Origin of the sequence: Comamonas sp. A7-5, assembly GCF_039581385.1 — a bacterium.
Taxonomy (GTDB): Bacteria; Pseudomonadota; Gammaproteobacteria; order Burkholderiales; family Burkholderiaceae_C; genus Comamonas; species Comamonas thiooxydans.
In genome coordinates this window covers 567,244-624,341 of the sequence record NZ_JBCPWO010000001.1, presented here as the reverse complement: position 1 = coordinate 624,341, position 57,098 = coordinate 567,244, and the positions used below count along the sequence as shown (strand labels likewise).

Genomic DNA, 57,098 nt, shown 5'->3' with positions numbered 1-57,098 from the left:
GTCTCTGCGACATCCATCTCTTCCCAGTAACGCATGAGAAAGGCCTCGCGTTGACGCGCAGGCAGCTCCTGTATCTCTTTTTCTATGCTTTGCAGCGTCTGCTTGCGTTCGGTCAGGCTCTCGGCGTTGCTGGCGGCGGATTCGTCGCTGTTGGTGGCATAGGTTTCCAGCCAGTCGAAGTCGCTGTCCCCGTCTACGGAAGACTCCAGGTCGCTGAAGTGAGTGAAAACGGCTTTCTGGGTCTTCTGGCGGCGAAACCAGTCAAGAGTGCTGTTCGACAGAATGCGCTGGAACAGCATGGGCAGTTCATTGACCGGTTTGTCCCCATAGTGCTGGGCCAGTTTGAGCATGCTGTCCTGCACGATATCCAGGGCGGCCTCCTCGTCGCGGACATGGAAAACGCTGCGTTTGAAGGCGCGCTTTTCAACGTCTTTGAGGAATGCAGACAGTTCTTGTTCTGTGGCCAAGAGAGAGTAACCCTGGAGAAAGCGGGAGTTAGGTAGTGGCGAAAGCGGCAGATTATCGCATCCGATGATGTTTTTTTGTGTACTGCATTTGAAGGTCTTGTTGCAGTGCGATAATGATCTTCAACTTAAAGAAGCAAACGGATCACGGTCCGGCGTACACACAAACGTCCATGGCATGTGGTCTTAAGTCCTAAACCGGCCTCACAAGGGCTTCAGGCTAAGGGCACCGAAGGTTTTTCGTTAGAGAAATTCACAAAGGTTGATCATGGAAATCTCCAAAGCCGAGCTGGCCTCTGCAGCCGCCGCATCGTCCCCCAAGGGCGCCCTGGAATTGATGGGCTCCGAAATCCTCATCAAGTCTCTTCAGGCTGAAGGTGTCAAGCACCTGTGGGGTTACCCTGGCGGGGCAGTTCTCTATATTTACGACGCGCTCTACAAGCAGGACAGCATTCAGCATGTGCTGGTGCGCCACGAGCAGGCGGCCGTGCATGCAGCCGACGGTTTTGCGCGTGCCACCGGTGAGGTGGGCGTGGCGCTGGTGACTTCCGGCCCCGGTCTGACCAATGCGGTAACGGGCATTGCCACCGCCTATACCGACTCCATCCCCATGGTGGTGATTGCGGGTCAGACATCGACCAATTACATCGGTACCGACGCGTTTCAAGAGTGCGACACCGTGGGCATCACTCGTCCCATCGTCAAGCACAACTTCCTGGTCAAGGATGTGCGCGAGCTGGCCGAGACCATGAAAAAGGCTTTCCACATCGCCCGCACCGGCCGTCCCGGCCCTGTGGTGGTGGATATTCCCAAGGATGTGTCCTTCAAGAAGGCGCTGTACACGGGCTATCCTGAAAAAGTGGAAATGCGCTCGTACAACCCCGTCAAAAAGGGACATGCAGGCCAGATCCGCAAGGCCTTGCAGCTGCTGCTGACGGCCAAGCGCCCTTATATCTACACCGGCGGCGGCGTGCTGCTGGGCAATGCCTGCAACGAGCTGCGTCAGCTGGTGGACATGCTGGGCTACCCGGTCACGAATACGCTGATGGGCCTGGGCGCCTACCCGGCCAGCGACAAGAAGTTCCTGGGCATGCTGGGCATGCACGGCACCATCGAAGCCAACAATGCCATGCAGAACTGCGATGTGCTGCTGGCCGTGGGTGCGCGCTTTGACGATCGCGTGATCGGCAATCCCAAGCATTTCATGTCGGTGGAGCGCAAGATCATCCATATCGACATCGATCCTTCCTCCATCTCCAAGCGCGTGAAGGTGGATGTGCCTATCGTGGGCGATGTCAAGGACGTGCTCAACGAGCTGATCGCCATGCTGCGCGAGTCGGCACAGCGCCCCGATGAGGCGGCTTTGGGCCAATGGTGGAGCACCATCGAAGGCTGGCGCAGCCGCGACTGCCTGAGCTACGACAAGTCCAACACCGAAGTCATCAAGCCCCAGTACGTGGTCGACACGCTGTGGAACATGACCAAGGATGCCGACGCCTACATCACCTCCGATGTGGGCCAGCACCAGATGTGGGCGGCGCAGTATTACCGCTTCGATGAACCCCGTCGCTGGATCAACTCCGGCGGTCTGGGCACCATGGGCGTGGGCCTGCCTTACGCCATGGGCATCAAGCTGGCCAAGCCCGACTCCGAAGTCTTCTGCATCACGGGCGAAGGCTCGATCCAGATGAATATCCAGGAGCTGGCCACCTGCAAGCAGTACAACACCCCGGTGGTCATCTGTGCGCTGAACAACCGCTTCCTGGGCATGGTGCGCCAGTGGCAGGAAATTGAATACTCGGGTCGCTACTCAAGCAGCTATATGGATTCGCTGCCCGACTTCGTGAAGCTGGCCGAGGCCTTTGGCCATCGTGGCCTGCTGATCGAGAAGCCTGCCGATGTCGAGGCTGCGCTGCGCGAGGCGCGCCGTATCGTGCGCGAGGAAAGCAAGACGGTCTTCCTGGACTTCCGCACCGATCCGACCGAGAACGTGTTCCCCATGGTGCAAGCCGGCCGTGGCATCACGGAAATGCTGCTGGGCGCCGACGATCTGTGATGCCGGGTAGCCGGTTTTGAAAAAAATCGGCCGCAAGCACTTACATATCAAGCACAAGCAGCTATATTTTAAATAGCACTTTTTGACGAATCTATTGTCCGCCGAGCCTGGCACTTACCGGTGTCAGGGGAGGGCGGCGAAAAGAGGAATCTCCCAATGAAACACATTATTGCCGTGCTGCTCGAGAACGAGCCTGGAGCACTGTCGCGCGTCGTGGGCCTGTTTTCCGCCCGTGGCTACAACATCGAATCCCTGACTGTCGCACCGACCGAGGACCCCTCGCTGTCGCGCATGACCATCCTGACCACGGGCTCGGACGATGTGATTGAGCAAATCACAAAGCACCTGAACCGACTGATTGAAGTGGTTAAAGTGGTGGACCTGACCGAAGGTGCCTACACCGAGCGCGAGCTGATGATGGTCAAGGTGCGTGCCGTGGGCAAGGAACGCGAGGAAATGAAGCGCATGGCGGACATCTTCCGCGGCCGCATCATCGACGTGACCGAGAAGAGCTACACCGTGGAGCTGACCGGCGACCAGTCCAAGAACGACGCCTTCCTGCAAGCCATTGATCGCACTGCCATCCTTGAGACCGTTCGCACAGGCGCCTCGGGTATTGGTCGTGGCGAGCGCATTCTGCGTGTCTAATGGCTGCGTTGCACCACTTTTGAATCTGAACAAACCTTTTTAACCCCCTCAAGATAAGAGACCTGGAGCCATCATGAAAGTTTTCTACGACAAGGACTGTGACCTGAGCCTGATCAAGGGCAAGACTGTTGCCATCATCGGCTACGGCAGCCAAGGCCACGCACATGCTCAAAACCTGAACGACAGCGGCGTTAAGGTTGTGGTCGGTCTGCGCAAGGGCGGCTCTTCCTGGGACAAGGTCGGCAAGGCCGGCCTGACGGTGATGGAAGTGAACGACGCGGTGAAGGCTGCCGACGTGGTCATGATCCTGCTGCCCGACGAGAACATCCCCGAGGTGTACAAGAACAACGTCGAGCCCAACATCAAGTCCGGCGCTACCCTGGCTTTCGCTCACGGCTTCAACGTGCACTACAACCAGGTCGTGCCCCGCGCCGATCTGGATGTGATCATGGTCGCCCCCAAGGGCCCCGGCCACACCGTGCGCTCCGAATACCTGAAGGGCGGCGGCGTGCCTTCCCTGATCGCCATCTACCAGGACAAGTCCGGCAAGGCCCGTGACGTGGCCCTGTCCTATGCTTCCGCCAACGGCGGCGGCAAGGGTGGCATCATCGAAACCAACTTCAAGGAAGAAACCGAGACCGACCTGTTTGGCGAGCAGGCCGTGCTGTGCGGCGGTGCCGTGGAACTGGTGAAGATGGGCTTCGAGACGCTGACCGAAGCTGGCTACGCTCCCGAAATGGCTTACTTCGAGTGCCTGCACGAGTTGAAGCTGATCGTTGACCTGATGTATGAAGGCGGCATCGCCAACATGAACTACTCCATCTCCAACAACGCGGAGTATGGCGAGTACGTGACCGGCCCCGAAGTCATCAACGAAGAATCCCGCAAGGCCATGCGCAACGCCCTCAAGCGCATCCAGAGCGGTGAATACGCCAAGATGTTCATCAGCGAAGGCCGTCTGAACTATCCTTCGATGACTGCCCGTCGTCGCCAGAACGCCGACCATGCCATCGAGCAAGTGGGTGGCCAGCTGCGCTCCATGATGCCCTGGATCTCCAAGAACAAGCTGGTCGACCAGACCCGCAACTAATGCAGGCAGGTCATTCGGCGCGAGCCGGATGACTGCGCTTGGGCAAGAGGCCACCTTTGAGGTGGCCTTTTTTCATTCCGGATGCGATCTGTGTGGCGGGTACACTGGTGGCAGGGACATGGCCATGATGGCCATGCTTGAAATACTATCGTTTTAATAGCTGCATGCAGTTGACATGCAAGCACTGGAGGTCTGTTTGATGCAAAACAGCAATGATTCTGCCGATCTGAGTGGAATGCCGCGCAAGCCGCGCAAAGGCATTTATGTGCTGCCCAATCTGTTCACGCTGGCAGCGCTGTTTGGCGGTTTCTACGCCATCGTCATGGCCATGAACAACAAGTTCGAGCTGGCGGCCGTGGGCGTTTTCTGCGCCATGGTGCTCGACAGTCTTGACGGTCGCGTGGCGCGCATGACACACACGCAAAGCGCGTTCGGCGAGCAGATGGACTCGCTCTCCGACATGGTGTCCTTCGGTGCTGCGCCCGCGCTGATTGCTTATGAATGGGCCCTGCGTCCCCTGGGGCGCTGGGGCTGGATTGCCGCCTTTGTGTATTGCGCCTGCGCCGCATTGCGCCTGGCGCGCTTCAACGTGAATACGGCCGTGGTGGACAAGCGCTATTTCCAGGGCATGCCTTCGCCTGCGGCTGCGGCCCTGGTGGCGGGCTTTATCTGGCTGACCAGTGCGCTGATGGTTTCCCATCGTGATGTACCCATCTTCGGCGATGTGATTTCCTGGTTTGGCGGCTATCCCACGGACAGGGCCGATCTCTCCTGGATCATGTTCGCCATCACGCTGTTCGCAGGTCTGACCATGGTCACCAATATTCCCTATTACAGCTTCAAGGACATCGGCGGCGCCAAGAGCATGCCGTTCGTCTCGCTGGTGGTGGTGGCCCTGCTGATGGCCGTGGTCAGCATCGAGCCTGCAACCATGCTCTTCCTGGTGTTTGTCGGCTACTCGGTCTCGGGCTATGTGATCTATGTCTGGCGCCGTGCCAAGGGTGAGCAGGTCAGCATTGTGGCGACCTCCAAGGACGAGCCCGATGAGCGTGGTCTGCACGACGATTGAAGCGCGGCCCCAAAAAATCCTGGCCCTGTCAACTTTTCTTGTGTTAAAGTGACCCGCATGCAAAACCTGTCGCTAGCTCTACTACTAATGTCCAACGGGCAGAGAAAGTAGCGCGCGCGTACAAACACACCCTACTTGGCGGCCCGTAGCATCAGCGACGGGCCGTTTTTGCTTTTGGGCGTCGCTGGAGCTGGGTTCAATTTCCTCTAATTTCGACTAAAGAGACTCACCATGTTGCAAAACCCTTCCACCAAATACCGCGCTTTCGCCCCTGTGCGTCTGACCGATCGCACCTGGCCCGACGCGGTCATCACCAAGCCCCCGGTCTGGTGCAGCGTGGATCTGCGTGACGGCAACCAGGCCCTGATCGAGCCGATGGACATCGAGCGCAAGGTGCGCATGTTCGAGCAACTGGTGAAGATCGGTTTCAAGGAAATCGAAGTCGGCTTTCCTTCGGCCTCGCAGATTGAGTTCGACTTCATGCGCAAGCTCATCGAGGAAAACCGCATTCCCGACGACGTGACCGTGCAGGTGCTGACCCAGGCGCGTGAGCACCTGATTCGCCGCACCTTCGAAGCGCTCGAAGGCGTGCCCCGCGCCATCGTCCATCTCTACAACGCCACGGCTCCCGTGATGCGCCGCGTGGTGCTGAACATGAGTGAAGACGAGATTGTGGAATTGGCTGTGACCAATGCCCAGATGTTCAAGGACATCGCGGCCCAGCACCCCAACACCAAATGGACCTTCCAGTACTCGCCTGAAATGTATTCGGACACCGAGCTGGAGTTCTCCAAGCGCGTGATAGACGCCGTCACCGATGTCTGGCAGCCCACGCCCGAGAACAAGTGCATCATCAACCTGCCCACCACCGTGGAGCACTCAACGCCTAATATCTTTGCCGACATGGTGGAGTGGACGCATCGCAACATCAAGCGCCGTGACAGCGTGGTGATCTCGGTCCATCCGCATAACGACCGCGGCACGGGAACGGCGGCAGCCGAGCTGTCCCTGATGGCTGGCGCGGACCGCCTGGAAGGCTGCCTGTTCGGCAACGGCGAGCGCACCGGCAATCTGGACGTGGTGAATGTGGCGCTCAATATGTATATCCAGGGCGTGAACCCCGGCCTGGATTTCTCCGACATCGACGATATCCGTGCAACGGTTGAGCATTGCAACCAGTTGCCCGTGCATCCTCGTCACCCTTACGTGGGTGACTTGGTCTACACCTCCTTCTCCGGCTCCCACCAGGACGCCATCAAGAAGGCTTTCGCCGCCCACAAGGAAGGCGATATCTGGGATATGCCTTATCTGCCCATCGATCCCAAGGACCTGGGGCGCAGCTACGAGGCCGTGATTCGCGTGAACAGCCAGTCGGGCAAGGGTGGTATTGCCTATCTGCTCGAGAGCGAATATGGGCTTCAGCTGCCTCGCCGCCTGCAGATCGAGTTCAGCCAGGTCGTGCAGCGCGAGATGGATGCCAGCGGCAAGGAATTGTCGGCTGCGGATCTGTGGGAGCTGTTCCAGCGCGAATATGGGGTCAACACTGTCAAGGCACCTCAATATCGCCTGAGCGAGGCAGATGGCGTTGTCAATATGACTTCCCACATCGAGATCGCCGGAGAAAAGTATTTTTTGGAAGGCGAAGGTACGGGCCCCATTGATGCCTTCGTGCAGGCGCTGTCGGCTAACGTCGGCCGCAATGTGCGCGTGCTCAACTATGCTGAGCATGCGATTGGCGAGGGAGCGAATGCCAAGGCGATTGCCTATGTGGAGCTGCGCGTGGATGATGCTCAGGTCTGCTATGGCGTCGGGGTCGATGCCAATATCGTTTCTGCCTCGTTGCGCGCCATCATCTCGGGAGTGCAGCGCGTCCCTGCTGTCGCCGAAGAGGCGGTAGCCGCATAAAAGGTTCAAAGCCGGTGTCGCCAAAAGCGCACCGGCTTTTTTGTCGGCAATCCTCCAGTCAAAACAGGCGTCTACCGGCGCCATTACATAGAGAGTCCCCACCATGTCCGATCAGCTCATTATTTTTGACACCACCTTGCGTGACGGCGAGCAGTCGCCCGGCGCATCCATGACGCGCGATGAAAAGCTGCGCATTGCACGCCAGCTGGAGCGCCTCAAGGTCGATGTGATCGAGGCAGGGTTTGCCGCAGCATCCAATGGCGACTTCGAGTCCATCCAGACCATTGCGCGTGCCATCAAGGACTCCACAGTCTGCTCGCTCTCACGCGCCAACGACCGAGACATCGCGCGTGCGGCCGAGTCCTTGAAGGATGCCAACCGCGCTCGCATTCACACCTTCATCGCCACCAGTCCGCTGCACATGGAGAAAAAGCTGCGCATGACACCCGAGCAGGTGCTGGAGCAGGCCAAGCAGGCGGTGCGCTTCGGGCGCAATCTCATCGAAGACATCGAATTCAGCGCGGAGGACGGCTATCGCAGCGAACCCGATTTTCTGGCGCGCGTGATCGAGGCCGTCATCAAGGAGGGTGCAACCACCATCAACGTGCCCGACACCGTGGGCTACGCGATTCCCGAGCTCTATGGCGAGTTCATTCGCAACTTGCGCGAGCGCGTTCCCAACAGCGACAAGGCCGTCTGGTCCGTGCATTGCCACAACGACCTGGGCATGGCGGTTGCCAATTCGCTGGCGGGCGTGAAGATTGGCGGCGCACGCCAGATCGAATGCACCATCAACGGGCTGGGCGAGCGTGCAGGTAACTGCTCACTTGAAGAAGTGGTCATGGCCATCAGGACGCGCAAGGACTACTTTGGTCTCGACGTGAATATCGATACCCAGCATATCGTGGCCGCCAGCCGCCTGGTCAGCCAGACCACGGGCTTTGTGGTGCAGCCCAACAAGGCGGTGGTGGGAGCCAATGCCTTTGCCCATGCTTCCGGCATTCATCAGGATGGCGTGCTCAAGGCGCGTGATACCTACGAAATCATGCGTGCCGAGGATGTGGGCTGGGCGGCCAACAAGATCGTGCTGGGCAAGCTCAGCGGTCGCAACGCCTTCAAGCAGCGCCTGCAGGAGCTGGGGGTGGAACTGGACAGCGAAGCTGCCATCAACCAGGCCTTCACGCGCTTCAAGGAGCTCGCGGATCGCAAGAGCGAAATCTTTGACGAGGACATTCTGGCGCTGGTGAATGCCGAAGGCGCGGAGCACCAGGACAATCAGTTTCAGTTCATTTCGCTGGCCCAGCAGAGTGAAACAGGTGAGCGCCCACATGCCAGCGTGGTCTTCAGCAATGCAGGCCGGGAAATCAAGGCCAGCTCCGAGGGCAATGGTCCGGTCGATGCCTCGTTCAAGGCCATCGAGTCCGAAGTCAAGAGCGGTGCCGAAATGGTGCTGTATTCCGTCAATGCCATCAGCGGCTCAACCGAGAGTCAGGGCGAGGTGACGGTGCGCCTGCAACGCAGTGGTCGCATCGTCAACGGAGTGGGTGCTGACCCCGATATTGTGGTCGCATCGGCCAAGGCATATCTGAGCGCTTTGAACAAATTGCATAGCAATCAGGAAGTTGTTGCAGCACAAGGTTGACTGCTGGATTTATAATTTCACTCAGATTATCGAGAAGGTTGTGCAAGTGCTTGTCACTGCACAACTTTTTTGATTGAATTAAATCCTTACACCTTGTTGTCTGGAGTATCGCATGCAGCTGCTGCGTCCATTTCGCCTTGCAAAACTCACCCAGGTGGTGTCTTTGGCTCTGTTGAGCTGCGCTCTGGCTGCTCCGGCAGCGCATGCGGCGACACCCAAAAAAGACTCCAAAAAGCCCGTGGCTGCTGCGGCTTCGGCTAAGAAAGCGGCCAAGGAGCCGGCTGGCAAGGTTCGTGCCGCAGCGCAGCCCAAAAGCGCAAAGGTCGCCAAAGGCAAGCCGGAAAAGGCAGACGCCAAACTTGCAAGCAAGAAGGGCGGCAAGACTTCTCTAGCAGCCAAGGCCGAAAGAAACGAGAAGACCGGCGGCAAGAAGCGTCTGGCCAGGGCAGGAGCCGCTGGCGCTGCGGTTGCGGCAGCAGCTGCTGCCACGGCAGTCGAGCCCGCACGCCTGTCCTATGGGCAGATGGCGGGTCTTCACTCCGTCTCGGACCCCCTTGATCTGCAGAGCAGCGTGGCTTATGTGATCGACCAGGACACACATGAGGTGCTGCTGAGCAAGAACGATCAGGCAGTGCTGCCGATTGCCTCGCTGACCAAGCTGATGACCGGTCTGCTGATCTCTCAGGCCCGCCTGCCCATGGATGAGATGATCACCATCACGCAGGACGATGTGGACACCGAAAAGCACAGCAGCTCCCGCCTGCGTGTCGGTACCACCTTGACGCGTGCTGAGATGATGCATCTGGCGCTGATGTCCAGCGAGAACCGTGCTGCCCATGCCCTGGGACGCACTTATCCCGGCGGTCTGGCGCAGTTTGTGCAACTGATGAACTCCAAGGCGCTGCAACTGGGCATGAAGGACACACGCTATGTGGAGCCCACCGGCCTGTCCAGCAGTAACCAGTCCAGCGCACGCGATCTGGCGCGCCTGGTGGCGGTGGCGCATGCCGATCCGCTGATGCGCGAGTACTCCACATCGCCCGGCTATGAAGTGGCCGTCGGTCGCCGCACGCTGCAGTTCAACAACACCAACCGTCTGGTCAAGAGCGACAACTGGGATATCGGCCTGCAAAAGACCGGCTATATCTCCGAAGCCGGACGCTGCCTTGTGATGCAGGCCCATGTGGCCGGGCGCAAGCTGATCATGGTGTTCCTGGATTCCGCAGGCAAGTTCAGCCGCCTGGCAGACGCCGAGCGCGTGCGCCACTGGATGGAAAGCAAGGGGCCCACCGCCAGCAATACGATTGCAAGCCGTATCAGGGGCTAAGCAGGTGTAGACCCAATAAAAAAGCGCTACCCAGGTAGCGCTTTTTTATTGGGTCTACACCTGAAATGGAATTCCAGCCCCTTTGCAGATTGCGAGAGGCGCCCCTGTATTCAACTGTGCTGGCTGCGGCTATAGGGGTTGGGGGCGGCCTGAGCCGGGGCCGGGCGTGTGCCGCTGAAACCCAGCGCCACGGAAATTTCCTGCACCGTGGCCTGCAATCTGGGGGCCCAGCTCTCGTCAAGGCGGTCTGCTGGGGCAGAGATAGACAGGCCCGCAATCAGCTTGCTCTGGTCGTCGTAAATGCCGGCTGCCATGCAACGCACGCCCAATTCCAGCTCTTCGTTGTCGCGGGCAATGCCGTATTGGCGCACCTTGGCCAGCTCATGTTCGAGGTCACCCAACTGGGTGATGCTGAAATGGGTCTTGCCGGGCAGGCCGGTGCGCATGGCGTAGGCGCGCACCTGCTGGGAATCGTCAGCTGCCAGAAACAGCTTGCCGTTGGAGGTCAAGTGCAAAGGCGCGTGGCCGCCAATGGCGCGTACCACCTGCATGCCCGAGCGCTCGCTGTAGGCGCGTTCCACATAGACAATCTCGTCGCCCTGGCGCACGGACAGGCTGATGGGTTGCTGAATCTGCTTGTAAAGCTGACGCATGGGGGTCAGCGCCACTTCACGTACGTTCAGCCGGGCCTTGACCAGGTTGCCCAGTTCCAGAAAGCGCATGCCCAGGCGGTAGCTGCCCGATTCGGGTCGATCCACAAAGCGGCCCAGTGCAAGGTCATTGAGTATGCGGTGCGTGGTCGATGGATGCAGGCCCGTGCGTTCGCTGATCTCCTTCAAAGAAACCGCTTCCTCACGCGATGCCAGCACGTCGATCAACGTGAACATGCGTTCCAGAACCTGGACGCTGGGCTTTGCGGAGGCCGATAGGTCGTCTTTTTTCATGCGTTGGAGATACTTTGCGGGATGAGGGCATTCTAGCGGTGCTGCAGCCGTGCAGCCATGTCATCCGCTCATATATCCATGTGCTGTTTTTTGCAGCGTCACTCTTCAATTTGCGAGCGCACAATGCTTTGCCTGTCTACGCGCTGCCATAGCTCGCCCTGGCGGATCTCATGTGGCAAAAAGCTGGCCTTGTAGCGCATCTTCTGGCTCTCGGAGATCCAGTAGCCAAGATAGACATAAGGCAGGTTCATGGCTTTGGCTTGCTGAATTTGCCACAGCACATTGAAGGTTCCATAGCTGGCGTGGTCCTCCGGATCGTAGAAGGTGTAGACCGCCGACAGCCCGTCCTCCAGTACGTCCAGAATGGAGAGCATTTTGAGTGTGCCGGGCTGACCGTCTGCGCCCGGCTCGCGGAACTCGACCAATCGGGAGTTGACCCGGCTTTGCAGCAGAAACTGCGTGTACTGGTCCACGCTGTCGTTGTCCATGCCGCCACCGCTATGGCGGTGCTGCTGGTAGCGTAGGTAGAGCTGGTAGTGTTCGTCGGAGTAGTGCAGGCGCTGAATGGAGGCGACAAGTTGCCCATGCTGTTTTGCAGCGCGCCGCTGGCTGCGGCTGGGGCGAAACTCCTGGGCCAGAATTCGCAGAGGAACGCAGGCCTTGCAGCCATCGCAATAGGGGCGATAGGTGAACATGCCGCTGCGCCTGAAGCCCAGCGTGACCAGTTCCGAATAGGTGGTGTTCTGAATCAGGTGACTGGGTGTGGCGACCTGAGAACGTGCCAGCCGGCCCGGCAGATAGCTGCAGGGATAGGCTGCCGTGGCATAGAACTGCAGGGCATGTAGCGGGAGGTCGTTCGGGTGCGTCATGATCGGACTCGGCTGCAGATGCGGTGCGTCAAGCCTCAGTATGGCTCAGCAACTGTTCCCAGTATATGGGCCTGAATTGCCACTGCATATCGGGCAGCTGGGCCTGGGCTTGAACGGTCCGGGCGAACTGCGCTCTTGTGACTTCTCGAGCGCCCATGAAAGATAGATGTGCGGTGGCCTGCTGGCAGTCGATCTGCGGCACCTGATGAGCCCTGCACAGGGCCACCAGCGCCGACAGTGCAATCTTGGAGGCATCGGTCTGCAGTGCGAACATGGATTCGCCAAAAACCGCTCTGCCCAGCGCCACGCAGTAAAGCCCGCCGACCAGCTGGCCGTCGATCCAGGTTTCCACGCTGTGTGCAGCGCCCTGCTGATGCAGCTCGGTATAGGCATCGACAATGCTTTGCACAATCCAGGTGCCGTTCTGGCCGTCGCGCGGGGTCTGGGCGCAATGCTGCATCACCGTGGCAAAAGCGCTGTCGATGCGAATTTCGCAGCGCGGATCATTGCGAAATTTCTGCAGTCTTTTGCGCAGGCTGCGGTGCAGACGAAACTCGTCGGGATGCAGGGCCATGCGTGGATTGGGGGACCACCAGAGCACGGGCTGGCCCTCGCTGAACCAAGGGAAGATTCCCTGGCTGTAAGCCGTGCGAAGGCGGGCGGCATCCAGGGTGTTGCCGGCAGCGAGCAGCCCTGGAATGGGATCCCTCTCCCCCCAGGTCTGATCAATGGGGGGAAATTCTTGTTCGGGCTGCAGCCAGGGCAGGGAGTGCGTCATTGGCAGTGGGAGTGGATGGACTGCCCTTAGTCTTGCACAGACTGAAGCGGTTTTGAGTGTCGCGGCGGACGAAGGCGGCTGGCGTAATCCCGCTGTCGGAGGCGGAAATGAAAAAAGGCTTCCTGAAGGAAGCCTTTTGCCGGGAAGCAGCTGCGGCAGCTGCCGCCACATTACACGCGCTTGCGGTATTCGCCGGTGCGGGTGTCGATTTCGATCTTGTCTTCTTGAGACACGAACAGGGGCACGGCCACTTCGAAGCCGGTAGCGATCTTGGCGGGCTTCAGAACCTTGCCGGAGGTATCGCCCTTGACGGCGGGTTCGGTCCAGGTGATTTCGCGCACGATGGTGGTGGGCAGCTCGACGGAGATGGCCTTGCCGTCGTAGAACACCACTTCGGCAGTCATGCCGTCTTCCAGGTAGTTCAGTGCGTCAGCCATGTTTTCAGCTTCGACTTCGTACTGGTTGAACTCTTCGTCCATCCACACGTACATGGGGTCGGCGAAGTAGGAGTAGGTGCAATCCTTCTTGTCCAGGATCACGTTGTCGATCTTGTCGTCGGCCTTGAACACGTTTTCCGTGCCGAAGTTGCCGATCAGGCTCTTGAGCTTCATGCGCACGGTAGCAGCGCCACGGCCGCCACGAGCGTATTCGGTCTTCAGAACGATCATGGGGTCCTTGCCGAACATGATCACATTGCCTGCGCGGATTTCTTGAGCGATTTTCATGGCTTGCTTGCGTTTGAAAGGTTGGAGCCGCTCTACACGGCAGGCAAGCTGTTCGCAATGGTCGCTGGAGAAAGCAACGCATCAAAGGTGCGGCGGCGGGGCCTGCCGCATGTACCGCGGCGGGGCGCGACCCCGAAAGCAAGATCGCTCGGCATACCGGCTGCGACTGCCCTCAGAGAGGCAAAACGTGGATTTTAGCTTTTTTCGGCGACAAAAGCTTGAAGCTGCGCAATCAGCTCGGTTTGTTCCGTCAATCTGCTGCGCGCAGCCCTGATGCAGCAGGCCCATTCATCAAGCATTTCGCGCGTCAGCAAAGGCAATGTTTGCGGTGCGGTCATGCCATTCCAGGTGTGGTGGAAGTGCCTGAGGCTGTCCGGGGCCTGGAGCCAGTCCAGAAAAGCGTTCAGCTTGTCGTGGTGGGCGTTGTCATGCTGAGGATAGATCTGCCAGACCATGGGCTGGCCGGCCCAGAGTGCGCGGACCAGGGAATCCTCGCCACGCACCAGATTCAGGTCGCAGCCCCAGAGCATTTCGTCGAACCGGGCTTGAGGGCGGGCTGGCAAATAGACCGGCTGCATCTGCTGCGCTTCGGGCAGTGCCTGCACGGCAGTCGTGGCGCGTCCGGGGGTCACCAGCAGCCTGGCGTTGAGCGCCTGCTTGTCCGAGAGCTGGGCGAGCAACCGGGGCAGAGCAGCGGGCTCGTAGCAAAATAGCGAGACGGCGCATTCGCCAGGCTGAATGCCTTGTGCGCGGCGCCATGATTCGCGCTGCGCCATGAAGGTCTGCTGGCGCTGTGCCAGGTTCTGCTCGCGCACCAGCGAGCCGGTGGCAGCCGTGAAGCCGGGGTAGAAGAACCAGCGTGTCAGCCCGGCAGCAGGGCCGCTCATGATGCGTGAGGGCAGGCGATGGCAGCGCTCCACATAGTCCTCGGCCGAGAGATATTCGAGGTTGATCCAGACTGGAGGCTTGCTCTTCGACGCCTTGTCTGCAATGGCGCTCAGAAATGCTGCGGGAATCTCGCAGCCAAATGCCTCGATGATCACATCGCCGATTGGCGCAGGGATGTCAGCAGCTTGCACAGGCCAGGCATGCACGCTCAAACCCGGCGGCCAGGGCTGAGGTGCCATCCATTGCAGGGCACTGGCATCGTCCATCCACAGGCGTACCTGTTGGCCGCGTGCGGCGAGTTCTGCGGCCGTGCGCCAGCACACGCCCACGTCGCCAAAGTTGTCTATGACCTGGCAGAAGATGTCCCAGCACAGCGACGGATGGGGCGTCCCGGGGGCGGGCAGAGACATTGGTGAGAAATCAGGCATGGGTTCAGTTTTTATCGGTTGAGGCGCTCTGGCACAGGTGCTCGACCAGCAGTTGCGCGACGGGCGAGAGTGCGTCCTGGGAGCGTACGCAGAGCATGAGCTGGCGCTCGGCCCAGACTTCGTCCAGGCGGATGCAGCGCAAGGGCAGGGCGCCCATGTAGATATGGGCGCTGCCCTCGGGGAGAATGCCCACGCCCAGGCCGGCGGCCACCATCAGGCACAGGGCGTCATAGCCCGTCACCTTCATGCGCAGGCGCGGCTGCAGGCCCTGGTCGGCGGCAGAGCGGGTGATGAGATGGTTGAGTGCGCTGTCGGCATGCATGCCGATCAGATCATGCTCGAGGACTTGTTCCAGGCGCAGCCTGTGCTCGCCGGCCAGCGGATGCGATCGAGGCATGACCACGGCCAGCCGGTCCCTGCGATAGGGGCGCAGGCTGATCTTGCTGCCGTAGCTGCCGTTGTTGAGCAGGCCGATGTCGGCCTCGTTGTCGGCCACGGCACGTGCGATATCGGTGCTTACGCGCTCCTGCAGCCGTACATCTACCAGGGGGTGCCGGCTCAGAAAGCTCTGCAGCTGGGCCGGCAGAAACTGGGTGATGCTGGAAATATTCGCCATTACCCGCACATGGCCGCGCAGGCCTTGCTCGCCGCCCTGGGCATAGCCCTTCATCTGCGTGGCGATGCCGTCCAGCTCGTTGAGCACGCCGCGCGCCATGTTCAGCAGGGCGTAGGCGGCGGCCGTGGGCTGGCTGCCACGGTTGCTGCGTGTGAACAGCTCAAGCTGCAGCTGGTCCTCCAGCTCGGCCAGGCGGCGGCTGGCGGCCGAGGGGGCTATGTGCTCGCGTGCCGCGGCACGCGCGATGGCGTTCTCTTCCATCACGGCCACAAACAGGCGCAGGGTGATTGGGTCCAGTTTCATGAGGACTGCATTATCCCGCCTGGCTATGCCCAAATGCGATGGCAGCTTCGCATTTCAGCGTTTTGCAGGACTGATCTTCAAGGGCAAGATGATTGAAAAGCCGTTTTGCCTGGTGTTGGTCAACGCAAAGCGGCACAGCAAGACAACCATCGAGAGACAAACGGATGACGACCATGAATATCCAAGACCCTGCCACACAGACTGCCACGCCGCGCGCGCTGGAAGGTGTGAAAGTGGTGGAAATGGGCCAGCTGATTGCCGGCCCCTTCTGTGGCAAGACCCTGGGCGAGTTTGGTGCCGATGTCATCAAGATCGAAGCGCCCGGTGCGGGCGATCCTCTGCGCAACTGGCGCCTGATCAAGGAAGGCACCTCCGTCTGGTGGCAGGTGCAGTCGCGCAACAAGCGCTCGGTCGCGCTCGATCTGCGCCAGCAGGAGGCGCAGTCCGTGGCGCGTCAGCTGATTGCCGAAGCCGACGTGCTGGTCGAGAACTTCCGTCCCGGCACGCTGGAGGGTTGGGGCATGTCGCCCGAGGAGCTGCACGCCATCAACCCAGGCCTGGTGATCCTGCGCATCTCTGGCTATGGCCAGACCGGCCCCTATCGCGATCTGCCGGGCTTTGGCGTGATCGGCGAAGCCATGGGCGGGCTGCGCCATCTGACGGCCGAGCCGGGCCGGGTGCCGGTACGCGTGGGCGTGTCGATCGGCGATACGCTGGCGGCCCTGCACGGCGTGATCGGCGTGATGATGGCTCTGTATCACCGCAAGGTGAACGGCGGTCCCGGCCAGGTGATCGATGTGGCCCTGCATGAGGCCGTGTTCAACATCATGGAGAGCCTGATCCCCGAGTACAGTGCCTTTGGCGCCGTGCGCGAGGCCGCCGGCAGCGCGCTGCCGGGCATTGCACCCTCGAATGCCTACCCCTGCCAGGATGGCTGGGTGCTGGTGGCGGGCAATGGCGACTCCATCTTCAAGCGACTCATGACGGCCATCGGCCGTCAGGATCTGGCCGATGCGCCCGATCTGGCCGACAACGCGGGCCGCGTCCAGCGCGTGGCCGAGATTGATGCCGCGATTGGCGCCTGGACGCAGGCGCGCAGCGTGCAGACGGTGATGGACGAGCTGGGCGCGGCACGCGTGCCGGCCGGCAAGGTCTACACGGCCAAGGATATTGCCGAGGATCCGCATTACCAGGCGCGCGAGATGATTCTGACCCAGCGCACCCGCGATGGTTTCGAGCTGCAGGTGCCCGGCGTGGTGCCCAAGCTTTCGTTGACGCCGGGCACGGTGCGCAGCAGCGCCCCCCATGTGGGCGACGACACCGATGCCGTGCTGGCCGAGATCGGCCTGAGCGCCGAGCAGATCGCGCAGCTGCGCGCCAAGGGGATTGTCCAATGATGGCCGCCGACCTGAATGCTACGGTGTGGATTGGTGCGGGTCGCCGCATCCATATGAACGAGGTCGGCACGCGCGACGGTCTGCAGATGGAGCAGGCATTTGTGTCCACCGAGGACAAGATCGCGCTGGTCAATGCGCTGTCCGAGGCGGGCCTGTCCAAGATCGAAGTCACGGCCTTTGTCTCGCCCAAGGCCATCCCGGCCCTGCGCGACGGCGAGATCGTGATGCGCGAGATTGCGCGCCGACCGGGCACGGTCTACACGGCGCTGGTGCCCAATGTGCGCGGCGCGGAGCGCGCCATCGATGCGCAGACTGACGAGCTCAATCTGGTGATGTCGGTCAGCGAGACGCACAACCTCTGCAATCTGCGCATGCAGCGCAGCCAGTCCTTCGAGGCGCTCAGGCAGGTGATCGCCACGGCGCAGCAGGCGGCAACGCCCGTCAACGTGTCGCTTTCCTGCTGCTTTGGCTGCCCCATGGAGGGCGATGTGGCCGAGGCCGAAGTGCTGGCCTGGGTGCAGCGCTTTACCGATCTGGGCGTGCAGGGCATCACGCTGTGCGACACCACGGGCATGGCCTATCCCAGCCAGGTGCATTCCATGGTCCTGGCCTTCAAGGCGCGCTGGCCGCAGCTGGGCCTGACCCTGCATTTCCACAACACGCGCGGCATGGCGCTGGCCAATGTGCTGGCCTCCATCGCTGCGGGAGCGGATCGCTTTGACGCCTCGATTGGCGGTCTGGGCGGCTGTCCCTATGCGCCGGGCGCCTCGGGCAATGCCTGCACCGAAGAGATCGTGCATGCGCTGCAGCTCATGGGCTATGACACGGGCACGGACCTGGATCGCATCGTCGCGGCCGCGCGCAGCCTGCCCGCCCTGATAGGGCACGAGACGCCCAGTCAGATCGTCAAGGCCGGTGCGCGCTGGGATCTGCACCGGCCGCCCGCGGATTTTGCCGAGATTAAGGAACGCGCCCAGGCCAGGGCCTGAGACGGTTTTTGCCCCCGCTGCAGCGGCTCTTTCGGGGGAAGGAGCTGGCGCAGTTCAACATTCCAACAAGGAGACAAACATGACTGTTCAACGTCAACGCCTTTATTTCATGCTGGCTGCGGCTACTGCCGCCGCCGGTCTGGCCAGCGCCCCGGCCATGGCCCAGGGCAGCTATCCCAGCAAAACCGTGCTGATGATCGTGCCCGCAGCCGCAGGCGGCACCACAGATCTGGCCGGCCGCATGGCCGCACAGGCGCTGGCGCCGGTGATGGGGCAATCGGTGGTGGTGGACAACAAGGGCGGCGGCAACGGCGCCATTGCCGCCAATCTGGTCAAGCGTGCGGATGCCGACGGCTACACGCTGCTGATGCAGTACTCGGGCTACCACGTCATCTCGCCCCACCTGACCAAGGCCAAGAGCTGGGAGCAGGGCGACTTTGCCCCCGTGGCCAATGTGCTGTCGGCACCGCAGATCATCGTGGTGCGCTCCGAGCTGCCGGTGAAGACGCTGGCCGAGCTGGTGAGCTACACCAAGGCCAATCCCGGCAAGCTCAACTACGCCTCGTCGGGCAACGGCTCGCTGCAGCATGTGACGGGCGCCATGCTGGAGCAGCAGGCCGGCGTGAAGATGGTGCATGTGCCCTACAAGGGCACGGGCCCGGCGCTGCAGGACCTGCTGGGCGGTCAGGTGGACCTGACCTTCGGCACCGCGCCTCCCTTCATGCCTCATGTGCAAAGCGGCAAGCTGCGCGTGCTGGCCGTGACGGGCAAGCAGCGCCTGCCCAGTCTGCCCAATGTGCCCACCACGGCGGAAGCCGGCTACCCGGGCGTGAACGCCACTTCCTGGTTTGCCGTGTTTGCGCCCAAGGCCACGCCACAGCCCGTGATCGACAAGCTGGCTGCCGATATCAAGAAGGTGGTGGAGGACCCCGCCTTCAGGAAAAAGGCCGAAGAGCAGGGCGCCACGGCAGACTATATGAACCCGCAGCAATTGGCGGCCATGGTCAAGACCGAATACGGCAACTGGGCGCAGGTGGTGAAGTCGTCCAAGATCGAAGCCGAGTAAGCTGCAAGCCGCAGGGGTTTCCTTGCATCCTTGGCTCTAAAAAAAGGAGCTTCTATCGCTCGATTGATAAAGATTTCAGGTTGAAAACTATCTGAAATTCAATCTGATCAGGCGCTAGCAGCTCCTTTTATTGAGGTGCTACAGACTGCCCGGTGTTTGCACCGCTTGCTGCCGGATTCGTCCACATGCGCGGACAATAGCGCCCATGTCTTCCACGCATTCCGCCGAACTGCTGGCCCAGGTGGCCGCGCTGCCGCCATTGCCGGGTGTCTATCGCTATTTCGATGCTGCCGGTGTCCTGCTCTATGTGGGCAAGGCCATCAACCTCAAGCGCCGCGTTTCCAGCTATTTCCAGAAGGACCATGGCGGCACGCGCATAGGCCATATGGTCAGCAAGATCGCGAGGCTGGAGACCACGGTGGTGCGCTCGGAAGCCGAGGCGCTGCTGCTGGAAAACAACCTCATCAAGACGCTGTACCCCAAGTACAACATCCTGTTCAGAGACGACAAAAGCTATCCCTATCTCAAGATCACCGGTGTGGCGCATCGTGACGGCAAGGAGGGCGAACCGGCGTTTCAGGAGTTCCCGCGCATCGCCTACTACCGCGGCGCCGTGGACAAGAAGCACCGCTATTTCGGCCCCTACCCCAGTGCCTGGGCGGTCAAGGAAAGCATTCAGCTGCTGCAGAAAGTCTTTAGGCTGCGCACCTGTGAAGACACGGTGTTCGCCAACCGCAGCCGGCCCTGCCTGCTCTATCAGATCAAGCGCTGCACCGGCCCCTGCGTGGATCTGATATCGCCCGAGGCCTATGCGCTGGATGTGCGCAATGCCGAGGCCATGCTGCGCGGCGAAACCAGCGAGCTGCTGCAGCAGCTTGAAGCGCGCATGATGGCGCACTCCGACAAGCTGGAGTTCGAGCAGGCGGCCGAGGTGCGCAACCAGCTCACGGCCCTGTCGCGCGTGCTGCACCAGCAGGCGATCGAAACCACGGACGACAAGGATGTGGACATCCTGGCCGTGCGCGTGCAGGGCGGCCGCGCCTGCGTCAACCTGGCCATGGTGCGCGGCGGCCGCCACCTGGGCGATCGGCCTTACTTTCCGGCGAATCTGGGCGATGCCGCATCGGTCTACTCCAGCGAGGAGGAGGTGGACGCCGCGGCCGAGGCGCGGCCCGTGGAGGAGCTGGTGCTGGAGGCCTTCATCGCCCAGCACTATGTCGGCGTGGCCGTGCCGCCCACGCTCATCGTCAGCCATCCCGTGGAGAAGCGGCTGGTGGAACTGCTGACCGAGCAGACCGGCGTGCGCATCACCGTGGTCCAGCAGCCGCGCGAGCAGCGCCGCATCTGGCTGGAGATGGCACAGAAAAATGCCGACATCCAGCTGGCCCGTCTGCTGGCCGAGGAAGGCTCGCAACAGGCGCGCACGCGTGCCCTGGCCGAGGCGCTGGATCTGCCGGTCGAGAATCTCGACGAGCTGACCATCGAATGCTTCGATATCTCGCACACCAGCGGTGAAAGCACCAAGGCGTCCTGCGTGGTGTTCCATCACCACAAGATGCAGAGCAGCGATTACCGCCGTTTCAATATCGAAGGCATCACAGGTGGCGACGACTATGCAGCCATGCGCCAGGTGCTAACGCGCCGCTACAAGCCCGTGGCCGAGGCGCAGCGCGAGGCGGGCGGCGCCGAGCTGACCGGCAAGCAGCCGCATCTGCCGGATCTGGTGCTGGTCGACGGCGGCAAGGGCCAGGTCAGCATGGCGCGCGAGGTGTTCACGGAACTGGGCCTTGATCTGTCGCGCATCGTGGGCGTGGAAAAAGGCGAGGGCCGCAAGGTCGGCCTCGAAGAGCTGGTGTTTGCCGATGGGCGCGACAAGGTCTACCTGGGCCATGACTCGGCGGCGCTGATGCTGGTGGCGCAGATTCGCGACGAGGCGCACCGCTTCGCCATCACCGGCATGCGCGCGGCCCGCGCCAAGGTGCGCACAGGCAGCAGCTCTCTGGAAGACATTGCCGGCGTGGGGCCCAAGAAGCGGGCGCGATTGCTGCAGCGTTTTGGCGGCGTGCGCGGCGTGGCCGATGCCAGCGTGGACGATCTGATGACGGTGGAGGGCATTTCCGCAACGCTGGCCGAAGAAATCTACAAGGCACTGCATTGATGCAGGCTGCGCGAGCGCGAATCCGCGCTGGCGCTGCGTGCTCGTGACACAATGACACCCATGTTCTTCACCATCCCTACTGTGCTGACCCTTACGCGGATCGTGGCGATTCCGCTCATCGTGGGGGTGTTTTACGCGCCGCTGGATCAGGCAACCCGCAATCTCATCGCCACCGTGATGTTCATCGTGTTTGCCGCCACCGACTGGTTCGATGGTTATCTTGCGCGCAAGCTCAATCAGACATCGGCATTCGGTGCTTTTCTAGATCCCGTTGCCGACAAATTTCTGGTCTGTGCATCGCTGCTGGTACTGGTTCATCTGCAACGCGCCGATGTGTTCGTGGCGCTGATCATCATCGGACGCGAGATCGCAATCTCGGCGCTGCGCGAATGGATGGCTCAGATCGGTGCCAGCAAGAGCGTGGCCGTGCACATGATCGGCAAGGCCAAGACCATGGCCCAGATGGTGGCCATTCCCTTTCTGCTCTATGACGGAGTGGCGTTCGGAGTGGTCGATACCGGCGTCTGGGGGCAGTGGCTGATCTGGATTGCTGCGGTGCTGACCGTCTGGTCCATGGTCTACTACCTGCAAAAGGCATTGCCCGAAATTCGTGCCAGGCTCTGACATCCGAAGTGGAGCTCTCTGAAAGCGCTTGTTCATCAAGCGCTTTTTGCTATCTGGCGGGCTGCTTTCGGAGCAGCAAAAAGACTTTGCGGCGGCGCATCGCATGACTTGATCGGACTGCAGATTTTGTCAATTGTTGTCAATCGGTGAAGCCGACACGGAAGAAGCTTGAAAAAAGCCGCTGTGGATGGCCGAACCCGCTCAAAAACCGCATAGAATCTGGTCCTGTCGCTGGAATGCGCAGCGCGAGTTGGCGTCAAAAATGTCAGCGGCTTCAGGTAGAAATGGGCTTGCCCATACGCAGAAACTGATAGGCTGGCTTCCGTCTTTATCGCGACTGGTTTCTTGCTACGCAAGGTCTGCGTTTGCAGAGACATTCCATTCACTTATTTCTCGAGAGGCATCTTGTGAATAAAACCGAACTGATTGAGCACATCGCTAACAACGCCGATATTTCCAAGGCCGCAGCTGCGCGTGCACTGGACTCCACGATCGACGCAGTGAAGAAAACACTGAAAAAAGGTGGTACAGTATCGCTTGTTGGTTTTGGCACATTTGCTGTTGGCAAGCGTGCAGCTCGCACCGGTCGTAATCCTCGCACCGGCGATTCCATCAAGATCAAAGCGGCCAAGGTGCCTAAATTCCGTCCGGGCAAAGCATTGAAAGATGCTCTGAACTGACACCCAGTTTTAGTGGGTCCTTAGCTCAGTTGGTAGAGCGGCTCCTTTACACGGAGTAGGTCGGCGGTTCGAGACCGTCAGGACCCACCACTAAAAACTAAAGAAATCAAGGGCTTAGAGCGATCTAAGCCCTTTTTCTTTGCCCTCTCTACCAACCCAAATAGCCTCCACAAGCCGCCTCTACCAACCAAAATCGTTGCTTGCCAGGCTGCCTGAGCTCAGCGTGGCGCCCGGCAGGAGAGCTCATGGCAACTTGAGAAAAGCGCGCGGCGGCGGGCCGGGGTTACATCTTTTCGGGCTTCTTACGCTCTCGCTCTCATACCTGCTTTTCAAGTGTCTCCGGAGCTTTCTAGATTGGTGTCTCGCTCATCGGACAAGCATAAATAAGGTGAAATCAGAGCGAATACTGATGAGTGTCTCAGGGTGTGAGTTTTGCAAAATTGGCTCCATTTCGCGTAACTGGTCGGCCTAGCATGCTCATATGTTCGATGACAGGAGGCCAATCATGAAATCTCTATCTGCTATTGCGTTGCTGGTGGCCGCTGGCGCGCTGAGCGCCTGCGATGACAAAGCACCAAAGCCTGAACTGGAAACGCGGCCGCCGGCAATGGAGGGAATACAGCGACCACAGCCAGATCCTGGAGCAGCAGTGCCGAGGCCTGAGCCATCTCCTGCGAATCCTAATCCGCGGCCTTAAAGACTGGGACTTGGATAGGACTGCTAGAAAGTCTGCTCATTTGGTTGTTTGTGCGGGCTCGCTTCGTTGTTGTTCCCGGTCACGATCAGCCAGAGGGTTGACGCTGTTGCCGACCGTTCGCTCCCGGGCCGTTTTTGCGGAAGGCTAGTCTGCAGCCTGGTGATCAATGATGTAGCTCGGCGGGAAGTCCTGGGCGCTATAGCGCTCACGCATGCATGAGCATACGCTGCATTATGTCCACGGTTACCTAGCGTTTGCCGGTGAGCCGGATACGTTCAGCAGGTCTACGGCTACCCGCCTGTAGCTTCGCGCGGCACATCTTCCGAATGTCCGCGCGATAGTGGTGAGTCTTTAGGGGCGGTGTTGGCATCGTGCGCGCCGACTGCGTCAGGTCATGGTTGATCCCCGTGTCAATGGAGCGGCCGCTGGCCTGCTCAATGCCTGTACTGGCATCACAGGCACCGGTCAACAGGTCAATTCATCAGCTTGGCAGGCAGTGCCCGCACGAATTGAGGTGTAAGCATTGGCTCCAGAAAACGAGCCTGCTTGGTGGCTGGCTGCTCAGCTTGAGAAGCTGGAGATTGCTGGTGCTGAAGATTCCAATCCAGCGGTTTTGCTCATTGGGCTCATGGTGTTGGGTAGCGCCCACTTGTTGTGGGCTGGGCAGATGCGGTACCTTATGGATTAGGGCAACAGCGAGGGAATGGCTGATTTGATGGGTGTGTTCCGAGAGGACCGGAATATCAACCAGTTTGGCAGGACTCTTCACGCGACGGTCCCTAGCTAGGAGGTCGCCATGGAAACGATCGAACAGATGGCTGAAAGACACATCCGCGAGTCTGAAGCGGACTTGGTTCATATCGATGTGTTGATGAAGCGTGCACAGAAAATGAGTGCGAACGCTGCCGATCAAGTGGAAGCGGAGAGGCTTTTGGATCAAGCCATGAGGCAGCGCGCTAAGTTAGATCTGCATCTCGCGGCCCTAAAGAGCAAGCAAGAGTCCGATTACGAGAGGCTGGCCGAGGAGGGCAAGCGCTTTAAGGAGACGCTTGAAAAAATACGGTCGAATATTGAGGTGATGCTGGCTTCCTGGCTTTGACCGCCAAGCGGTTGCGAAGATGGGCGACCTCCGAGCGCTCCTGTGTGGAGCAGTAGCAGTCGGCAAAGAAGGTCTGTTGTGGGGCACATCCTCCTGTACCTGTAGATCGCCCTGCCAGTCGATGGCTGGGCACTAAATGGTCATGTTCTTGAGCATTGCTCGAGCGCCAAAAGCCCGCTCAGTGGCAGGCTGGGAAAGCTCCCGCTACAGGGTTTTCACAAAGCGCTGCGGCAGGTCTCTTGCAACTATGGGTCGAGGCTGGGATGAGTGCTCTCGAGAGAGATATCTGGATAACTCACTCCCGATACATGCACTTGATCACGTCCGGCATTTTTTGCCTGATAAAGAAGCTGATCGGCTTCTCTCAAGGCATGGTCCAGCTGGGATGGATCGGTGATCGATGAAATCCCAAAGCTCATGGTCAATTTTGTGCCGGAGAGAAGAGTGTCTCTATTCGAGCTGAGGTCTCGTCGGATGCGTTGAGCAATTTCTTCTGCATCTCGCAGTGCGATGTCGGTCAACAGAATCACAAACTCTTCGCCACCGAACCGTGCGACGAGGTCGCGCTCTCGTACATGGTTTTGCAGAGTCGTGGAGACAAGCTGCAGCACCTTATCGCCACATTCGTGGCCCCAGGTATCGTTGATTCGTTTGAAGTGGTCTATATCACAGGCCAGCACTGCCATGGGATAGAGTCTCATATCGGTTAAAAGCTTCAAGGCATATTCATGGAAGGATCTGCGATTCAATATCTGGGTCAAAGTATCAAGGTCACGTTCTTTCTGTAGTTTGCCAACAGTTTCCTTTGCGGCAATGGCGGTCATGACCACGGTAAAGAGTATCGCGAAGTTCAATATGCTCACCAGTGTCAAGAGCCAATACGGCGATCTTGGAAATGACTGCGGATCCGGGTATCCCAGCAGCGAAATAATCATGGGTCGAGTAAGGGTGTAGGCTGTGAAAATGATGCTCAGCCAGAGCAGTGACTTGTCGAGCCAGTCAAATGAGCTCTTCCTTGAATAGACCTGGAGGATAGGTAGCAGTAAAACAAGGCCTGAACCAACACTGAAGGAGTTCACTCGAGCCCAGACGTTGGGGTTGATCCGGCTAAAGTAATACAACGCAGCTAAAGTGATACTGGCAATCAGTAGCGCTACAAGTGGCTGGGCCGATACACGCCATCTCTCTGCCCAACTTTTCGCAAGGCACCAAGCGCTCAGCAGGTAGAAACTGCCAATCAGGAGTGCGAAGCGAGTGAGCTCCTCCAGGGGCATCAAGGTTTGAGCTGCAAGAGGCAGTGCAGTGAGTGAATAGGCGCAAGCTTGCCAAAGCAGAAAGCGCTGAGATCGTTGGGCGAGCCAGGCCACGACCAATATGACTGCCAGAACAAAGATCGCCAGAGGTGGCGTCAGAACCAAGAGGTCGTTATTCGCGAACATATGACCAGAGCCTCCTCGATCGAAGAGCGGTAGCGCCTGTTCCTTGAGCGAAAAGCGACAATCTACTTTCACCGTACATGTGCTTCGCTATTGGCGTCACAATTTATTACAGCGTGTGTCCTCCCTCATCTATGTCAGCCTGCTTCTTGTTTGGAGTGGCAAATCAGTCAAAAATTGTCAATGCCAAGACTTTCTGCTATGAATGAAAATCGTTCCAGGTTATTGATTCGCATTCATCGCTAGCATGTAACTTCCGTGCGATTTTTGAAGCTTATGCAGTGACCTTTTTAATCTCCTGAATCTGAATAACCAGCCTGCCTTTATGGCCAGCTTCTTGTATTGCTGGGCGGACTTTTGAAGGGTGTACGGCTTGCTGTGCACTGCAGTGCGAAGCCATGAGGCTTCGTGAGGGCTCCGGTGGCTTGTCGTCTGCCTTCTGTGTCATCTGGCAAAGCCGTTTATGGGCTTGCCTCATCCAGCTTCTCGGGCTGGATGCCACCTGCCAGCCTTTGTGATCCGCCTTGGATGCCAGGCGACGCTGGCGCTAGAGCTCCGCTCCTTGGGCGCGCATGTCAGCCACTGGCGAAGATCATGGGCAGCAGATCCAGCTTAGGCTCATCCTTGAGATCGCGGAGCTCTTTCTTGCCAGGTTTGCGGCGGTTGGCCTTCTCGTTGACTTTGCGGTTGAGCCGCTGGCCGGCAGCACGTTGGTCTCGGTCATGAAGCGCATGGCCCATTGCTCAGCCAGCGGCGCGTTCGTGGGGCGCGCCGTACTCCTCGAACATTGTCTTTGCAGGCCATCCTCCTGCACCTGCAGATTGTTTTGCCAGCTCTTGGCAATGCGGTAAATGATCATGCTCTTGAGCACCTTGGTTCCAGAAAAGCGAAACCCGCTGAGCAGCGGGTCGTATTGTCGATGGGGTGGGGGTAGGGGAGCCGCGTGCTGTTGGAATAGATCAGCGGGCCATGGCGCGGCTTGGCAGCTCAAACACACGAAAGCGGCTAATGCCCGGTGTGCGCCGCAACTCTTTACCGTCATAGCTGTCCCAGGGCTGGATGTAGCGCTCGGCAGGCGCTCCAGATGACAGGGCTGGCCAGCCGAGCACTGTGAAATCGCGGCTTGCTTCACTGGGGATTCTGGTCATTGGTTCACTTTCAGGCATTGAACGGTCTTTTCATCCAGTCGCCCGGTGTGCATGCCGGGGCACGCGAATTCATCGCTCAGCGTCTTGATGGGGAGGGTTGGCTCATCTGCTTGTGCGGGCAAGTTGCTGATATTTTTGAAGGTATAAACCTTTGCGCAGAGTGGCTCGGCGGTTCGAGACATTCAGTACCCGCCACTAAAGCGCAAAGGAGGCTTGGAGAGCTCTAAGCCTCCCTTGCGTTTTGGCGTTTATTGCTACTGGAGGTGACGGTTGCTCGGGGTATTTCTATGCAAGATGCCCTGGCTAGACAGCGGCAATGGAAAAGCTGGCAGTTAGAATGGACAGGATTAGCCTAACCCTGTTGGTGGAGGTTGGATGGCAGTTCTGTAGAGCATCAGTGCCCTGTAGAGGCCCGGTCGGTGGCGCAGCGGGTCGCACGGCTTTCACCATTGTTAATGAGGCGAACGCAAGTTCGCCTTTATTTTTGCTGCCGCAGAAAGATTGACCATGTTCGAATCCATCCGCAAGCATTCCAAGTTCGTGATGATCTTGTTGTTCTTGCTGATCATTCCCTCTTTCATTTTTGTCGGAGTCAACCAGAACTACTTCACCGAGTCCAGCCAGACTGTGGCCCGCGTGGATGGGCATGACATCACCCAGCAGGACTGGGACAACGCTCACAGGGCTGAAAGCGACCGCCTGCGTGCGCAGAATCCGACCATGGATGCCAAGCTGCTCGACTCGCCAGAGGCGCGCTATGCCACGCTGGAGAAGCTGGTGCGTGATCGCGTGCTGGCAGCAGCTGCTGCCAAGATGCACCTGGCAACGCCCGATGCACAGTTGGTGCGTACCTTGCGTGAAATCCCCGCGATTGCGTCCTTGCAAAAGCCAGATGGCTCGCTGGATGCGGAAGCCTACAAGGCTTTGGTAGGTTCGCAGGGCATGACTCCCGAAGGGTTTGAAGCCAATCTGCGTCGTGAACTGGCACTCAATCAGGTACTGGGTTCCGTCTCTTCGACCAGCTTCACGACTGCCGCGCAGTTGCAGCAGGCCATGGACGCCCTGTATCAGCGCCGAGAAATTCAAGTTGCCCGGTTTGATGCCAGTGCCTTTGCAGGCAAGGTCCAGCCCACGGAGGCCGAGCTCAAGGCTTTCTATGAAGCACACACCAACCAGTTCAAACAGCTAGAGGCAGCAACGGTGGAGTATGTCCAATTGGACCTGGCCGCTGTACAGCAAGGCATTGTTCTGAGCGAAGACGACCTGCGCACCTATTACAAGGAAAATGCTGCCCGTCTTGCTGGTCCCGAAGAGCGTCGTGCAAGCCATATCCTGATCAATGCGGCCAAGGATCTTCCGGCTGCAGAGCGTGAAAAAGCCAAGGCCAAGGCTGAGCAATTGCTGGCCCAGGTACGCAAAGATCCCAAGAGCTTTGCCCAGGTAGCCAAGGCCAACTCGCAGGATCCCGGCTCTGCTGCCAATGGTGGTGATCTGGGTTACTTTGGCCGCGAGGCCATGGTCAAGCCATTTGAAGAAGCCGTTTTCAAGATGAAGCAGGGCGACATCAGCGATGTGGTCGAGTCTGACTTTGGCTTTCACATCATCGAGCTGACCGGCATCAAGCAGCCCAAGGTGCCCTCGTTCGAGGAAATGCGCCCCAAGCTGGAAGCAGATCTCAAGCAACAACAGGCTCAGCGCAAGTTTGCAGAGGCGGCCGAAGCCTTCTCCAACGCCGTTTACGAGCAGTCCGAAAGCCTTAAGCCTGTGGCCGAGAAGTTCAAGCTGAGCATTCACAAGGTCGAGAACGTGACGCGTGAGCCAGCCCCTGATGCGCAAGGCCCTCTGGCCAACAAGCGCTTCCTTGAGGCACTGTTCTCCGCAGACTCTTTGGAGAACAAGCGCAATACCGACGCAGTGGAGCTGGCCCCCAGCAACCTGGTGGCTGGTCGTGTGCTGAGCTATGCTCCTGCGCACACCCAGTCCATGGATGAAGTGGGGGAGAAGCTCAAGCAGCTGTATGTGGCGCACCAGTCCGCAGAGCTGGCCAAGCAGGAAGGCAAGGCAAAGATGGCCGAATGGAAGGCCAAGCCTGAAGCAGCTCAACTGCCCGTGGCTGTCGAGGTGGGTCGCGATCAAGCCAGGGATCTGCCGCGTGAAGTGCTGGATGCGGCATTGCGCGCCCCCACGAATGACCTGCCCGCGTGGGAGGGTGTCGATCTTGGCAATGCAGGTTATGCCGTGATCAAGGTCAATCGCATTGCCCAGCGTCCTGCGCAAGATGCTCAGGTGCTGGAGCAGCAAAAGGCGCAGTTCACGCAGTGGTCTTCCATGGCTGAAGTCATGGCCTACTATGAACAGTTGAAGAAGACCTTCAAGGTCCAGATCAAGGTGCCGCGTCCACAGTAAGGCATTTAAATCAGGTGTGAGTTTATTTTCGGCCTGATTTATGCATTACAATAGATGCTTCTACGGTGGCTGTAGCTCAGTTGGTAGAGTCCAGGATTGTGATTCCTGTTGTCGTGGGTTCGAGTCCCATCAGCCACCCCAGAATTTCAAAAACGCTCTGCAGCGCAGAGCGTTTTTATTTGATGAGAGGTGTTTGCCTTGAATCGTTGCTAGTTCAGTGTTTATTGCTCTCAATTTTGATTTGATGGCTCAAATTCTGAAGTAGAATAGAGACTTCTACGGTGGCTGTAGCTCAGTTGGTAGAGTCCAGGATTGTGATTCCTGTTGTCGTGGGTTCGAGTCCCATCAGCCACCCCAGTTTATAGAATGCCCCACAGGTTTGCTTGTGGGGCATTTTTGTTTTTGCAGCTCACTGCTATGCAGTGAGCACAGACGGTTTTGAGGCTCTACTTTCTCGCGAAACAGGCTGGCCGGTATTTGAAAGCCGACAGTGGTCGGGCTTTTGCATTGCGCTACCTGCGTGCCGTTAGCGGCGCGCACCCTCAAGTGCTGCCAGGGCAGAGCTGCGGCTGCCCCGCCAGCAGACAGTGTGCGGCATCACTACGGCAAGCGCAGCGCCGTGCCAGCCATCCTTTCCTGCGGTCCAGATGGTCGCTCGCTCGTCATCCGTTGTGGATTTGTAGATGTGTGGCAGTACCTCGGCGAATGCAATCGGTGGACATGGGGGGTGATTGCAAAGGCGTTTGGCTCATCTGCTTCAACGACTGCAACTGGTGGTGCAAAGTGCTCTGCCAGTGCCTTGCTGATCTGTCCGAAGGGTTCGGCGGGGTAAGGCTTGGCGTTGCGCAGGCGGCACAACTATTCAGGAGGCAAGGCCTCATAGATTGATTGCCTCTCCAGAAAAGAAAGACCGGCTGCGGCGGAGGGGGCTGGAGCCAGAACTGCCAAGGACTTGCCTTCAGTCCGCTGTGTAGTCGATAGGGTCATGGGCATGTTGCCGGCCCAATGCTCCAGCCATGGATAGCAGGAACGCCAACCCACGGCGCACATCTGGCTCACCTGCCATGCGAAGAAGGCCAATTAAAGTAGGTGTTGTCTCGAGTCGCTCCATCCGGGCTGCGGCCATACGGGCCGCGTTGCCGGCTGACCATGCTGCAGATACGCTTTCTTCGAAAGCTCTGGCCAGCTTTTCGACCATGTACGCATCACTCATATCGACCGCATCGGCAGCCACTGAAAGAATGTCTACGACACGGTTCAGGCGGCGCCCTGCCAATAGAGGCTCGAGTTTGGCCATGAGTTCGGCCAAACCCTGAAGAGCGGCATCGTCGTTCAGCAGACCTGCACTGAGTTTCATGGCAGATTCGTGCTCGGCCATCGGAATATCGGTAGTGCTATTCATCTCGAATCTCCTTGTGTGCATCCATGAAGCTGGCTTAGACCAGAGCTCGTGCTACCGCCCAGTACAGGCCTCGATTGAAGCCCTTGCGCATCATTCCACCGATCTTGGTGGGAGGCGTTGGCTTGACATCTGCTTTGTAGTCATACCAAAGAGGCATTCCGTCATCGAGTCCCATCTGCGCGATGGCCACAACTCGGCCGTCGTATGCGTCGCAAGTACGGTCGAAGCGGATTTGCGATGCGATGTTGTTGACGACAACAGGTGACTGGCTGTGGCAGGAGCCGCCGGCCTTGCTGACAGGAAGATCCACGGTGTCTCCGAGCACGTAGACATTCGAGGTGCCTAGCATTTGCATCGTCTCGTGGTCAGTGGGGAGCCAACCTTCGCCATCCTGTGCCTGGGACATACCGCTATCGCGTACGGCCTGTACTGCGCGAATGGGGGGAGTGGCCATGAGAATGTCGAAGTCTTCTGACTCACCCTCTTCCGAATAGGCGATTTTTGCGTCGGGGTCCACGTGCGACAACGTGAACCCGCGCTGATAACGTATACCGCGCTGTTCGAACACCGTGGGGAGGATCTCGCAGGTATCCCTCTGAAGGAACAGGCAGTTACGCAGCAATTGCGATACCGTGGGGTAGGTATAGATGATCTCCACCTTGTCTCTCACTCCGCGGCGGCGCAACAGATCGTCGAGCATCAGAGTCGTCTCGATCGGTGCGATGCCGCACTGGTGGGGGACGTTCGGGGTCTTGGGGAAGGTCACGGTGATGAATATTCGACCCTTCTCGATACGAGTCAGCTTGTCGGCCAATTTGCGGGCAGGCCCATGCTGGTAGAAATGGTCGCCGCCCTCGGCCAAGCCGGCAATGCGCTCTGGAGAAGGAACGCAGCCGGTGGATATCACAAGATGGTCGTAGTGAAAGCGTTTTCCGCTTTTGCATTGGACTGATTGAGCCGGAAAATCAAAGCTCTCCACTTCCTCGACTTGAAAGTCGATTTCAGGTCTCAGCAGTCCACGTTGTTTGCGTCTCAGTTCGTCCCGGAAGAATGCATTGAAAGCCACATACATAAAGGCTGGCTTGTAATAGTGCCAAGGAGAATTGGAGAGCATGGTGATGCGCACCTTGCCGCTTAGCAGTTCCGGATATAACTTGACGACCAGATGATTGGCCGTCATGGTTCCGCCAATGCCACCGCCAATGATCAATATGTGATGCGCCATCCTGCTACTCCTTTTAACATTCAGTCGGAAAATGGCCGGCACCTGATAGGTGTCGGTTCGTGAAACCAAACTCAATCGGGCCGAAGTGAGCGCCATACTCCTTCCCACAAGGAGTCAAAGAGTTGTTCGAGTGGTGTGTCCACCAATCCGTCAAGGCGCAGGCAGATAATGCGGATTGCACTGCCATACATCAAACTGGCGGCAACCATGGGTTCCATTGAGCGAATCTCGCCGTCTTTCATGCCTGAGAACACAAAGCCGCGCATACGGACAAATGCGGAAGCGGAACAGATCGCTTGCTCCTCTGGCAGGAACTCGCGGTGGCGTGCGTTGACCACAAAACCCATTGCATCAGGCTCGGCTTCAGCCAAGGCGAACAGCATGCGCAGTACGGTTTCACAGCGTTCGCGGCTGCTTGCGTGCTGCACTTCAATTACATCCAGCAGCACATTCATGCGGGAGAGCAGGTGTCGATAAAGCTCCCTGGCAATGCCTTCTTTATCAGTGAAATGGTTGTAGAAATAGCCGATAGAAACTCCGGCCTCGGTGCATAACTCTTGGATTGAAGTGTTAAAGAAGCCATTCCTTACAAAAAGCCTCAGAGCCACACTAAGAGTTTGAATATGGCGGGAGCCGGAATTTGGAAAGAATGTCCAAGGTTCTTTTTGCATTGTAAAAATAGAATGAATCTTCGTTCTATTTTTCACGTAATGATGATATGGAAAACAGGGGTAAACCCTGTTTGCAGAAAATCGAAATTTCCAAATCTTTGGAGATTGCAATTTGGCTGGGCAGGTCTCTCGCCTTTTGCTTTTGCTTTTTGTGTATGGAGAGGTCGAAACTCTATGGGGCTCTCATATCTGATGAGTTAACTTTCTTGCGTCTGGCCGCCCGGCGGGTGAATGCGTTGGCCATATCAGTTGGCTCGAGTCTTTTGAACTATCTGGCAACGCCGCTCTTGGGCATGCTTTGTGTCCTCCTGCTTCCAGGGCTTGATACTCGAGACGCGCAAGCGGCGCGGTATCGGCCCTGGTGACAGGGCACTTCTGACGCTTGAGCCTCATCCCAGGGCTCGTATCGCAGCCATCCTGGTTCTGGAAAGAGGGGCTGTTGTGGTTCACTAAATTCGGGGTCACATGAGGCTACAGAAACAACAACCAGTTCAAGGCTGGCTAGGCATGGCAGGGGCTTCACTTGCTTACACATCGAATACCCGTAAGCGATTGAATAACCTAGACTTATTGCTATGAAAAAGTTACTTGGAGTCTCGGCCTTTGCGCTGTTCTTGTCTGGCTGCTATGCACATCACGGGCATGGTTATGGGCACCGTCACCATGATGGGTACTACGGGCATCCGCACGGCCACAAGCATCATGGCCATCGGTCAGGTGGTCATGGAGGTGGGCATAAGCACCACGGCGGGCGTGGGAGCGGCCGGCGCTAGACCTGAAACGCAAACAAAAAAGCCACCTTCGGGTAGCTTGGTTTATCTGGAGACCGTTTAGAAAGCGTCGGCGCTGTACTCGCCTTCGGGTGGGGTCTGGGACAGTATCCGCAGAACTTCTTCGGGAGAGTGCGGGTCAGGCATTGGCGTCATGATCTCTTGATTCGTCGCTTTGAGTTCGGGATAGGCGGCGTACAGGTAGGTCATGGCTATTCCTTGAAGGGTGGATGGAAGCTGATGAGTCCCTTTTTAATGCTTGACTGTGGCAGTTCGTTGACAGGAATGTAAGTTGTGAGGTGTGCTCGCGAATTCTCAAACAGGCATTGCACGGTCTTGTTGTCCATTCGCTAGGCTGTTTGCACGGGCAGGAAAAGGCAGTGCGTGCAGCGATTCGGATCGCACTGCCAGAGCGGAATGAAGTTGCGGAAGGGGGGCATCCGCCCAAGCCGGGCCAGTGGCTCAGGGTATTGCGGCAGCGGAGGGGCGGGCAGCAAGCGCGATGGTGCCAAGTGGTTTGGCCATGGTTTTTCATCCTCTTCGGGCTCGTTGCTGCAACGCAGGGCGGCGGGTCAGTAGCGGCGATGGCCGGGTTTTGCTGGATGCTTGCCGTCAATCTGGTGCAGGACTCTGCCAGCCATATGCGGTGCGTGATGGCGTAGTCGAAAAGCTCTGGCCGGTGCTCCAGACGGGAGACAGGCTTGTGATTGCGCAACGGTATTTGGCCGTGCTGCTGTGGTTGGCGACTTGATTGGCTCGATCGTGGAAAAAAGGCTTGGCTAATAGGAGAGGGCCGCTGGCTAGCTAAAACGCTGCAAGCCCCTGCTTGTCAGCGCCCCACGATGAAGAGGTGGTACAGCGACTCGCTGCACCATGGGATGAATCATAAACGCAATTGAGAATCGTTTGCAAATAACCGTTTGATTCCCAGGACTATAGAAAGACAGGATCGATGTCTAGAGGCATGAAACTGAATGGTGCCAAGAGTTGCCGGATAGATGCGGGCGCTGGGTTCAGGGCCGTTGGAAGAGGCTGCGATGTGTCAGTGCCGAGGAACGGTACCAGCCTCTGCGGCAGGAAGATGAGCATTGCCTTCTATTCCGGACTGGGTGCTGGACAGGCTCAGTTTGTACTGCAAGCCACGTCCATGAAGCTCCATCGCGTGTTGTTTGCAGCCTATGTCCTGCAGAAGGAGCACTTGAATTCTGTGCGCTGGCGTCTGGTCAGGGCCGCCATGATGTCGAATCCACGGTCGGCATTCCCTCTGGTCGATATTTCGGATGCTGCTGACGTATCTTGATAAGGAATGCTCCAATAGCGGCCATTCATCGCAACACTGAGGCATATGCCCTGGTTGCCTGGCGGTAGTCAGCGGCGTGACCATAGTTCCAAGCATGATCCGCTGGCGCCTTTGTTTTGCGTTTGCCGTTGTGAACAATTGATGGCGTGCAAGGGTTTGCATCACATGGATGCCCTGGCAGGTCCCACGGCCGTAGGCCTCACTAGCGCTTAACTTTGACCCAAGCCGCATTTCGCGGCTTTGTTCATAAGGAGGACATCATGAATACTGATCAAGCCAAGGGCACGCTGAAGGATGTGGAAGGCAGGATTCAGGAGAGGCTTGGTGAACACATGGACAGTCCTGAGCAAGAAGCCAGGGGGATCGTAAAGCAGGTTGAAGGCACCGCTCAGAAGAAGATAGGTGATCTGAAAGAAGCGATTCAAGAGGCGGCCAAAAAGTAAGCTGCACGAGCCCTAACGAGCAAAGCCCGCTAGGTTGGCCAGTTGACTTTTGTGTTGCTTCCTGAGGGGATTCATTACTGAATATCTATTCATGCTGTAAATTTATACATGTGTGCTACAATGCAAGCGTCGGGGAAATCATGCAGGCGCCTAGGAATGGTGGTCGGCCCCCGACGCGGAATATCGCGAGGTGGAGCAGTCTGGTAGCTCGTCGGGCTCATAACCCGAAGGTCGTTGGTTCAAATCCGGCCCTCGCAACCAATAAAGCCCTGGCCGGAAACGGTCAGGGCTTTTTGCCATCTGTCTGTCATATTTCTAGAGCAAGATACGCATCGCTAGGTTCAGGTTGTAGCACTGAAAGATGGCTTAACCCCTGGCGCCAATTCCAAAGCCCTGGCCGTAGCAGCCGGGGCTTTTTCTTTTGCCTTCTGCCCGCCGAAAGCTGGTTGCTGCGGCCCTGGTTCTGTCTTATTCCCTTGAGCCAGCCAAAGCCGCGCCCGGGTGGCATGTCGCGTGGATGATGCGGGCTGCTTCATCGCTCACGGAGAGCTCTTGCTTGTGTCACTTTGGGCTGAAGGTGTGCAAGCTCGAATTAGGGGAGGGGCTGCCAGTCTTCTTGCCATGAGGGCGCAAAGCATCGATGCTTCGTGCCGGCCTCACAGGGGGTTAAGGCGGTTCTTAGTCTGCCAAGCCGCAAATAAATATGATGGCGCGTATAAGCCGGCAAGGTCGCGAAGCGTAGACAGACAAAAGGGGTTAGATCTTTCGATCTAACCCCTTGTCATTTGGTCGGAGCGGCGGGATTCGAACTCGCGACCCTCTGCTCCCAAAGCAGATGCGCTACCAGGCTGCGCTACGCTCCGAAGCCTCTATTCTAACTACAAAAAATTGCGCATCTTTTGAAAGTGGCGAATTTTTGATGATGAGGCGCTATTTATTTTGAACGAGGTGTCGTGGGGGCCGGGCCACGGTTGGCCAGGTGGCGGAAGGTAATACGGCCCTTGGTCAGATCGTAGGGCGACATTTCCAGCGACACCTTGTCGCCAGCCAGAATACGGATGTGGTGCTTGCGCATCTTGCCGCCGGTGTAGGCAATCAGTTGGTGACCGTTGTCCAGCGTGACGCGAAAACGCGAGTCAGGCAGGACTTCCGTCACGGAACCTTGCATTTCAATCAGTTCTTCCTTGGCCATTTGTTCAATCTCTCAGAAAAGGTCAGTTGCGGCGCTTGCTCGTCATCACCACGGAAAAGGCCTGAGCAGTACAACTGCTCAGGCCTCAATGTGGCAAGGGCGCTGCGCTGTTTGCGCAGACCGAACAAAAGGCCGATATCCAATCAAGCCATGCTGTGAAACAGCATTCAGCTAAACATTGGAATTGTAGCGTCTCGCCTTCGCTTATGCCCTCATAAAGGGGTAAAGCGTCGCAGCGATGAGACGGGTGCATGGGTCTTTGTCATGACGCTTGCATCATTGAGATATCGCGCTTGGGCGGTGGCCTGGATGGGGTAAAACGCCTGTAGCCTCCAAAGACAGCCGCCGCTGCCGTGGTCTTGGCTAGAATCCTGTTCGACAGCTCTATAACTTTGATAGCAAAATTCCATTGTGTCTGATCGACTCGCCGTACTTTCCCAATATTTCTTGCCCAAGCAGGCGCTGACCGCGCTGATGGGAAAACTGGCGCAAGCCGAGGCCGGCGGATTGACGACGGCAGTCATTCGTCGCTTTATCCAGCGCTACCAGGTGAACATGGCCGAGGCAGCCAATCCCGACCCCGCAGCCTACAAGACCTTCAATGCCTTTTTCACACGTGCGCTCAAGGACGGTGTTCGTCCTCTGGCGCAGGCGGACTGGATTTGCCCGGTAGATGGTGCGATCAGTCAGTTCGGCAGGATCGAAGGCGAGCAGATCTTTCAAGCCAAGGGGCATCAATACAGTGCGACTGCTCTGGTGGGAGGGAATGCGGCTCTGGCGCGTCAGTTCGATAACGGCAGCTTTGCCACGATCTATCTTAGCCCGCGCGACTATCACCGCATTCACATGCCTTGTGCCGGCAAGCTGCGCAGCATGACCTATGTGCCAGGGGATCTGTTCTCGGTGAACCCGGTAACCGCACGTGGCGTACCCGGCCTGTTTGCGCGCAACGAGCGCGTGGTCTGCGTGTTCGATACCGATCATGGGCCCTTTGTGCTGGTGCTGGTGGGCGCGACGATCGTTGGCAGCATGGCCACGGTGTGGCATGGCCTGATCAACCCGCCGCGCCCAGGCCATATCAAGACCTGGAATTACGAAGGTGCCGAAGCGGTGATGCTGGCTAGAGGCGAGGAGATGGGCCGCTTTCAGCTCGGCTCCACAGTGGTCATGCTGTTTCCACAAGCGGCAGGCCTGCAGTTCAATCCGCAGTGGCAGCCGGCGGTGCCGGTGCAACTGGGTCAGGTCATGGCCAACGCCCGGATCAAGCTGGGCTGATAGCTGGGTTCCATAGAAAAAGCCGCTGATGCCATGAGCGTCAGCGGCTTTCTTGTTTTGAGGGATCAAAGAAACCAGGTCAGTGGTTCAGGCCGGCGTTCGGTGGTGAACACCGTGGGGGCAAGACTCAGGCGATCGGGCTTTACCGGGTCATCGTGACCTCGGAGGTAGACCATCAGTTCGCGTCTGCGCAAGATGACATGGCTGACGATTTCGCGTCGGCCATTCTGAGTGACCTCGGTGCCGGGGCGAAACAACGGCATATGAAACAGGCCACTGCGTGTGGTGGGCGGCGATGCCGCAACTTCATTGGAGGCGAGCTGCATGGGCTTTCCGTAGTAGTGGTGACTGCTTATCGGCAGCGAATCATCAAACTAAAGCCCGAATTGCCGGGCCTGGTTCAACCGGGCTGGGCCAGGGCCTTGAGCAACTCGGTTTCCATGCGCAGCTGGCTGTTGTTGTCCTGCAGTTCAGGCCCTTCGATGAGGAAGGTGTCTTCCACGCGCTCGCCCAGGGTGCTGATCTTTGCCAGGTGCACGCTGATATGGTGCTGGGCCAGAATGCGGGCAATGATGTAGAGCAGGCCGGCGCGGTCTGATGCGGAGATGGACAGCAGCCAGTGTTGGGCTTTTTCATCGGGGCGCAGGATGACGCGCGGAGCGAATGGAAAGCTTTTGACGCGGCGCGACAGCCGTCTTTGCGATGGCGTGGGCAGGGGGCCACCTCGCAGCAGAGTCTGGGTCAGATCGCTTTCCACCATGTGCATGAGCTCGCGGTATTGCTCCTGCATGGTGGGGGCGACGACCTGGAAGGTGTCCAGTGCGTAGTCGTTGTTGGCCGTGTGCACGCGCGCATCAAGAATGGAAAATCCGGCCCGGTCGAAGTAGCTGCAGATGCGGGCAAACAGATCGGGCTGGTCGGGTGCATAGACCAGAACTTGCAGGCCTTCGCCGGCCAGCGACCGCCGGGCGCGCACCACGGGCTTGCCCTGGCCCACATGGCGTGAGAGATGGCGGGTATGCCAGGCGATGTCGGCCGCTTCATGGCGCATGAAGTAGCTCACGTCCAGTGTCTCCCAGAGTTTCTTGTGGGACTCAAAGGGCTGGGCAGACAGGGCCAGTTGCACCAGCGCCTCACGCTTGCGGGCCTCGATTTCGGCGGCGGCATCCGGGGCGCGACCACCTAGCACGCGTAGGGTCAGGCGGTAGGTGTCTTCCAGCAGCTTGCCTTTCCAGGCACTCCAGACCTTGGGGCTGGTGCCGCGAATGTCGGCCACCGTCAGCAGATACAAGGCAGTGAGCTTGCGCTCGTTGCCAACGCGTTCGGCAAAGGCGCGAATCACATCGGGGTCGGACAAGTCCTGCTTCTGGGCCACCTGACTCATGGTCAGGTGCTCGCGTACCAGAAACTCGACCAGTTCCGCATCGGCCTTGTCGATCTGGTGGGCGCGGCAAAAACGCTTGACTTCGACGGCGCCGATCACGGAGTGATCACCACCTCGGCCCTTGCCGATGTCGTGGAAGATGGCAGCCAGATACAGGATCCAGGGCTTGTCCCAGCCTGCGGCGAGCTGGGAGCAGAACGGATACTCATGGGCATGCTCGGCCATGAAGAAGCGCCGCACATTGCGCAGCACCATCAGGATATGCTGGTCCACGGTGTAGACGTGGAACAGATCGTGCTGCATCTGTCCCACGATGCGGCGGAAGGGCCAGAGATAGCGGCCCAGCACCGAGGTCTGATTCATCAGCCGGATGGCATGGGTGATGCCGCGCGGCTGCTGCAGGATCTTCATGAAGGTGGCGCGATTGACCGGATCGCGACGGAAGGCGCTGTCCATCACATCGCGGCTGGCATACAGCGCACGCAGCGTGCGTGTCGACAGACCTGTCAGCCCCTCATGCTGCTCATACATGAGAAAGGTTTCGAGAATGGCGTGCGGATCGCGCTCGTACAGATCGTCGCTGACCACCTCGATGGTGCCGGCCTTCTCGCAAAAGCGATCATTGAGCTGAATCAGCTCGTGCGATCCGGGGTTCAGGCGCTCTTCGATGCTCATGCGCACGATCTGGCACAGCTGGGTCACCGCCTTGGCGGCCCAGTAATAGTGACGCATCAGGGTCTCGCCAGCGCGCATGGCCAGCTTGCGGCCCTCCGGCGTGGTGGAGCGGTAGCCAAAGGCTTCGGCCACGGCGGTCTGCAGGTCAAAGACCAGCCGGTCCTCATGGCGGCCGGCAGCGGCATGCAGGCGGGCACGGATCAGGCTGAGCAGGGATTCGTTGGATTCGAGCTGCTGGACCTCGAAATGGGTGATCAGGTCTTGCTCGGCCAGCTCATGCCAGCTGTTGCCGAAGCCTGCGGCCTTGGCCAGCCAGAGCATGGTGTGCAGATCGCGCAGCCCGCCGGGCGATTCCTTGCAGTTGGGCTCCAGCGAATAGGGCGTGAAGTCGTATTTGGCGTGGCGCTGGCGCATCTCCAGCAGCTTGCCTTCGACAAAAGCCTTGGGATCGAGCTGCGCGCGGAACTGCTGCTCGAAGTCGGCAAACAAGGCCTTGCTGCCGGTGATGCGGCGTGACTCCAGCATGGCGGTCTGCACCGTCAGGTCCTGCGCGGCCTCCTGCAGGCATTCGGCAATGCTGCGCACGCTGGAGCCGATTTCCAGGCCGACATCCCAGCAACTGCTGATGAACTGTTCGATGTTGCTCGCAAATTCCACAGCTGGCTGTGCACTGCTTTGGGGCAGCAGCACCAGCACATCGATGTCCGAGTAGGGAAAGAGCTGGGCGCGTCCATAGCCGCCGACGGCCAGCAGGGCCGCGCCTTGCGGCATCTGTGCGCGTTGCCAGAGGGTGCGCAGCAGACCGTCTGCCAGTTCACTGAAATGGTGCAGCACTCCGCGCACGCTGCGTCTGCCCAGCGTGGGGTTGCGCAGCAACTCCATCTGTCGGGCCTTGGCCTCGCGGTATTGCTCGCGCAGGCTCTGTAGCGAGGAGAGGTCGGAGACGTCGGCAGAGTTGGCGTAGGAGTGGGCAGAGGAGGTCATGCGCAGTAGAAAAAAGCGTTTCAACGGGGCAAGTGCTTGAGCGTCACCTTAACCCAACTGACTTGGGCTTGAGGCCTGTGATGGCAAAAAGATGAGCACATGGCGCTTGCAGCACAAGGTCTACAAGCAAAAAATATGCCGCATCCAGCTTTGGCCGGATGCGGCATGCAGATCAGCGGTTGCAATGCGCTCAGGTGCGGATGGCCGTGATGAAGTCGGGCGGAGTGGGCGAGCCATCGGACCAGGTCAGCACGTCATAGCCGGTCTTGGTGACGGCCAGCATCAGCTCCCACTGGGCGGTCAGGCTGCGATCCTTGGTGACCACGGTCCAGCCGTCTGGCATGGCCTTGATGTCGCGCTTGCCCAGATTCAGCATGGGCTCGATGGTGAAGACCATGCCTTCTTCCAGCACGACACCTTCGCCGGGGCGGCCGTAGTGCAGCACCTGGGGCTCGTCGTGGAACACCTTGCCGATGCCGTGGCCGCAGTATTCGCGCACCACGGACAGGTTGTTGCTCTCAGCATAGGTCTGGATGGCATGGCCGATATCGCCCAGCGTGGCACCGGGCTTGACCTGGGCGATGCCCTTCCACATGGCCTCGAAGGTCAGCTTGGACAGACGCTTGGCGGCAATCGTGCCTTCGCCAATGATGAACATGCGGCTGTTGTCGCCGAACCAGCCGTCTTCGGTGATGATGGTCACGTCGACATTGACGATATCGCCCTTTTTCAAAGGCTTGTCGTTGGGGATGCCGTGGCACACCACATGGTTGACCGAGGTGCAGACATAGGCCGGGTAGGGCGTCATGCCTGGGGGCTGATAGCCCAGGCAGGCCGTCTTGGTGCCTTGCTCGGCCATGCGCTTGGCGCACAGATCGTCGATCTGCTGGGTGGTGATGCCGGGCTTGATGTGGGGGGTGATGTAGTCCAGCACATCCGAAGCAAAGCGGCCTGCAACGCGCATGCGCTCGATGTCTTCGGGGGTCTTCAGTGTGATGCTCATGGTCGCAATTATCCCATTGCGCGCTTGAACATGCAGGGCTTGTGGGTGTGAGCATTCGGACTAACCCCGAGGCACGGTAAAATCCTAGGCTCACCGAATTCAGCGCTTTGGCCCGGTCCTCTCAGGCAGGGGATTGACCAGGACGCTTTTCAACAGCCTTCACATAAACAGGCCGCCACGTGACATTGCATCTGACACAGTTTGAGGGTGGAAACGCCCTGAGCTCGTTCCGCGCCCAACAGCTTCTGACCGATCTGGTCGCCATTCACCCCAAGATCACCGGCGTATCTGCACGCTTTGTGCACCTGGTAGCCACCGAGGGCGCAGTTGCGCCCGCATTGCAAGAGCGCCTGTCGGCGCTCTTGACTTATGGTGACCCCTATACGGGCAATGCTGAAGGCCTGGCCTTCATCGTCACTCCCCGCCTGGGCACCATCTCTCCCTGGGCCTCCAAGGCGACCGATATCGCGCGCAACTGCGGCCTGAACGTGTTCCGCGTGGAGCGCATGACCGAGTATCGCGTGGACATGAAGTCCGGCCTGCTGGGTGGCAAGCCCGAGCTCTCGCCGCAGCAGACGGCACAGATTGCCGCCTTGCTGCACGACCGCATGACCGAGTCCGTGTTCGCGACACGCGCCGAGGCCGAGCAACTGTTCACCACCCTGGCTGCACAGCCCATGGAGTTTGTGGATGTGCTGGGTGGTGGCCGCGCAGCGCTGGAAACCGCGAACAAGCAATGGGGCCTGGCCCTGGCCGAAGACGAGATCGAGTATCTGGTCAATGCCTTCAACGACCTCAAGCGCAATCCCACGGACGTGGAACTGATGATGTTTGCGCAGGCCAACTCCGAGCACTGCCGCCACAAGATCTTCAACGCCAAGTTCACCATTGACGGCGTGGAGCAGGAAAAATCGCTGTTCGGCATGATCCGCAACACCGAAGCCTGCTCGCCCCAGCACACCGTGGTGGCCTATGCCGACAACGCTTCCATCATGGAAGGCCATGAGGTTGAGCGATTTGTAGCCAAGTTCGATGCCAAGGCAGACGCAGTCAGCGCTCCCAGCTATCAGAAGCAGGCTGCAACCAACCATGTGCTGATGAAGGTGGAGACACATAACCACCCCACGGCGATTTCGCCCTTCCCCGGTGCATCGACCGGCAACGGCGGTGAAATCCGTGACGAAGGCGCGACCGGCCGTGGCTCCAAGCCCAAGGCCGGCCTGACCGGCTTCACCGTCTCAAAGCTCTGGGGCAGTGAAGTGGGCAAGCCCGAACATATCGCCAGCCCGCTGCAGATCATGATCGAAGGCCCTCTGGGCGGCGCGGCGTTCAACAACGAGTTCGGCCGTCCCAATCTGACCGGCTATTTCCGCGAGTACGAGCAGCAGGTCGGCGACATCACCCGTGGCTACCACAAGCCCATCATGATCGCCGGTGGCCTGGGCGTGATCGATTCCGAACTGACCAAGAAGATCGAGTTCCCGGCGGGCACGCTGCTGATCCAGCTGGGCGGTCCCGGCATGCGCATCGGCATGGGTGGCGGTGCGGCAAGCTCCATGGCTTCGGGCACCAATGCAGCAGAACTGGACTTCGACTCGGTGCAGCGCGGCAATCCCGAGATAGAGCGCCGTGCACAGGAAGTCATCAACCATTGCTGGCAGCAGGGCGCCGAGAACCCGATCCTGGCCATCCACGACGTGGGGGCCGGTGGTATCTCCAATGCCTTCCCCGAGCTGACCAACGATGCCGGGCGCGGTGCACGCTTTGACCTGCGTGCCGTCAAGCTCGAAGAGTCCGGCCTGTCGCCCAAGGAAATCTGGTCCAACGAATCGCAGGAGCGTTACGTGCTGGCCATCGCTCCCGAATCGCTGGAGCAGTTCACGGCCTTCTGCGAGCGCGAGCGCTGCCCGTTTGCCGTGATTGGCACGGCCACCGAAGAGCGCCAGCTGGTGCTGGAGGACACGGCGGTCGAGTCCGGCGACCAGAAATTCCCCGTGGACATGCCCATGAACGTGCTGCTGGGCAAGCCGCCCAAGGTGCACAAGGATGTGACCAGCGTGGAGCGCGAGCTGCCCGCCATGGACCTGACCGGCGTGCCGCTGGAAAAGGCCGTGATCGAAGTGCTGGCCCACCCTACCGTGGCTTCCAAGCGTTTCCTGATAACCATTGGCGACCGCGCCGTCGGCGGCCTGACCCATCGCGACCAGATGGTCGGTCCTTGGCAGGTGCCGGTGGCCGACGTGGCCGTGACCCTGGCCGACTACAAGGGCTTCAAGGGTGAAGCCATGGCCATGGGCGAGCGCACACCGCTGGCCGCCATCGACGCGCCCGCCTCGGGTCGCATGGCCGTGGCCGAAGCCATCACCAATATGCTGGCCGCGCCCATCGAGCTGTCCAAGGTGAAGATGTCGGCCAACTGGATGGCCGCCTGCGGCGAAGCCGGTGAAGACGCTGCGCTGTACGCCACCGTCAAGGCTGTGGGCATGGAGCTGTGCCCCGCGCTGAACATCTCGATTCCCGTGGGCAAGGACTCTCTGTCCATGCGCACGCAGTGGAGCGAGAACGGCCAGACCAAGAAGGTCACCTCGCCCGTGAGCCTGATCATCACCGGCTTTGCCTCCATCGACGATGTGCGCACCACGCTCACGCCCCAGCTCGACGCCGAGGTGGAAGACAGCACCCTGGTGCTGATCGACCTGGGCCGCGGCAAGATGCGCATGGGCGGCTCCATCATCGGTCAGGTGCTCAATCAGTCGGGCAACGAGGTGCCGGATCTGGACGAGCCCAAGGATCTGATCGCCATGGTGGATGCAGTGAATGCGCTGCGCGCCAAGGGACTGATTCTGGCCTACCACGACAAGGGCGACGGCGGCCTGCTGGCCACGGCCGCCGAAATGGCCTTTGCCGGCCATGTGGGCGTGGCCTTGAATGTGGACATGCTGATCACCGAAGGCGATGGCATCTCCGACAGCCGCATGGACAGCGGCGAAGGCAAGAACTGGGGCAAGCAGGTTTCCGGCCGCCGCGAAGACCTGACCCTGCGCGCGCTGTTCAACGAAGAGCTGGGCGCCGTGCTGCAGATCAGGACGGAAGACCGTGCCGAAGTGCTGCAGGTGTTGCGCGAACATGGCCTGATCCAGTGCAGCCATGTCATCGGCAAGACCCGTCCTGCTTCGTCCCCTGTGGACGCCGGCAAGGGCGAGCTGCAGGTGTGGCGCGATGCGAACAAGGTGTTCGGCGCAAGCCTGTCCGATCTGCACCAGGTCTGGGATGCCGTGAGCTGGAAGATCACCCAGCAGCGCGACAATCCCGTTTGCGCCGACAGCGAGCATGCTGTCGCTGGCGAACCTGCCGACCCCGGCATGCATGTGCATCTGACGTTCGATCCCAAGGAGAACGTGGCAGCGCCCTTCATCAATGTGGCTGCCAAGCCTCGCGTGGCTGTGCTGCGCGAGCAGGGCGTGAACTCCCATGTGGAGATGGCCTACGCCTTTACCGAAGCCGGTTTTGATGCGGTGGACGTGCACATGAGCGACCTGCAGTCCGGCCGCGCGCAGCTCAAGGACTTCGCCGGTGTGGTGGCCTGCGGCGGCTTCAGCTACGGCGACACCCTGGGTGCGGGCATTGGCTGGGCGCGTTCCATCACCTTCAACGACCGTCTGTCCGAGCAGTTCCAGGCTTTCTTCGGTCGCAGCGACACCTTCGGTCTGGGCGTTTGCAACGGCTGCCAGATGTTTGCCGAGCTGGCCGATATCATCCCCGGTGCGCAGGACTGGCCGCGCTTCACGCAGAATCAGAGCAACCGCTTCGAAGCGCGTCTGTCCATGGTCGAAGTGCTGGAGTCGCCCAGCCTGTTCCTGCAAGGCATGGCCGGCTCCCGCCTGCCCATCGCCGTGGCACATGGCGAGGGTTATGCCAACTTCCAGTTCCGTGGCAATGCCGAGCAAGTGGTCAAGGCCATGCGTTATGTGGACAACCACGGCCAGCCTGCCGAACAGTACCCGTTCAACCCCAACGGCTCGGCCGGTGGCCTGACAGCAGTGACGACGGCCGATGGCCGTTTCACGGCGATGATGCCTCACCCCGAGCGCGTGTTTCGCAATGTGCAGATGAGCTGGACCTCGGGCGACAAGTCCGAATTCAGCCCCTGGATGCGCGTCTGGCGCAACGCCCGCAAGTGGCTGGGTTGATACCCGGGTACTGCTAGCGCAATCAAAAGGCTCTGCATTCTGCAGAGCCTTTTTTCATGGTTCATGGTCTTCCCGGAGGCCGACTTCAAGGATCGGGTGAACTGCTTTCCGCGTCCTGTCGGAAGCGTAGGCCTAGATCGTCTCCAGTTGCTGCATCAGATGCTGGCGCATCAACTCGGCCATCTGCGCGGCTGGCTTCGCATCTACATGCCAGCGGCCATAGCTGGTAAGAATATCGAAGCCTCGCCGCATGTCCGGCACATGGTGGCTCAACGCATAGCCGATCAACTGCGCTTGGTGGCAGGCAATCTGGGCTTGCGGCACGGTTGCCGGCACCAACGAAGCTGCTGCCGCAAAAGCCTTGCCATCGGCATGCTGATCGAAAATGTCCTGGCTCATGACTCAAAACTCCAGTCGGGCCTGATCTGCAGGTCCTGGCGTTGGTGTTGAATAGCGCATGCTTTCAGCTGCGCCGATTTGCCCGCGACAGTCGTGCATGGATAGCTGATGCTTTGACAGCATCAAGTCCGTAAACGCCGGACTCAGACATAGGCTGAAATTGTCGAGCGGTACAGAACACATTCGTAGAGTGCCTGTTGTCAGAGCAGGCAAGATCCGTTGCCGACACTGCACCGGCTGTTGATCGGGAAGCGGCTATCTGGACTGTTCCGTGTCCATTGGGCGACCGTAGGCCTTGGCTCTCAAGTCATGTGCGGGCCTGCGCGTGGGGATGTAGCTGCTTCATGTCAAAATCTATTGATTGATGTGAATAGGTGCAGCAGCTCTGTGCAAAGGGCTGCTGCTTTTTGCCTCTAGTGCGGTGCTGTGAAGCGGCGCTAGCTTGGCTTTGGTATGGCAATAGTACGCAAATGCGTATATTTGTCAATATTGAGTTACACATATGGGTATTGGTGCGCGTTTGCGTGAGGAACGAGAACGCCTTGGCTTAAATCAGGAAGGGTTTGGCCAACTTGGCGGTGTGCGCAAGCAGGCGCAGCTGCTCTACGAGAAAGACGAACGAAAGCCGGATAGTGATTACCTTGTTGCAGTTGCCGCAGCAGGTGTTGATGTGCTGTTTGTGCTGACCGGCCGGCGCCAGTCGGATCTTCCAGCGGGGGATGCCGGCGAACAGCTCTTGCTGGAGAACTTTCGACGCTGTTCGTTAGCTGCCAGACAGAATCTCTTGCAGTCCTCTATCTTGTTGGCAGCGGGCTTGCCAGCCGAAGCATCGTCAGTGGCTAATTCTCCGACCCAGAGCCGACTTCCAAGGCTGTGACACAGGGCGTGTATGGCGTCGAAAGTGTCCTGGTCGATTTGACCCAGAGCATTCAGACCCTTGGTAGCAATTTGACAGCCAGATAGGCAGCAAGGTGCAATTGCGGGCAGTTTGCGCGGAATGAGCACCGAAGCCGGGCTGAGCCATTGGTAAGCAAAAGTAGCAAACATGCCGTGGCTTGGCTGCTGCGGAGTCGGTACTTGCATCTGCAGCAGCGTCGGCAGGCTGAATGTTCACCGGGAACAGAGGTACCGCAGCTCGACGAGGAAGCCGGTTGATGCATGTCACCCAGCTTCTCTATGTTCTGATTTTTTGCACGTTTTCATCGGCACAGTGCCATGGCGATGATAGGCTGACGCATTGCGCGCAACAGTTTGCGCGGTCGGTCAAACCACAGTTTTTGCCGCGCTGAAAACACAGTTTCAGCAAAGTGCGGACGAGGTTTTCCGAGGGTAGTCTCGCACTCGCCCTTGGTGCGTAAGCGCCTCGAACTATCAAGATATTGCGTCGATTCGGGACGGGAGACATTGGTGTCGCGTGTATTAGCAACGGAAGCGGAAGTTTTGGCGCTGTCGCCGGATGCTGCGTCATCCAAGGCGGCCAAGGGACTGCAGTCCCTGAGCAAATGGCCGAACACAGGCAGCAATGATGCTGCGGTCTGGGGGGAATGCCAGGGCAGCGGCAGCAAGCCGTATCAGACTCAGGTCGATCTGAGCGGGCCGGCCTTCAAGTGCTCCTGCCCCAGCCGCAAGTTCCCCTGCAAGCACGGGCTGGCGCTGATGCTGCTGCGCGCAGGCGGCCAGGTGCCGGAGGGCGGCGAGCCCCCGGAATGGGTCAGCAACTGGCTGGGTGGTCGTCAGCAAAAAGCCGAGCAGAAAGAGGCCAAGGCGGCCGCCATTGCCGCTGCGCCAGTGGCGGATCAGGAGGCTCTGGCCAGACAGCAGGCCAAGCGCGAGGACAAGCGCTGGGACAAGGTTGCTGGCGGCATGCAGGAGCTGTCGCTATGGATGCAGGACATGGTGCGCACCGGCCTGGCCAATCAGGCCGGCGACAGCCAGACGCGCCAGCACTGGAACACCATGGCGGCACGCATGGTGGATGCTCAGGCCACGGGCATGGCCGCGCGTATCAGGGAAGCCTGGGAGCTGGTGGACAGCCACCCGAACTGGCCGCGTGACCTGCTGGTGCAGCTTGGCCATTGGCAGCTGCTGGTGGACGCGGTGCAGCGGCGCGACTCGCTGAGCCCCGAGGTGAAGGCCGACGTCATGGCTGCCCTGGGCTGGCCCATGGACAAGGCCGAAGTACAGGCCCGTGGCGAGACCATCAGCGACGATTGGCGGGTGCTGGGTCAGCGCCTGATCGAGCGCGAGGGTCGCCTGCTGGAGCGCCGAGTCTGGCTGCAGGGCCTCAATACCGGCCGCGCTGCCCTGATGCTGGACTATGCCCAGGGCGGGCGAGGATTCGAGACGGCCTGGGTAATCGGCAGCGCTTATCGCGCAGCCTTGAGCTTTTATCCGGGCAGGGCGAGCCTGCGGGCGGTTGCCGTCAATGGGGTTGAAGCAATCGACAGCTCCGATGCCGTAGCCCTGACGGTCAAGGCTCTGGGCGAACCGTTGCAACAACTGGGCGAGCGCATTGCCGCCAATGCGCTGCAGCCGGTGCAGCCGCTGTGGTGTGCGGATGCCCAGCTGCTGTATGTAGAGGGGCAATGGCTGGTGGGCTGGCCCACAGGACAGAGCCAGGCGGCACCCGTGCCAGCGGTGATTGCCGATGACGAAGCCTGGCGGCTGCTGGCGCTGAGTGGCGGCACGCCTCTGGCCCTGTTTGGCGAGTGGGAGTCCGGGCCGCAACTGGCTCGCTGGCGTCTGCTCAGTGCCTGGCAGCAGGATGCTCACAGCCAGGTCTTGTCCCCCATCTGGCAGAACCAAGGAGAGATGCGATGAGCAGCGCCAATTTGTGGGCTGCGCTGCAGCAGTCAAGTCTGGTCGGCGCGGACAGGCTGGCCGTGCCTGCGGTGTTGACCGCGCAGGTCGATGCCGCAGCCAGCCCCTGTTTGCAAGCCATGCAAGCTGCCTGGCTGCAGCCGGCTGCATCAACGTCTGCACAGCTGCTCAGAGCCAGCGCCGTCGCCGCCGTCCTGGAGCGGGCGGGCTGGCAACCCGGTGCGCAGGTCAGGCTCGGTGCGCCTTTGAGCTCTCCGGCATTGCCTGCCGACGAGTCTCGCCGCGAGCCCGAGGATGAGCGCTTGCATGGCCTGATGCGTGATGTGCTGCAGCATGGGCCCGAGAACATGCTGGCTCCCATGTTCCATGCCCTCGATCAGGCTGGACAGCGCTTGCCTTATGCGCTCCTGGTCGATGCTTTGAACGAAGGCCGCCGTTCGGTGGAGCTGCGTACCTGGCTGACGCCGGTGCTGGGCGAGCGAGGACGCTGGCTGGCCGGGCTCAACCCGCAATGGAGCTATGCCAGCGGCGTGCAGGAGACGGCCAATGCCGAGCTGATCTGGCAGGAGGGCTCCATCGAGCAGCGCGTGGCGCTGCTGCATAGCGAACGTGATACCGATGCAGACCAGGCCCGCGCCAGACTGGAAGCCAGCTTGAAGGAGCTCAATGCCAAGGAGCGTGCGCCCATGGTGCTGGCTCTGGGCGTGGGGCTGTCCATGGCGGACGAGCCGCTGCTGGAAAAGCTGCTGATCGATCGCAGCAAGGAGGTGCGTGAGAACGCGGCCCGCCTGCTCTCGCGCCTGCCGCAAAGCGCGCACAGCCTGCGCATCCTGGGCTGGCTGCAGTCCATGCTGAGCCGCAATGCCAAGGGGGAATGGCAGATCGAGCCGCCAGAGGAGGGCAGCAAGGACTGGGAGCGCGACGGCATTGCACTGCAGCCGCCGGCCTATATCAAGGGCGTGAAAGCCTGGTGGCTGCAGCAAATGGTGGAACTCGCGCCGATTGACTTCTGGCTGCAGACCCTGGAGATGACGCCCGAGCAGCTCTGGGACTGGAGCCGCCGCAGCGACTGGAAGACCGCCCTGCGCCAGGGCTGGCTGGCGGCACTGCGCGATCAGCCCGATGTGCGCTGGATTGCGCTGCTGCAGACCATGGAGCGCGATGCGCGGGCCGAAGCGCTGCTGCCGGCCCTGCTGGACCGACTGAGCCCGCAGGAGCGCGAGGCGCTGTGGCAGGCGCAGCTGCAGCAGGCCAAGGGCAGCCTGGTGGATCGCATCAACACCATCGAGAGCAGCATGCCCGTGGTTGGCGTGTTTTCTCAATCCATGTCGGAGCAATTGATGGACGCTCTGGACAAGGCGCTAGGCGGCAAGCAGGCCACGGGCAGCTGGCATAGCTGGCAGGCCGACCAGGCCGTGCTGGCCTGCGCGCGCCGGCTGCATCCGGCCGTTCTGCCGCGCTTTGTGTGGCTCTGGCGTCAACCTGCACAGGCTGAGAAACCTGCCGTGCCAGAGCAGCAGCCCGAGGCCGCAGCCTCGTCAGGGCTGGCCGGGCTCTGGCAAAAGCTGGTATCCAAGGTGGCCGATGCGGCCGAAGAGGCCACTACCGTTGCTGCGCAAAGCACCCTGACGCCCGAACAACAGGCGCGGCTGGAGCGCGCCCGCCTGCGCCCCTGGGATGACGAGCGCGTGCTCGAGCAACTCAACCGTATCACCGATCTGCGCATGGCCCTGCATGCCGCGCTGAGCGCCTAAGCCTTCGAATTTTTCTGCATTCAACCCGAAAGTCATCATGAGCCAAGTACTACGTCAGCACGCCGAGGCGCAATTTGCCGAAGAACTCGATGCCCTGCAGAAGGTGGACGACCGTCCGCGCCCGCCCAACTGGAAGCTTTCGCCCTGGGCCGTGCTCCAGTATCTGATGGGCGGCAAGCTCAGCAACGGGTTTGAGCTCAGTCCCAAATACATCGGCAATCCGCGCCTGATGGAGATTGCCGTGTCCACGCTGGCCACCGACCGTGCCCTGCTGCTGTACGGCGTGCCCGGCACGGCCAAATCCTGGGTGTCCGAGCATCTGTCTGCGGCTGTGAGCGGCGATTCGACCATGCTGATCCAGGGCACGGCCGGCACCAGTGAGGAGCAACTGCGCTATGGCTGGAACTATGCCCAGTTGCTGGCTCATGGTCCGTCCGAGAAAGCACTGATTCCCAGCCCGCTGGTCAACGCCATGAAGCTGGGCAAGATCGCGCGCATCGAGGAGCTCACACGTATTCCCGCCGATGTGCAGGACACGCTGATCACCGTGCTGTCCGAAAAGACACTGCCCGTGCCGGAGCTGTCCATGGAGTTCCAGGCCGTGCAGGGATTCTCTGTCATCGCCACGGCGAACAACCGCGACAAGGGCGTCAACGAGCTGTCCAGCGCCCTGAAGCGCCGCTTCAACACGGTGGTCCTGCCTGTGCCTGCCTCGCAGGACGAGGAAGTGCAGATCGTCACCAAGCGTGTGGCCGAGCAGGGGCGGGCGCTCCAGTTGCCAACCGAGCCGCCTGCGCTGCAGGAAGTGCGCCGCGTGGTGCAGATCTTCCGCGAGCTGCGCCACGGCCAGACGGAGGACGGCAAGACCGTGCGCGTGAAGTCGCCCAGCTCCACGCTGTCCACGGCAGAGGCCATCTCGGTCATCAACAGCGGCATGGCACTGGCCGGCCATTTCGGCGATGGCGTGCTGCGCGCGGCCGATGTGGCCTCGGGCCTGCTGGGTGCGGTGATCAAGGACCCGGTGCAGGACACGGTGGTGTGGAAGGAATATCTGGAGACCGTGGTCAAGGAGCGCAGCGACTGGAAGGATCTGTACCGCGCCTGCCGCGAGCAACTGTAATTCGGCGAGCGGCTGCCACAGCCCTTGATACTTCGTTGCTTTGTCTCGCCGTAGCGCTGCTACTGTCTTCGACAAAGACGCCTCGTCTCAAGCGCGAATCTTCGATTCGCTGGGCTGTGCCAACCGCATTGAAATGCAGTCGTTCCTCAAGAATTTCTGATTGACCCAGCCCATGGCCACTTCCGCTGATTCTGTTCATTTCTTTGGCATACGCCATCACGGCCCGGGCTGCGCGCGCAGCCTGTTGCAGGCGCTGCAAGCACTGCAGCCCGATTGCCTGCTGGTGGAAGGCCCGCCCGAAGGGGAGGTGCTGCTGCCCATGCTGCAAAGTGCCGAGCTGCGCCCGCCCGTGGCCATGCTGGTCTATATGCAGGACGAGCCCAGCCAGGCCGCGTTCTATCCATTTGCCGAGTTTTCACCCGAATGGCAGGCATTGCAGTGGGCCAGTCGCCAGGGTGTTGCCACGCGCTTCATCGACCTGCCCCAGACCCATGGCATGGCCATCGAGTTTGCGCGACGCGAAGCGCTGAAGAAGGCGGCACAGGAGGCAGAGGCTGCTGTGCAGGCGGCGGCTGTCCCGGACTCGGAGCAGGATGCACCGGATGTCGCGGAGGCCGCGACGCTGGCCGATATGCAGGACGGTGACGAGCATGGGTTGCAGTTGGACATCCCGGCACCGCCCCCTCAACACCTGCACCGCGATCCGCTGGACTGGCTGGCCCATGCCGCAGGCTTTGACGATGGCGAGAGCTGGTGGAACCGTCTGGTCGAGGAGCGCGGCGACAGCGAAGCACTGTTTGAAAGCATTGGCGAGGTGATGACGGCAGCTCGCGAAGAACTGTCCAAGGATGGCGAACATTGGCGCGGCGAGGAATACATGAAGCGCGAAGCACTGCGCGAAGCCCATATGCGCCAGTGCATTCGTGAGGCGACCAAGGCCGGTCACCAGCGCATTGCCGTGGTCTGTGGCGCCTGGCATGTGCCGGCGCTCAAGGCCAGCGTGACGGCCAAGGCCGACAGCGCACTGCTCAAAGGCCTGCCCAAGGCCAAGGTGATGGCGACCTGGGCCCCCTGGACCTACCGCAACCTGGCCAGCAGCAGCGGCTATGGCGCGGGTGTGACTTCTCCGGGTTGGTACCAGCATCTGTGGCAGTGCTATCAGTCGTCCCAGGGTTTGGAGTCAAATCAGTCTCAAACGCTTGATGGTAAAGCGCAAGTAGCTATCAAAAACGAGGTTTCTCCAGCCACGCTGCGCACGGCGGGCTGGCTGACGCGCGTGGCCCATCTGCTGCGCGACAAGGATCTGGACTGCTCCAGCGCTCACATCATCGAGGCCACGCGTCTGGCCGAGGGCCTGGCGGCGCTGCGCGGCCAGCCCATGCCCGGCCTGGAGGAGATCAACGAGGCCATAGTCACCGTGATCTGCATGGGCGAGGACGCGCCGCTCAGATTGATCGATGAGGAGCTGACCGTCGGTCATGTGCTGGGCCAGGTGCCTGCCGATGTTCCCCAGGTGCCACTGCAGCGCGACATTGAGCAGCAGCAGAAATCGCTGCGCCTCAAGCCCGAGGCGGCAAGCAAGCTGCTGGCACTGGATTTGCGCAAGGACACGGATCTGGCACGCAGCCATTTCCTGCACCGTCTGCGCCTGCTCGGCATTGACTGGGGCGTGCGCGCCACTGATGCCCAGCGCAACCGGGGTACTTTCCGCGAAAGCTGGCAGCTGCAGTGGGAGCCCGAGCTGGCAGTGCGCATCATCGAGGCCAGCGTGCACGGCGCGACCGTGGCCCAGGCCGCCACGGCCAAGCTGCGCTCCAGCCTGACGACCGAGACCTCGCTGCCCGAAATCGCGCAGGCCATCGACGATGCGTTGCTGGCCGATTTGCCGCAGCTGGTCGAAGCCCTGATCGCCACGCTGGCCCAGCGTGCAGCTACCACGGGCGATGTGGCCCAGCTGCTGCAGGCCTTGCCGCCGCTGGCCAATGTCTATCGCTATGGCAGCGTGCGCCAGACCGATACCGCCTTGCTTGCCGGCGTGATCGATTCGCTGGTGCTGCGCGCCGCCATCGGCCTGCCTGTTGCCTGCATGGCCATGGATGAGGATGCTGCGGCCGCCATGAAGACCAAGGTGCTGGCGGCGCACGAGGCACTGCGGCTGCGCACCAGCGACGGCCAGGCGCAACAGGCGGTGGATGCCTGGCGTCTGGCACTGCGTAGCCTGGCCATGGGGGATGCCGCAGCGGCGCTGCTGCGCGGCATGGCCTGCCGTTTGCTGCTGGACGAGCAGTTGCTGGAAAGCGCTGAAATCGTGCGTCAGTTCAACCGCAATCTTTCGCTGGGCGCGGCGCCCATGGATGTGGCGGCCTGGCTGGATGGTTTCCTGAACCAGCAGGCGCTGGTGTTGCTGCATGACGAGTCCATCTGGGGTGCTGTCGATGCCTGGCTCAGCGGTCTGGGCAAGGTGCAGTTTGCCCAGATTCTGCCGCTGGTGCGGCGCAGCTTCTCGACCTTCAGCAATCACGAGCGCCAAAGCCTGGGCGACAAGGTCAAGCGAACTCCTGTGGGGGGCGCTGCGGCACCTGGTCCTGCCGTGGGCGCTGCGGATGACGCCGCGCCCTGGGATGAGTCGCGTGCCTTGCTGGCCTTGCCCGTGCTCAATGAGTTGCTGGGATTGAATCTGCCTCATGCGCTGATGGGGCAAGCCCAGGCAGCTACCGATTTTGATGCGGCTGCGGCCAAGGTGTGACGATGAATCAAACAGCAAATTTGGCGACCGAGCCGCAACAGGAGTCCGAAGAGCTGCAGCCCACCACTCGGCTGCAGCGCTGGCGCATGGTGCTGGGCAGCCCCGCTGACGCCAGTTGCGGCGGTGTGACGGGCCGCTTGCAGGAGATGGACCAGGCGCTGGCCGCCTTGTATGAGGAAGACAGCAAGCTGGCATCGCGCAAGGGCGGACGCGGCAACTCCTCGCCTTCGGTTTCGCGCTGGCTGGGCGATATCCGCAAATACTTTCCGAGCCAGGTCGTGCAGGTCATGCAGCGCGATGCCATGGAGCGTCTGAATCTGCGCGAGCTGCTGCTGCAGCCCGAAATGCTGGAGAACGTGCAGCCCGATGTGCATCTGGTGGCGGACCTGATTTCGCTGGGCTCGGTGATTCCGCAGAACACCAAGGCCACGGCGCGGCTGGTGGTGCGCAAGGTGGTGGACGAGCTGATGAAAAAGCTCGAGGAGCCCATGCGCAGTGCCGTGGCCGGGGCGCTGGACCGCAGCCAGCGCAACCGACGCCCGCGCCATGCAGAAATCGACTGGAATCGCACCATACGCGCCAACCTGCGCCACTGGCAGCCCGAGTACAAGACCATTGTTCCAGAGACGCTGATCGGCTATGGACGCAAGGCGCGCCGCCCGCAGCGCGAGGTGATTCTGTGCATTGACCAGAGCGGCTCCATGGCCAACTCGGTGGTCTATTCCAGCATCTTCGGTGCGGTGATGGCCAGCCTGCCGGCCGTGGCCACCAAGCTGGTGGTGTTTGATACGGCCGTGGTTGACCTGACGGAAAAACTCGACGATCCCGTCGATGTGCTGTTTGGCGTGCAACTGGGTGGCGGCACCGATATCAACGGTGCGGTCGGCTATTGCCAGGGGCTGATCAGCGAGCCGCGCAACAGCATTCTGGTGCTGATCTCCGACCTCTACGAAGGCGGTGTGGAGTCGGGCCTGCTGCGCCGCGCCAACGAGCTGGTGGAAGCAGGTGTGCAGTTCATCACGTTGCTGGCGCTCAGCGACGAGGGTGCGCCGGCCTATGACGCGGAACTGGCTGCCAAGCTGGCGGCACTGGGCGTGCCCTCGTTTGCTTGTACCCCCGATGCCTTTCCACAGCTCATGGCAGCGGCCATCCGCCGCGACGATGTGGCCGCCTGGGCGGCGACACAGGGCTTCAAGACCAGCAAATAAGAAGACTGCCCGAAGAAGGCTGCTTGTTGAGGCTCAGCCCGGCAGATCGATACCAAGCTTGGCCAGTCTGGCGGCCATCACATCGCGGCGGCGCGCGGCCTTGGCAGCGGTTTCGCTGACCGTTGCAATGGTCTTGGGGCCTTTGCCCGCTGCGGCCTTGACCAGTTCCGCCTTCTTGGCGGCCTCTGCGGCAAGTTTGCGGTAGCTGGCAATCAGTTCGGCATGAGCGATGGCTTGAGTCACAGGGTTTCCGTTCGATGAGGGCGCTCATTGTCGCTGCAAAGCCTTGGCCGTGCTGATCGCGTAGGCGATTGGCAACTTCCTGCTGCAGTCGCTGCACGGTTTGCAGGCATGATAGTGGACATTGAAACCAACTGGGGAGTGCGATGGCAGGTGCCGGCCTTTTGATGCTGCTAGACGATATTGCAAGCATGCTCGACGATGTGGCCTTGATGACCAAGACCGCTGCGGGCAAGAGCACAGCAATCCTGGATGATGTGGCCACACAGACCAAGGTGGCGGTGCAGAAGACGGCCGGCGTGCTGGGCGATGATCTGGCTCTCAATGCCGAGCAGGTCACGGGAGTGAAGGCCAATCGGGAGTTGCCAGTGGTCTGGGCGGTGGCCAAAGGTTCGTTGATGAACAAGGCCATCCTGGTGCCCGCAGCGCTATTGATCAGCGCCTTTGTGCCCTGGTTGATCACGCCTTTGCTGATGGTGGGGGGCGCTTTTCTGTGCTTCGAAGGCGTGGAAAAGATCCTTGAGCTGTTTCACAAGCACAAAAAGCATGATGCGCATGATGCCGTGGTGGATGCCGAGGAGGCTACCCATAAAGGTGTTGCGCCTTCATCGGTGCGTGCCGCGCGTGAAAAGCAGATGGACCCGATGGAGTACGAAAAGCAGAAGGTCAAGGGGGCCGTGCGCACGGACTTTATCTTGTCGGCCGAAATCATGGCGATTGCGCTGGGTACGGTGTCCGCCAAACCCATCTGGGAGCAGGCCTCGGTGCTGATCGCAGTAGCTCTGGCCATCACCGTGTTCGTCTATGGACTGGTGGCCGGGATCGTGCGCATGGATGATGTGGGC

General features: G+C 60.0%; 47 protein-coding genes, 5 tRNA genes and 1 pseudogene (2 of these 53 only partly in view). 31 read left to right on the top strand and 22 right to left on the bottom strand.

Annotated features, from left to right (window positions below; translation table 11 throughout):
• On the bottom strand, positions 1-467 hold the 5' portion of the coding sequence (locus AAIL67_RS02810) for an RNA polymerase sigma factor (protein WP_003066234.1). 103 nt of this gene lie to the left of the window's left edge; the window shows 467 of its 570 coding nt (coding positions 1-467); it begins with the start codon at positions 465-467; its stop codon lies off the left edge, out of view.
• A gap of 265 nt (positions 468-732) precedes the next feature.
• Between AAIL67_RS02810 and AAIL67_RS02805 the strand changes: the two genes are divergently transcribed.
• From AAIL67_RS02805 to pbpG, 7 genes are all read left to right on the top strand, one after another.
• Positions 733-2,520: an acetolactate synthase 3 catalytic subunit gene (locus tag AAIL67_RS02805; protein ID WP_343483339.1), complete on the top strand. Its 1,788-nt coding sequence runs from the start codon at positions 733-735 to the stop codon at positions 2,518-2,520.
• 156 nt (positions 2,521-2,676) lie between these two features.
• Positions 2,677-3,168 carry an acetolactate synthase small subunit gene (ilvN, locus tag AAIL67_RS02800; RefSeq protein WP_003056638.1) on the top strand — a complete coding sequence of 164 codons (492 nt, stop codon included), beginning with the start codon at positions 2,677-2,679 and terminating at the stop codon, positions 3,166-3,168.
• 73 nt (positions 3,169-3,241) lie between these two features.
• A complete protein-coding gene (gene ilvC / locus AAIL67_RS02795; protein WP_003056637.1) occupies positions 3,242-4,258 on the top strand; it encodes a ketol-acid reductoisomerase in 1,017 nt (338 codons plus the stop codon).
• Between the two features lie 199 nt (positions 4,259-4,457).
• Positions 4,458-5,327, top strand: a complete 870-nt coding sequence (gene pssA / locus AAIL67_RS02790; RefSeq protein WP_003056635.1) for a CDP-diacylglycerol--serine O-phosphatidyltransferase — start codon at positions 4,458-4,460, stop codon at positions 5,325-5,327.
• Between the two features lie 231 nt (positions 5,328-5,558).
• On the top strand, positions 5,559-7,232 hold the full coding sequence (gene leuA / locus AAIL67_RS02785) for a 2-isopropylmalate synthase (RefSeq protein ID WP_034383633.1): 1,674 nt from the start codon (positions 5,559-5,561) through the stop codon (positions 7,230-7,232).
• A 103-nt stretch (positions 7,233-7,335) separates the two neighbouring features.
• A complete protein-coding gene (locus tag AAIL67_RS02780; RefSeq protein ID WP_063660791.1) occupies positions 7,336-8,874 on the top strand; it encodes a 2-isopropylmalate synthase in 1,539 nt (512 codons plus the stop codon).
• 112 nt (positions 8,875-8,986) lie between these two features.
• The gene (gene pbpG, locus AAIL67_RS02775) at positions 8,987-10,201 is read left to right on the top strand and encodes a D-alanyl-D-alanine endopeptidase (protein WP_063660792.1); all 1,215 of its coding nucleotides are present in this window, start codon (positions 8,987-8,989) and stop codon (positions 10,199-10,201) included.
• Between the two features lie 110 nt (positions 10,202-10,311).
• Here pbpG and AAIL67_RS02770 read toward each other — a convergent pair whose 3' ends face one another.
• The 6 genes from AAIL67_RS02770 to AAIL67_RS02745 all read right to left on the bottom strand — a co-directional run bounded on the left by AAIL67_RS02770 (position 10,312) and on the right by AAIL67_RS02745 (position 15,752).
• Complete coding sequence (locus AAIL67_RS02770) at positions 10,312-11,145, bottom strand: IclR family transcriptional regulator (RefSeq protein WP_003080783.1); 834 nt, start codon at positions 11,143-11,145, stop codon at positions 10,312-10,314.
• 98 nt (positions 11,146-11,243) lie between these two features.
• Positions 11,244-12,014: an arginyltransferase gene (locus AAIL67_RS02765; protein WP_003066251.1), complete on the bottom strand. Its 771-nt coding sequence runs from the start codon at positions 12,012-12,014 to the stop codon at positions 11,244-11,246.
• Between the two features lie 28 nt (positions 12,015-12,042).
• On the bottom strand, positions 12,043-12,792 hold the full coding sequence (gene aat / locus AAIL67_RS02760; RefSeq protein ID WP_034357018.1) for a leucyl/phenylalanyl-tRNA--protein transferase: 750 nt from the start codon (positions 12,790-12,792) through the stop codon (positions 12,043-12,045).
• Between the two features lie 170 nt (positions 12,793-12,962).
• Complete coding sequence (gene efp, locus AAIL67_RS02755; protein WP_003056627.1) at positions 12,963-13,517, bottom strand: elongation factor P; 555 nt, start codon at positions 13,515-13,517, stop codon at positions 12,963-12,965.
• Between the two features lie 194 nt (positions 13,518-13,711).
• Positions 13,712-14,833, bottom strand: a complete 1,122-nt coding sequence (gene earP, locus AAIL67_RS02750) for an elongation factor P maturation arginine rhamnosyltransferase EarP (protein ID WP_343483337.1) — start codon at positions 14,831-14,833, stop codon at positions 13,712-13,714.
• Between the two features lie 4 nt (positions 14,834-14,837).
• A complete protein-coding gene (locus AAIL67_RS02745; RefSeq protein ID WP_343483336.1) occupies positions 14,838-15,752 on the bottom strand; it encodes a LysR family transcriptional regulator in 915 nt (304 codons plus the stop codon).
• Positions 15,753-15,916: 164 nt separating this feature from the next.
• Between AAIL67_RS02745 and AAIL67_RS02740 the strand changes: the two genes are divergently transcribed.
• The 8 genes from AAIL67_RS02740 to AAIL67_RS02705 all read left to right on the top strand — a co-directional run bounded on the left by AAIL67_RS02740 (position 15,917) and on the right by AAIL67_RS02705 (position 24,462).
• Positions 15,917-17,149: a CoA transferase gene (locus tag AAIL67_RS02740; protein ID WP_045839639.1), complete on the top strand. Its 1,233-nt coding sequence runs from the start codon at positions 15,917-15,919 to the stop codon at positions 17,147-17,149.
• Entirely contained in the window at positions 17,146-18,138 is a 993-nt protein-coding gene (locus tag AAIL67_RS02735; protein WP_343483335.1) for a hydroxymethylglutaryl-CoA lyase, read from the top strand. The genes AAIL67_RS02740 and AAIL67_RS02735 overlap by 4 nt, the downstream gene beginning before the upstream one ends.
• Positions 18,139-18,217: 79 nt before the next feature.
• Positions 18,218-19,204 carry a tripartite tricarboxylate transporter substrate binding protein gene (locus AAIL67_RS02730; protein WP_224650464.1) on the top strand — a complete coding sequence of 329 codons (987 nt, stop codon included), beginning with the start codon at positions 18,218-18,220 and terminating at the stop codon, positions 19,202-19,204.
• Positions 19,205-19,409: 205 nt separating this feature from the next.
• Complete coding sequence (uvrC, locus tag AAIL67_RS02725) at positions 19,410-21,362, top strand: excinuclease ABC subunit UvrC (protein WP_034407677.1); 1,953 nt, start codon at positions 19,410-19,412, stop codon at positions 21,360-21,362.
• A gap of 60 nt (positions 21,363-21,422) precedes the next feature.
• Entirely contained in the window at positions 21,423-21,986 is a 564-nt protein-coding gene (gene pgsA / locus AAIL67_RS02720; RefSeq protein ID WP_224650465.1) for a CDP-diacylglycerol--glycerol-3-phosphate 3-phosphatidyltransferase, read from the top strand.
• Between the two features lie 407 nt (positions 21,987-22,393).
• Positions 22,394-22,666, top strand: a complete 273-nt coding sequence (locus AAIL67_RS02715) for an HU family DNA-binding protein (protein WP_003056615.1) — start codon at positions 22,394-22,396, stop codon at positions 22,664-22,666.
• Positions 22,667-22,680: 14 nt separating this feature from the next.
• Positions 22,681-22,756, top strand: a tRNA-Val gene (locus tag AAIL67_RS02710).
• Positions 22,757-24,159: 1,403 nt separating this feature from the next.
• On the top strand, positions 24,160-24,462 hold the full coding sequence (locus tag AAIL67_RS02705; RefSeq protein WP_034357033.1) for a hypothetical protein: 303 nt from the start codon (positions 24,160-24,162) through the stop codon (positions 24,460-24,462).
• Between the two features lie 245 nt (positions 24,463-24,707).
• Here the strand turns inward: AAIL67_RS02705 and AAIL67_RS02700 are convergent, their stop codons facing one another.
• The 4 genes and pseudogenes from AAIL67_RS02700 to AAIL67_RS02685 form a co-directional block, all read right to left on the bottom strand.
• On the bottom strand, positions 24,708-25,901 hold the full coding sequence (locus AAIL67_RS02700) for a GGDEF domain-containing protein (RefSeq protein WP_034357036.1): 1,194 nt from the start codon (positions 25,899-25,901) through the stop codon (positions 24,708-24,710).
• A 584-nt stretch (positions 25,902-26,485) separates the two neighbouring features.
• A pseudogene (rdgC, locus tag AAIL67_RS02695) lies at positions 26,486-26,769 on the bottom strand (recombination-associated protein RdgC); the annotation flags it as partial.
• An 88-nt stretch (positions 26,770-26,857) separates the two neighbouring features.
• Positions 26,858-27,046, bottom strand: a complete 189-nt coding sequence (locus AAIL67_RS02690; RefSeq protein ID WP_034357039.1) for a hypothetical protein — start codon at positions 27,044-27,046, stop codon at positions 26,858-26,860.
• The gene (locus AAIL67_RS02685; protein ID WP_034357042.1) at positions 27,043-27,228 is read right to left on the bottom strand and encodes a hypothetical protein; all 186 of its coding nucleotides are present in this window, start codon (positions 27,226-27,228) and stop codon (positions 27,043-27,045) included. The genes AAIL67_RS02690 and AAIL67_RS02685 overlap by 4 nt, the downstream gene beginning before the upstream one ends.
• A gap of 325 nt (positions 27,229-27,553) precedes the next feature.
• Here AAIL67_RS02685 and AAIL67_RS02680 point away from each other — a divergent pair, with 325 nt between their 5' ends.
• The 3 genes from AAIL67_RS02680 (at position 27,554) to AAIL67_RS02670 (ending at position 29,809) form a co-directional block, all read left to right on the top strand.
• On the top strand, positions 27,554-29,452 hold the full coding sequence (locus AAIL67_RS02680; RefSeq protein ID WP_343483334.1) for a SurA N-terminal domain-containing protein: 1,899 nt from the start codon (positions 27,554-27,556) through the stop codon (positions 29,450-29,452).
• A 65-nt stretch (positions 29,453-29,517) separates the two neighbouring features.
• Positions 29,518-29,593 (top strand) — tRNA-His (locus AAIL67_RS02675).
• Positions 29,594-29,733: 140 nt separating this feature from the next.
• Positions 29,734-29,809: transfer RNA gene (locus tag AAIL67_RS02670), tRNA-His, on the top strand.
• 601 nt (positions 29,810-30,410) lie between these two features.
• Here AAIL67_RS02670 and AAIL67_RS02665 read toward each other — a convergent pair.
• From AAIL67_RS02665 to AAIL67_RS02655, 3 genes are all read right to left on the bottom strand, one after another.
• Complete coding sequence (locus AAIL67_RS02665) at positions 30,411-30,854, bottom strand: DUF1641 domain-containing protein (protein ID WP_343483333.1); 444 nt, start codon at positions 30,852-30,854, stop codon at positions 30,411-30,413.
• A 34-nt stretch (positions 30,855-30,888) separates the two neighbouring features.
• Complete coding sequence (locus tag AAIL67_RS02660; RefSeq protein ID WP_034407685.1) at positions 30,889-32,079, bottom strand: FAD/NAD(P)-binding oxidoreductase; 1,191 nt, start codon at positions 32,077-32,079, stop codon at positions 30,889-30,891.
• Positions 32,080-32,150: 71 nt separating this feature from the next.
• A complete protein-coding gene (locus tag AAIL67_RS02655; protein WP_224650479.1) occupies positions 32,151-32,786 on the bottom strand; it encodes a TetR/AcrR family transcriptional regulator in 636 nt (211 codons plus the stop codon).
• A 606-nt stretch (positions 32,787-33,392) separates the two neighbouring features.
• On the opposite strand from AAIL67_RS02655, the gene AAIL67_RS02650 reads away from it, so the two are divergent.
• Positions 33,393-33,584 (top strand): hypothetical protein, encoded by a 192-nt coding sequence (locus AAIL67_RS02650; protein WP_343483332.1) that lies wholly within the window; start codon positions 33,393-33,395, stop codon positions 33,582-33,584.
• On the opposite strand, the gene AAIL67_RS02645 is transcribed toward AAIL67_RS02650, so the two are convergent.
• A complete protein-coding gene (locus AAIL67_RS02645; protein WP_003066434.1) occupies positions 33,581-33,730 on the bottom strand; it encodes a hypothetical protein in 150 nt (49 codons plus the stop codon). The genes AAIL67_RS02650 and AAIL67_RS02645 overlap by 4 nt on opposite strands.
• Positions 33,731-34,601: 871 nt before the next feature.
• Here AAIL67_RS02645 and AAIL67_RS02640 point away from each other — a divergent pair.
• The 3 genes from AAIL67_RS02640 to AAIL67_RS02630 all read left to right on the top strand — a co-directional run bounded on the left by AAIL67_RS02640 (position 34,602) and on the right by AAIL67_RS02630 (position 35,524).
• Positions 34,602-34,820, top strand: a complete 219-nt coding sequence (locus tag AAIL67_RS02640) for a hypothetical protein (RefSeq protein WP_343483331.1) — start codon at positions 34,602-34,604, stop codon at positions 34,818-34,820.
• Positions 34,821-35,080: 260 nt separating this feature from the next.
• Positions 35,081-35,263: a CsbD family protein gene (locus AAIL67_RS02635; protein WP_063660994.1), complete on the top strand. Its 183-nt coding sequence runs from the start codon at positions 35,081-35,083 to the stop codon at positions 35,261-35,263.
• Positions 35,264-35,447: 184 nt separating this feature from the next.
• A tRNA-Met gene (locus AAIL67_RS02630) sits at positions 35,448-35,524 on the top strand.
• Positions 35,525-36,049: 525 nt separating this feature from the next.
• Here AAIL67_RS02630 and AAIL67_RS02625 read toward each other — a convergent pair.
• Positions 36,050-36,126 (bottom strand) — tRNA-Pro (locus AAIL67_RS02625).
• A 71-nt stretch (positions 36,127-36,197) separates the two neighbouring features.
• Positions 36,198-36,455 carry a translation initiation factor IF-1 gene (infA, locus tag AAIL67_RS02620; RefSeq protein WP_003056533.1) on the bottom strand — a complete coding sequence of 86 codons (258 nt, stop codon included), beginning with the start codon at positions 36,453-36,455 and terminating at the stop codon, positions 36,198-36,200.
• A gap of 411 nt (positions 36,456-36,866) precedes the next feature.
• Between infA and asd the strand changes: the two genes are divergently transcribed.
• Positions 36,867-37,730, top strand: coding sequence for an archaetidylserine decarboxylase (gene asd / locus AAIL67_RS02615; RefSeq protein ID WP_343483330.1), 864 nt, complete (start codon positions 36,867-36,869; stop codon positions 37,728-37,730).
• Positions 37,731-37,795: 65 nt separating this feature from the next.
• Here the strand turns inward: asd and AAIL67_RS02610 are convergent, their stop codons facing one another.
• The 3 genes from AAIL67_RS02610 to map form a co-directional block, all read right to left on the bottom strand.
• Complete coding sequence (locus tag AAIL67_RS02610) at positions 37,796-38,056, bottom strand: hypothetical protein (protein WP_003056528.1); 261 nt, start codon at positions 38,054-38,056, stop codon at positions 37,796-37,798.
• A gap of 74 nt (positions 38,057-38,130) precedes the next feature.
• The gene (locus AAIL67_RS02605) at positions 38,131-40,773 is read right to left on the bottom strand and encodes a [protein-PII] uridylyltransferase (protein ID WP_063660803.1); all 2,643 of its coding nucleotides are present in this window, start codon (positions 40,771-40,773) and stop codon (positions 38,131-38,133) included.
• 190 nt (positions 40,774-40,963) lie between these two features.
• On the bottom strand, positions 40,964-41,776 hold the full coding sequence (gene map / locus AAIL67_RS02600; protein WP_003066441.1) for a type I methionyl aminopeptidase: 813 nt from the start codon (positions 41,774-41,776) through the stop codon (positions 40,964-40,966).
• Positions 41,777-41,955: 179 nt separating this feature from the next.
• On the opposite strand from map, the gene purL reads away from it, so the two are divergent.
• Entirely contained in the window at positions 41,956-45,966 is a 4,011-nt protein-coding gene (gene purL, locus AAIL67_RS02595) for a phosphoribosylformylglycinamidine synthase (RefSeq protein ID WP_343483329.1), read from the top strand.
• 132 nt (positions 45,967-46,098) lie between these two features.
• Here purL and AAIL67_RS02590 read toward each other — a convergent pair whose 3' ends face one another.
• Entirely contained in the window at positions 46,099-46,365 is a 267-nt protein-coding gene (locus tag AAIL67_RS02590; RefSeq protein WP_063660805.1) for a hypothetical protein, read from the bottom strand.
• Between the two features lie 502 nt (positions 46,366-46,867).
• Here AAIL67_RS02590 and AAIL67_RS02585 point away from each other — a divergent pair.
• The 6 genes from AAIL67_RS02585 to AAIL67_RS02560 all read left to right on the top strand — a co-directional run bounded on the left by AAIL67_RS02585 (position 46,868) and on the right by AAIL67_RS02560 (position 56,013).
• A complete protein-coding gene (locus tag AAIL67_RS02585; RefSeq protein ID WP_034351660.1) occupies positions 46,868-47,242 on the top strand; it encodes a transcriptional regulator in 375 nt (124 codons plus the stop codon).
• 563 nt (positions 47,243-47,805) lie between these two features.
• The gene (locus AAIL67_RS02580; RefSeq protein WP_343483368.1) at positions 47,806-49,185 is read left to right on the top strand and encodes an SWIM zinc finger family protein; all 1,380 of its coding nucleotides are present in this window, start codon (positions 47,806-47,808) and stop codon (positions 49,183-49,185) included.
• The gene (locus tag AAIL67_RS02575; protein ID WP_343483326.1) at positions 49,182-50,939 is read left to right on the top strand and encodes a DUF5691 domain-containing protein; all 1,758 of its coding nucleotides are present in this window, start codon (positions 49,182-49,184) and stop codon (positions 50,937-50,939) included. The genes AAIL67_RS02580 and AAIL67_RS02575 overlap by 4 nt, the downstream gene beginning before the upstream one ends.
• A 37-nt stretch (positions 50,940-50,976) precedes the next feature.
• Positions 50,977-52,059 carry an AAA family ATPase gene (locus tag AAIL67_RS02570; RefSeq protein WP_003069729.1) on the top strand — a complete coding sequence of 361 codons (1,083 nt, stop codon included), beginning with the start codon at positions 50,977-50,979 and terminating at the stop codon, positions 52,057-52,059.
• Between the two features lie 172 nt (positions 52,060-52,231).
• Complete coding sequence (locus tag AAIL67_RS02565) at positions 52,232-54,805, top strand: DUF5682 family protein (RefSeq protein WP_343483325.1); 2,574 nt, start codon at positions 52,232-52,234, stop codon at positions 54,803-54,805.
• 2 nt (positions 54,806-54,807) lie between these two features.
• Positions 54,808-56,013, top strand: a complete 1,206-nt coding sequence (locus AAIL67_RS02560) for a VWA domain-containing protein (RefSeq protein ID WP_034351664.1) — start codon at positions 54,808-54,810, stop codon at positions 56,011-56,013.
• Positions 56,014-56,046: 33 nt separating this feature from the next.
• On the opposite strand, the gene AAIL67_RS02555 is transcribed toward AAIL67_RS02560, so the two are convergent.
• A complete protein-coding gene (locus AAIL67_RS02555; RefSeq protein ID WP_034351667.1) occupies positions 56,047-56,256 on the bottom strand; it encodes a hypothetical protein in 210 nt (69 codons plus the stop codon).
• Between the two features lie 143 nt (positions 56,257-56,399).
• Here AAIL67_RS02555 and AAIL67_RS02550 point away from each other — a divergent pair, with 143 nt between their 5' ends.
• A protein-coding gene (locus AAIL67_RS02550; RefSeq protein WP_034351669.1) for a DUF808 domain-containing protein crosses the window boundary here: on the top strand, positions 56,400-57,098 show its 5' portion. The gene runs 321 nt beyond the window's last position; only the first 699 of its 1,020 coding nucleotides appear in the window; the start codon lies at positions 56,400-56,402; its stop codon lies off the right edge, out of view.

What these genes read in the sequence shown, in the direction of transcription:
- AAIL67_RS02735 (WP_343483335.1), top strand. Translation starts at nt 17,146, where the DNA reads ATGATGGCCGCCGACCTGAATGCTACGGTGTGGATTGGTGCGGGTCGC.
- efp (WP_003056627.1), bottom strand. Translation starts at nt 13,517, where the DNA reads ATGAAAATCGCTCAAGAAATCCGCGCAGGCAATGTGATCATGTTCGGC.
- AAIL67_RS02575 (WP_343483326.1), top strand. Translation starts at nt 49,182, where the DNA reads ATGAGCAGCGCCAATTTGTGGGCTGCGCTGCAGCAGTCAAGTCTGGTC.
- AAIL67_RS02635 (WP_063660994.1), top strand. Translation starts at nt 35,081, where the DNA reads ATGAATACTGATCAAGCCAAGGGCACGCTGAAGGATGTGGAAGGCAGG.
- AAIL67_RS02605 (WP_063660803.1), bottom strand. Translation starts at nt 40,773, where the DNA reads ATGACCTCCTCTGCCCACTCCTACGCCAACTCTGCCGACGTCTCCGAC.
- AAIL67_RS02680 (WP_343483334.1), top strand. Translation starts at nt 27,554, where the DNA reads ATGTTCGAATCCATCCGCAAGCATTCCAAGTTCGTGATGATCTTGTTG.
- AAIL67_RS02665 (WP_343483333.1), bottom strand. Translation starts at nt 30,854, where the DNA reads ATGAATAGCACTACCGATATTCCGATGGCCGAGCACGAATCTGCCATG.
- AAIL67_RS02685 (WP_034357042.1), bottom strand. Translation starts at nt 27,228, where the DNA reads ATGTCTCGAACCGCCGAGCCACTCTGCGCAAAGGTTTATACCTTCAAA.
- AAIL67_RS02705 (WP_034357033.1), top strand. Translation starts at nt 24,160, where the DNA reads ATGGAAACGATCGAACAGATGGCTGAAAGACACATCCGCGAGTCTGAA.
- earP (WP_343483337.1), bottom strand. Translation starts at nt 14,833, where the DNA reads ATGCCTGATTTCTCACCAATGTCTCTGCCCGCCCCCGGGACGCCCCAT.
- pbpG (WP_063660792.1), top strand. Translation starts at nt 8,987, where the DNA reads ATGCAGCTGCTGCGTCCATTTCGCCTTGCAAAACTCACCCAGGTGGTG.
- leuA (WP_034383633.1), top strand. Translation starts at nt 5,559, where the DNA reads ATGTTGCAAAACCCTTCCACCAAATACCGCGCTTTCGCCCCTGTGCGT.
- AAIL67_RS02645 (WP_003066434.1), bottom strand. Translation starts at nt 33,730, where the DNA reads ATGACCTACCTGTACGCCGCCTATCCCGAACTCAAAGCGACGAATCAA.
- uvrC (WP_034407677.1), top strand. Translation starts at nt 19,410, where the DNA reads ATGTCTTCCACGCATTCCGCCGAACTGCTGGCCCAGGTGGCCGCGCTG.
- AAIL67_RS02585 (WP_034351660.1), top strand. Translation starts at nt 46,868, where the DNA reads ATGGGTATTGGTGCGCGTTTGCGTGAGGAACGAGAACGCCTTGGCTTA.
- AAIL67_RS02700 (WP_034357036.1), bottom strand. Translation starts at nt 25,901, where the DNA reads ATGTTCGCGAATAACGACCTCTTGGTTCTGACGCCACCTCTGGCGATC.
- AAIL67_RS02740 (WP_045839639.1), top strand. Translation starts at nt 15,917, where the DNA reads ATGACGACCATGAATATCCAAGACCCTGCCACACAGACTGCCACGCCG.
- AAIL67_RS02805 (WP_343483339.1), top strand. Translation starts at nt 733, where the DNA reads ATGGAAATCTCCAAAGCCGAGCTGGCCTCTGCAGCCGCCGCATCGTCC.
- AAIL67_RS02640 (WP_343483331.1), top strand. Translation starts at nt 34,602, where the DNA reads ATGAGCATTGCCTTCTATTCCGGACTGGGTGCTGGACAGGCTCAGTTT.
- AAIL67_RS02590 (WP_063660805.1), bottom strand. Translation starts at nt 46,365, where the DNA reads ATGAGCCAGGACATTTTCGATCAGCATGCCGATGGCAAGGCTTTTGCG.
- AAIL67_RS02610 (WP_003056528.1), bottom strand. Translation starts at nt 38,056, where the DNA reads ATGCAGCTCGCCTCCAATGAAGTTGCGGCATCGCCGCCCACCACACGC.
- AAIL67_RS02780 (WP_063660791.1), top strand. Translation starts at nt 7,336, where the DNA reads ATGTCCGATCAGCTCATTATTTTTGACACCACCTTGCGTGACGGCGAG.
- pgsA (WP_224650465.1), top strand. Translation starts at nt 21,423, where the DNA reads ATGTTCTTCACCATCCCTACTGTGCTGACCCTTACGCGGATCGTGGCG.
- AAIL67_RS02745 (WP_343483336.1), bottom strand. Translation starts at nt 15,752, where the DNA reads ATGAAACTGGACCCAATCACCCTGCGCCTGTTTGTGGCCGTGATGGAA.
- AAIL67_RS02660 (WP_034407685.1), bottom strand. Translation starts at nt 32,079, where the DNA reads ATGGCGCATCACATATTGATCATTGGCGGTGGCATTGGCGGAACCATG.
- pssA (WP_003056635.1), top strand. Translation starts at nt 4,458, where the DNA reads ATGCAAAACAGCAATGATTCTGCCGATCTGAGTGGAATGCCGCGCAAG.
- AAIL67_RS02770 (WP_003080783.1), bottom strand. Translation starts at nt 11,145, where the DNA reads ATGAAAAAAGACGACCTATCGGCCTCCGCAAAGCCCAGCGTCCAGGTT.
- AAIL67_RS02730 (WP_224650464.1), top strand. Translation starts at nt 18,218, where the DNA reads ATGACTGTTCAACGTCAACGCCTTTATTTCATGCTGGCTGCGGCTACT.
- aat (WP_034357018.1), bottom strand. Translation starts at nt 12,792, where the DNA reads ATGACGCACTCCCTGCCCTGGCTGCAGCCCGAACAAGAATTTCCCCCC.
- AAIL67_RS02650 (WP_343483332.1), top strand. Translation starts at nt 33,393, where the DNA reads ATGGTTATGGGCACCGTCACCATGATGGGTACTACGGGCATCCGCACG.
- AAIL67_RS02560 (WP_034351664.1), top strand. Translation starts at nt 54,808, where the DNA reads ATGAATCAAACAGCAAATTTGGCGACCGAGCCGCAACAGGAGTCCGAA.
- AAIL67_RS02565 (WP_343483325.1), top strand. Translation starts at nt 52,232, where the DNA reads ATGGCCACTTCCGCTGATTCTGTTCATTTCTTTGGCATACGCCATCAC.
- AAIL67_RS02570 (WP_003069729.1), top strand. Translation starts at nt 50,977, where the DNA reads ATGAGCCAAGTACTACGTCAGCACGCCGAGGCGCAATTTGCCGAAGAA.
- map (WP_003066441.1), bottom strand. Translation starts at nt 41,776, where the DNA reads ATGAGCATCACACTGAAGACCCCCGAAGACATCGAGCGCATGCGCGTT.
- AAIL67_RS02690 (WP_034357039.1), bottom strand. Translation starts at nt 27,046, where the DNA reads ATGACCAGAATCCCCAGTGAAGCAAGCCGCGATTTCACAGTGCTCGGC.
- ilvN (WP_003056638.1), top strand. Translation starts at nt 2,677, where the DNA reads ATGAAACACATTATTGCCGTGCTGCTCGAGAACGAGCCTGGAGCACTG.
- AAIL67_RS02765 (WP_003066251.1), bottom strand. Translation starts at nt 12,014, where the DNA reads ATGACGCACCCGAACGACCTCCCGCTACATGCCCTGCAGTTCTATGCC.
- ilvC (WP_003056637.1), top strand. Translation starts at nt 3,242, where the DNA reads ATGAAAGTTTTCTACGACAAGGACTGTGACCTGAGCCTGATCAAGGGC.
- infA (WP_003056533.1), bottom strand. Translation starts at nt 36,455, where the DNA reads ATGGCCAAGGAAGAACTGATTGAAATGCAAGGTTCCGTGACGGAAGTC.